48 protein-coding genes and 1 pseudogene (1 of these 49 running past the window's edge) are annotated in these 56,299 nt (G+C 71.0%); 21 read left to right on the forward strand and 28 right to left on the reverse strand.

Features of this window, described 5'->3' with window-relative positions; all coding sequences use genetic code 11:
* Positions 1 to 147: the 5' portion of an acyl-CoA carboxylase epsilon subunit gene (locus ACWDRW_RS06065; protein WP_451720776.1), read on the reverse strand. The gene continues 63 nt to the left of window position 1, outside the view; the window shows 147 of its 210 coding nt (coding positions 1-147); the start codon lies at positions 145 to 147; the stop codon falls past the left edge of the window.
* A gap of 10 nt (positions 148 to 157) precedes the next feature.
* Positions 158 to 1,753 carry an acyl-CoA carboxylase subunit beta gene (locus tag ACWDRW_RS06070; protein WP_451720778.1) on the reverse strand — a complete coding sequence of 532 codons (1,596 nt, stop codon included), beginning with the start codon at positions 1,751 to 1,753 and terminating at the stop codon, positions 158 to 160.
* A 111-nt stretch (positions 1,754 to 1,864) separates the two neighbouring features.
* Between ACWDRW_RS06070 and ACWDRW_RS06075 the strand changes: the two genes are divergently transcribed.
* Both ACWDRW_RS06075 and ACWDRW_RS06080 read left to right on the forward strand, forming a co-directional pair.
* The gene (locus ACWDRW_RS06075) at positions 1,865 to 2,734 is read left to right on the forward strand and encodes a biotin--[acetyl-CoA-carboxylase] ligase (RefSeq protein WP_451720780.1); all 870 of its coding nucleotides are present in this window, start codon (positions 1,865 to 1,867) and stop codon (positions 2,732 to 2,734) included.
* A 155-nt stretch (positions 2,735 to 2,889) separates the two neighbouring features.
* Entirely contained in the window at positions 2,890 to 3,999 is a 1,110-nt protein-coding gene (locus ACWDRW_RS06080; protein WP_451720782.1) for an adenylate/guanylate cyclase domain-containing protein, read from the forward strand.
* A 9-nt stretch (positions 4,000 to 4,008) separates the two neighbouring features.
* Here ACWDRW_RS06080 and ACWDRW_RS06085 read toward each other — a convergent pair whose 3' ends face one another.
* Entirely contained in the window at positions 4,009 to 4,659 is a 651-nt protein-coding gene (locus ACWDRW_RS06085; protein ID WP_451720784.1) for a hypothetical protein, read from the reverse strand.
* A gap of 181 nt (positions 4,660 to 4,840) precedes the next feature.
* On the opposite strand from ACWDRW_RS06085, the gene ACWDRW_RS06090 reads away from it, so the two are divergent.
* The 3 genes from ACWDRW_RS06090 (at position 4,841) to hutH (ending at position 8,517) form a co-directional block, all read left to right on the forward strand.
* A complete protein-coding gene (locus tag ACWDRW_RS06090; protein WP_451720786.1) occupies positions 4,841 to 5,644 on the forward strand; it encodes an enoyl-CoA hydratase/isomerase family protein in 804 nt (267 codons plus the stop codon).
* Between the two features lie 118 nt (positions 5,645 to 5,762).
* Positions 5,763 to 6,914, forward strand: coding sequence for a diguanylate cyclase domain-containing protein (locus ACWDRW_RS06095; protein WP_451720788.1), 1,152 nt, complete (start codon positions 5,763 to 5,765; stop codon positions 6,912 to 6,914).
* A gap of 64 nt (positions 6,915 to 6,978) precedes the next feature.
* Positions 6,979 to 8,517 (forward strand): histidine ammonia-lyase, encoded by a 1,539-nt coding sequence (gene hutH / locus ACWDRW_RS06100; protein ID WP_451720944.1) that lies wholly within the window; start codon positions 6,979 to 6,981, stop codon positions 8,515 to 8,517.
* Positions 8,518 to 8,574: 57 nt separating this feature from the next.
* Here hutH and ACWDRW_RS06105 read toward each other — a convergent pair whose 3' ends face one another.
* Entirely contained in the window at positions 8,575 to 9,354 is a 780-nt protein-coding gene (locus tag ACWDRW_RS06105) for a hypothetical protein (protein ID WP_451720790.1), read from the reverse strand.
* 43 nt (positions 9,355 to 9,397) lie between these two features.
* A complete protein-coding gene (locus ACWDRW_RS06110; protein ID WP_451720792.1) occupies positions 9,398 to 9,700 on the reverse strand; it encodes an LPXTG cell wall anchor domain-containing protein in 303 nt (100 codons plus the stop codon).
* Positions 9,701 to 9,820: 120 nt separating this feature from the next.
* Between ACWDRW_RS06110 and ACWDRW_RS06115 the strand changes: the two genes are divergently transcribed.
* Together ACWDRW_RS06115 and ACWDRW_RS06120 are read left to right on the forward strand one after the other, a co-directional pair.
* A complete protein-coding gene (locus ACWDRW_RS06115; protein ID WP_451720794.1) occupies positions 9,821 to 10,165 on the forward strand; it encodes a hypothetical protein in 345 nt (114 codons plus the stop codon).
* A gap of 206 nt (positions 10,166 to 10,371) precedes the next feature.
* Complete coding sequence (locus tag ACWDRW_RS06120) at positions 10,372 to 11,634, forward strand: L,D-transpeptidase (protein ID WP_451720796.1); 1,263 nt, start codon at positions 10,372 to 10,374, stop codon at positions 11,632 to 11,634.
* A 77-nt stretch (positions 11,635 to 11,711) separates the two neighbouring features.
* On the opposite strand, the gene ACWDRW_RS06125 is transcribed toward ACWDRW_RS06120, so the two are convergent.
* The 3 genes from ACWDRW_RS06125 to ACWDRW_RS06135 all read right to left on the reverse strand — a co-directional run bounded on the left by ACWDRW_RS06125 (position 11,712) and on the right by ACWDRW_RS06135 (position 17,477).
* Positions 11,712 to 14,948: a S8 family peptidase gene (locus tag ACWDRW_RS06125; RefSeq protein ID WP_451720946.1), complete on the reverse strand. Its 3,237-nt coding sequence runs from the start codon at positions 14,946 to 14,948 to the stop codon at positions 11,712 to 11,714.
* Between the two features lie 247 nt (positions 14,949 to 15,195).
* Entirely contained in the window at positions 15,196 to 15,879 is a 684-nt protein-coding gene (locus tag ACWDRW_RS06130) for an ABC transporter ATP-binding protein (RefSeq protein ID WP_451720798.1), read from the reverse strand.
* A gap of 113 nt (positions 15,880 to 15,992) precedes the next feature.
* Positions 15,993 to 17,477: an ABC transporter permease gene (locus ACWDRW_RS06135; protein ID WP_451720800.1), complete on the reverse strand. Its 1,485-nt coding sequence runs from the start codon at positions 17,475 to 17,477 to the stop codon at positions 15,993 to 15,995.
* A gap of 192 nt (positions 17,478 to 17,669) precedes the next feature.
* On the opposite strand from ACWDRW_RS06135, the gene ACWDRW_RS06140 reads away from it, so the two are divergent.
* Positions 17,670 to 18,440, forward strand: a complete 771-nt coding sequence (locus tag ACWDRW_RS06140; RefSeq protein ID WP_451720802.1) for a globin domain-containing protein — start codon at positions 17,670 to 17,672, stop codon at positions 18,438 to 18,440.
* Here ACWDRW_RS06140 and ACWDRW_RS06145 read toward each other — a convergent pair.
* Entirely contained in the window at positions 18,431 to 19,345 is a 915-nt protein-coding gene (locus ACWDRW_RS06145; RefSeq protein ID WP_451720804.1) for a helix-turn-helix domain-containing protein, read from the reverse strand. The two genes, ACWDRW_RS06140 and ACWDRW_RS06145, sit on opposite strands and share 10 nt — an antisense overlap.
* A 169-nt stretch (positions 19,346 to 19,514) precedes the next feature.
* Here ACWDRW_RS06145 and ACWDRW_RS06150 point away from each other — a divergent pair, with 169 nt between their 5' ends.
* On the forward strand, positions 19,515 to 20,558 hold the full coding sequence (locus ACWDRW_RS06150) for an NAD(P)-dependent alcohol dehydrogenase (RefSeq protein WP_451720806.1): 1,044 nt from the start codon (positions 19,515 to 19,517) through the stop codon (positions 20,556 to 20,558).
* Positions 20,559 to 20,603: 45 nt separating this feature from the next.
* On the opposite strand, the gene ACWDRW_RS06155 is transcribed toward ACWDRW_RS06150, so the two are convergent.
* Positions 20,604 to 21,437: an AraC family transcriptional regulator gene (locus tag ACWDRW_RS06155; RefSeq protein ID WP_451720808.1), complete on the reverse strand. Its 834-nt coding sequence runs from the start codon at positions 21,435 to 21,437 to the stop codon at positions 20,604 to 20,606.
* 54 nt (positions 21,438 to 21,491) lie between these two features.
* Between ACWDRW_RS06155 and ACWDRW_RS06160 the strand changes: the two genes are divergently transcribed.
* Positions 21,492 to 22,763 carry an MFS transporter gene (locus ACWDRW_RS06160; protein WP_451720810.1) on the forward strand — a complete coding sequence of 424 codons (1,272 nt, stop codon included), beginning with the start codon at positions 21,492 to 21,494 and terminating at the stop codon, positions 22,761 to 22,763.
* On the opposite strand, the gene ACWDRW_RS06165 is transcribed toward ACWDRW_RS06160, so the two are convergent.
* The 5 genes and pseudogenes from ACWDRW_RS06165 to ACWDRW_RS06185 all read right to left on the reverse strand — a co-directional run bounded on the left by ACWDRW_RS06165 (position 22,674) and on the right by ACWDRW_RS06185 (position 26,908).
* On the reverse strand, positions 22,674 to 23,276 hold the full coding sequence (locus tag ACWDRW_RS06165) for a hypothetical protein (protein WP_451720812.1): 603 nt from the start codon (positions 23,274 to 23,276) through the stop codon (positions 22,674 to 22,676). The two genes, ACWDRW_RS06160 and ACWDRW_RS06165, sit on opposite strands and share 90 nt — an antisense overlap.
* Positions 23,273 to 24,388 carry a serine hydrolase domain-containing protein gene (locus ACWDRW_RS06170; protein WP_451720814.1) on the reverse strand — a complete coding sequence of 372 codons (1,116 nt, stop codon included), beginning with the start codon at positions 24,386 to 24,388 and terminating at the stop codon, positions 23,273 to 23,275. The genes ACWDRW_RS06165 and ACWDRW_RS06170 overlap by 4 nt, the downstream gene beginning before the upstream one ends.
* A gap of 62 nt (positions 24,389 to 24,450) precedes the next feature.
* Positions 24,451 to 25,002, reverse strand: a pseudogene (locus ACWDRW_RS06175) (DUF4291 domain-containing protein); the annotation flags it as partial.
* 59 nt (positions 25,003 to 25,061) lie between these two features.
* Complete coding sequence (gene msrA, locus ACWDRW_RS06180) at positions 25,062 to 25,730, reverse strand: peptide-methionine (S)-S-oxide reductase MsrA (RefSeq protein ID WP_451720816.1); 669 nt, start codon at positions 25,728 to 25,730, stop codon at positions 25,062 to 25,064.
* Positions 25,731 to 25,789: 59 nt separating this feature from the next.
* Complete coding sequence (locus ACWDRW_RS06185; RefSeq protein ID WP_451720818.1) at positions 25,790 to 26,908, reverse strand: hypothetical protein; 1,119 nt, start codon at positions 26,906 to 26,908, stop codon at positions 25,790 to 25,792.
* 108 nt (positions 26,909 to 27,016) lie between these two features.
* On the opposite strand from ACWDRW_RS06185, the gene ACWDRW_RS06190 reads away from it, so the two are divergent.
* A complete protein-coding gene (locus tag ACWDRW_RS06190; protein ID WP_451720820.1) occupies positions 27,017 to 28,171 on the forward strand; it encodes a cystathionine gamma-synthase in 1,155 nt (384 codons plus the stop codon).
* Positions 28,172 to 28,197: 26 nt separating this feature from the next.
* Here the strand turns inward: ACWDRW_RS06190 and ACWDRW_RS06195 are convergent, their stop codons facing one another.
* The 3 genes from ACWDRW_RS06195 to ACWDRW_RS06205 form a co-directional block, all read right to left on the reverse strand.
* On the reverse strand, positions 28,198 to 28,446 hold the full coding sequence (locus ACWDRW_RS06195) for a hypothetical protein (protein ID WP_451720822.1): 249 nt from the start codon (positions 28,444 to 28,446) through the stop codon (positions 28,198 to 28,200).
* Complete coding sequence (locus tag ACWDRW_RS06200; protein WP_451720824.1) at positions 28,443 to 28,946, reverse strand: sigma factor-like helix-turn-helix DNA-binding protein; 504 nt, start codon at positions 28,944 to 28,946, stop codon at positions 28,443 to 28,445. The genes ACWDRW_RS06195 and ACWDRW_RS06200 overlap by 4 nt, the downstream gene beginning before the upstream one ends.
* 154 nt (positions 28,947 to 29,100) lie before the next feature.
* Entirely contained in the window at positions 29,101 to 29,607 is a 507-nt protein-coding gene (locus tag ACWDRW_RS06205) for a MarR family winged helix-turn-helix transcriptional regulator (RefSeq protein ID WP_451720948.1), read from the reverse strand.
* A gap of 161 nt (positions 29,608 to 29,768) precedes the next feature.
* Here ACWDRW_RS06205 and ilvA point away from each other — a divergent pair, with 161 nt between their 5' ends.
* The 3 genes from ilvA to ACWDRW_RS06220 all read left to right on the forward strand — a co-directional run bounded on the left by ilvA (position 29,769) and on the right by ACWDRW_RS06220 (position 32,913).
* Positions 29,769 to 30,998 carry a threonine ammonia-lyase gene (gene ilvA / locus ACWDRW_RS06210; RefSeq protein ID WP_451720826.1) on the forward strand — a complete coding sequence of 410 codons (1,230 nt, stop codon included), beginning with the start codon at positions 29,769 to 29,771 and terminating at the stop codon, positions 30,996 to 30,998.
* 134 nt (positions 30,999 to 31,132) lie between these two features.
* Positions 31,133 to 32,110, forward strand: coding sequence for an ATP-binding cassette domain-containing protein (locus tag ACWDRW_RS06215; protein WP_451720828.1), 978 nt, complete (start codon positions 31,133 to 31,135; stop codon positions 32,108 to 32,110).
* Positions 32,107 to 32,913, forward strand: a complete 807-nt coding sequence (locus ACWDRW_RS06220) for an ABC transporter permease (protein WP_451720830.1) — start codon at positions 32,107 to 32,109, stop codon at positions 32,911 to 32,913. The genes ACWDRW_RS06215 and ACWDRW_RS06220 overlap by 4 nt, the downstream gene beginning before the upstream one ends.
* Before the next feature lie 92 nt (positions 32,914 to 33,005).
* On the opposite strand, the gene greA is transcribed toward ACWDRW_RS06220, so the two are convergent.
* Both greA and ACWDRW_RS06230 read right to left on the reverse strand, forming a co-directional pair.
* Positions 33,006 to 33,506 (reverse strand): transcription elongation factor GreA, encoded by a 501-nt coding sequence (gene greA, locus ACWDRW_RS06225; protein ID WP_451720832.1) that lies wholly within the window; start codon positions 33,504 to 33,506, stop codon positions 33,006 to 33,008.
* Between the two features lie 191 nt (positions 33,507 to 33,697).
* Positions 33,698 to 34,096: a DUF4307 domain-containing protein gene (locus tag ACWDRW_RS06230; protein ID WP_451720834.1), complete on the reverse strand. Its 399-nt coding sequence runs from the start codon at positions 34,094 to 34,096 to the stop codon at positions 33,698 to 33,700.
* A gap of 127 nt (positions 34,097 to 34,223) precedes the next feature.
* On the opposite strand from ACWDRW_RS06230, the gene mca reads away from it, so the two are divergent.
* Complete coding sequence (gene mca, locus ACWDRW_RS06235) at positions 34,224 to 35,105, forward strand: mycothiol conjugate amidase Mca (protein WP_451720836.1); 882 nt, start codon at positions 34,224 to 34,226, stop codon at positions 35,103 to 35,105.
* Positions 35,098 to 35,340: a hypothetical protein gene (locus ACWDRW_RS06240; protein ID WP_451720838.1), complete on the forward strand. Its 243-nt coding sequence runs from the start codon at positions 35,098 to 35,100 to the stop codon at positions 35,338 to 35,340. The genes mca and ACWDRW_RS06240 overlap by 8 nt, the downstream gene beginning before the upstream one ends.
* 2 nt (positions 35,341 to 35,342) lie before the next feature.
* On the opposite strand, the gene ACWDRW_RS06245 is transcribed toward ACWDRW_RS06240, so the two are convergent.
* The 4 genes from ACWDRW_RS06245 to ACWDRW_RS06260 form a co-directional block, all read right to left on the reverse strand.
* Entirely contained in the window at positions 35,343 to 36,314 is a 972-nt protein-coding gene (locus ACWDRW_RS06245) for a hypothetical protein (protein WP_451720840.1), read from the reverse strand.
* Complete coding sequence (locus ACWDRW_RS06250) at positions 36,311 to 37,618, reverse strand: CHAT domain-containing protein (RefSeq protein WP_451720842.1); 1,308 nt, start codon at positions 37,616 to 37,618, stop codon at positions 36,311 to 36,313. The genes ACWDRW_RS06245 and ACWDRW_RS06250 overlap by 4 nt, the downstream gene beginning before the upstream one ends.
* 7 nt (positions 37,619 to 37,625) lie before the next feature.
* Positions 37,626 to 40,355: an AAA family ATPase gene (locus tag ACWDRW_RS06255; protein WP_451720844.1), complete on the reverse strand. Its 2,730-nt coding sequence runs from the start codon at positions 40,353 to 40,355 to the stop codon at positions 37,626 to 37,628.
* A 73-nt stretch (positions 40,356 to 40,428) separates the two neighbouring features.
* Positions 40,429 to 43,626: a tetratricopeptide repeat protein gene (locus tag ACWDRW_RS06260; RefSeq protein ID WP_451720846.1), complete on the reverse strand. Its 3,198-nt coding sequence runs from the start codon at positions 43,624 to 43,626 to the stop codon at positions 40,429 to 40,431.
* A 139-nt stretch (positions 43,627 to 43,765) separates the two neighbouring features.
* On the opposite strand from ACWDRW_RS06260, the gene ACWDRW_RS06265 reads away from it, so the two are divergent.
* From ACWDRW_RS06265 to ACWDRW_RS06285, 5 genes are all read left to right on the forward strand, one after another.
* Positions 43,766 to 45,796, forward strand: a complete 2,031-nt coding sequence (locus ACWDRW_RS06265; protein ID WP_451720848.1) for a thioredoxin domain-containing protein — start codon at positions 43,766 to 43,768, stop codon at positions 45,794 to 45,796.
* 201 nt (positions 45,797 to 45,997) lie between these two features.
* Positions 45,998 to 47,266 carry a glycosyltransferase gene (locus tag ACWDRW_RS06270; RefSeq protein ID WP_451720850.1) on the forward strand — a complete coding sequence of 423 codons (1,269 nt, stop codon included), beginning with the start codon at positions 45,998 to 46,000 and terminating at the stop codon, positions 47,264 to 47,266.
* Positions 47,263 to 48,891 (forward strand): ArnT family glycosyltransferase, encoded by a 1,629-nt coding sequence (locus ACWDRW_RS06275; RefSeq protein ID WP_451720852.1) that lies wholly within the window; start codon positions 47,263 to 47,265, stop codon positions 48,889 to 48,891. Before ACWDRW_RS06270 ends, ACWDRW_RS06275 begins: the two co-directional genes overlap by 4 nt.
* Entirely contained in the window at positions 48,888 to 50,087 is a 1,200-nt protein-coding gene (locus ACWDRW_RS06280) for a glycosyltransferase (RefSeq protein ID WP_451720854.1), read from the forward strand. The genes ACWDRW_RS06275 and ACWDRW_RS06280 overlap by 4 nt, the downstream gene beginning before the upstream one ends.
* Positions 50,084 to 52,486, forward strand: a complete 2,403-nt coding sequence (locus tag ACWDRW_RS06285; protein WP_451720856.1) for a galactose oxidase-like domain-containing protein — start codon at positions 50,084 to 50,086, stop codon at positions 52,484 to 52,486. Before ACWDRW_RS06280 ends, ACWDRW_RS06285 begins: the two co-directional genes overlap by 4 nt.
* Here the strand turns inward: ACWDRW_RS06285 and ACWDRW_RS06290 are convergent.
* From ACWDRW_RS06290 to trhA, 4 genes are all read right to left on the reverse strand, one after another.
* Positions 52,483 to 53,205 (reverse strand): Mut7-C RNAse domain-containing protein, encoded by a 723-nt coding sequence (locus tag ACWDRW_RS06290; RefSeq protein WP_451720858.1) that lies wholly within the window; start codon positions 53,203 to 53,205, stop codon positions 52,483 to 52,485. The two genes, ACWDRW_RS06285 and ACWDRW_RS06290, sit on opposite strands and share 4 nt — an antisense overlap.
* 33 nt (positions 53,206 to 53,238) lie before the next feature.
* Positions 53,239 to 53,865, reverse strand: a complete 627-nt coding sequence (locus ACWDRW_RS06295) for a TetR/AcrR family transcriptional regulator (RefSeq protein ID WP_451720860.1) — start codon at positions 53,863 to 53,865, stop codon at positions 53,239 to 53,241.
* Between the two features lie 5 nt (positions 53,866 to 53,870).
* Positions 53,871 to 55,403 (reverse strand): MFS transporter, encoded by a 1,533-nt coding sequence (locus ACWDRW_RS06300; RefSeq protein WP_451720862.1) that lies wholly within the window; start codon positions 55,401 to 55,403, stop codon positions 53,871 to 53,873.
* A gap of 93 nt (positions 55,404 to 55,496) precedes the next feature.
* A complete protein-coding gene (gene trhA / locus ACWDRW_RS06305) occupies positions 55,497 to 56,210 on the reverse strand; it encodes a PAQR family membrane homeostasis protein TrhA (RefSeq protein ID WP_451720864.1) in 714 nt (237 codons plus the stop codon).
* Between the last annotated feature and the right edge of the window lie 89 nt (positions 56,211 to 56,299).

Raw genomic sequence — 56,299 nt, forward strand, 5'->3', positions numbered from 1 at the left:
GATCCGTCCCGGGTCGGACCAGGCGTCCCTCGGGCCCTGCGCGCCGGGCGGCTCGGCCGAAGCCGCCGCGGCGCGGGCGCGGACCACCGCCAGGGCGGCGGCCAGCTCCTCCGGTGTCGGGTTGCCCCGCAAGACCTTGATCGTCACAACGGCTCCTTCACAGCGGGATGTTGCCGTGCTTCTTCGGCGGCAGGGACTCACGCTTGGTACGCAGCTGACGCAGCCCCCGCACGATGTGCCGACGCGTCTCGGACGGCATGATCACCGAGTCCACGTACCCGCGCTCGGCCGCGACATAGGGATTCAGCAGCGTGTCCTCGTACTCCTGGATCAGCCGCGCCCGCGTCGCCTCACCCTCGCCCGCCGCCTCCGCCTCGGCGATCGTGCGCCGGTGCAGGATGTTCACCGCGCCCTGCGCACCCATCACCGCGATCTGCGCGGTCGGCCAGGCCAGGTTGAGATCGGCACCCAGATGCTTGGACCCCATCACGTCGTACGCGCCACCGAACGCCTTACGCGTGATCACGGTGATCAGCGGGACCGTCGCCTCCGCGTAGGCGTAGATCAGCTTGGCGCCCCGGCGGATGATGCCGGTGTGCTCCTGGTCCACACCCGGCAGGAACCCCGGCACGTCCACGAAGGTGAGCACCGGCACATTGAACGCGTCACACGTCCGCACGAACCGCGCCGCCTTCTCCGACGCGTCGATGTCCAGACAGCCCGCGAACTGCATCGGCTGGTTGGCGACGATGCCCACCGGACGGCCCTCCACCCGGCCGAACCCGGTCAGGATGTTCGGCGCGAACAGCGGCTGCGTCTCGAAGAACTCCGCGTCGTCCAGCACATGCTCGATCACCGCGTGCATGTCGTACGGCTGGTTCGCGCTGTCCGGCACCATCACATCCAGCTCACGGTCCTCGTCCGTGAGCTCCAGGTCCGCCTCCTCCACGAACACCGGCGGCTCGGAGAGGTTGTTGGACGGCAGATACGACAGCAGCTGCTTGACGTACTCGATCGCGTCCTTCTCGTCCCCCGCCATGTGATGCGCCACGCCCGAAGCCGAGTTGTGCGTCCGCGCACCGCCCAGCTCCTCGAACCCCACGTCCTCACCGGTGACCGTCTTGATGACGTCCGGACCGGTGATGAACATGTGCGAGGTCTGGTCCACCATCACCGTGAAGTCGGTGATCGCCGGCGAATACACCGCCCCGCCCGCACACGGCCCGACGACCAGGCTGATCTGCGGGATCACCCCCGACGCGTGCGTGTTGCGGCGGAAGATCTCCCCGTACGCGCCCAGCGAGGCCACACCCTCCTGGATCCGCGCGCCGCCGGAGTCGTTGATACCGATCACCGGGCAGCCCGTCTTCAGGGCGAAGTCCATCACCTTGACGATCTTCTGGCCGTAGACCTCGCCCAGCGCCCCACCGAAAACGGTGAAGTCCTGCGAGAACACCGCCACCGGACGGCCGTCCACGGTCCCGTACCCGGTGACGACACCGTCGCCGTAGGGGCGGTTGTTCTCCAGGCCGAAGTTGGTGGAACGGTGCCGGGCGAACTCGTCCAGCTCGACGAAGGACCCCTCGTCGAGAAGGAGTTCGATGCGCTCACGGGCCGTCAGCTTGCCCTTGGCGTGCTGCTTCTCCACGGCGCGTGCGGAGCCGGCGTGCGTCGCTTCCTCGATACGGCGCTGAAGATCCGCGAGCTTGCCCGCGGTGGTGTGGATGTCGATCTGCTCTTCCGGCTCGGACATCGGGATCGCGGCTCCCTGCCTGCTCAAAAGGGGGGACGGTTACTCATCCGTAGAGTAGTGGCGCGCCTACCAATCGGCAGTGCGGCGTTTACCACACCTAGGGTGGCTTGCATGACGCCGCGAGATGCATCAGACGACAGCCGCTGGTCCGACCTCGACCGCCCGCCGCTCAACGCGGCCGCGCTGCGCCGGGCACTGGTCCGGGACGGCGGGCACGAGGGCCTCTACTGCGACGTGGAGGTGGTGCAGAGCACCGGCTCCACCAACGCCGACCTGGTGGGGCTGGCCGTGGCGGGCACCGCCGAGGAGGGCGCGGTCCTCGTCGCGGAGGAACAGACGGCCGGGCGGGGACGCCTGGACCGGCAGTGGACGGCGCCCGCGCGCTCCGGCCTGTTCTTCTCGGTCCTGCTGAAGCCTGCCGAGATCCCGGTGGCCAGATGGGGCTGGCTGCCGCTGCTCACGGGTGTGGCGGTGGCGGCGGGGCTTTCGCGTTCCGCGGGGGTCGACACGGCACTCAAGTGGCCGAACGACGTCCTGGTGACCGTCGGCGGCGAGGAGCGCAAGGCCGGGGGGATCCTGGCGGAGCGGGCCGGCGACGACGGGGTGGTGGTGGGCGTCGGCATCAACGTCACCCTGAAGGAGGACGAGCTGCCGGTGCCCCAGGCGGGTTCGCTGGCCCTGGCCGGCGCGGTGAGCACGGACCGGGATCCCCTGCTGCGGGCGGTACTGCGGTCCTTGGAGGACTGGTACGGGCGGTGGCGCTCGGCCGGGGGTGACCCGGGCGAGAGCGGCCTCCTGGAGGCCTACGCGGCGGGGTGCGCGACGCTCGGGCGGGTGGTGCGGGCGGAGCTGCCGGGGGACCGGGCGATCGTGGGCGAGGCGGTGGCCGTGGACGGCGACGGCCGGCTGGTGATCGCGACGGAGGACGGGGTACAGGAGCCGGTGGGGGCGGGAGACATCGTGCACCTGCGTCCGGCGTGACGGCGTGCGGGTGCGTCGGTGGCGCCGCAGCACCTACAGGAACCGGTGTCGTCGCGGAAGGGTTCGCCGTGCTTGACGGAGTGAGCTGGCGCACACCTGCCGTAGAGTTGGGGCCGGTCGATACCTGACCGCGGCAGATCGGAAGGGCAGCAGGCGTGACCGTCGACGACACGGGCTCCGGCATGGACCCCCACGCCGCCGACCCCGGCGACGACCCGCTCGCCCTGCGGCTGGAACAGCTCATCCTCGGCGCGGAGCGGCGCTACACCCCTTTTCAGGCCGCCCGCAGCGCCGGTGTCTCCATGGAGCTGGCCTCCCGTTTCTGGCGGGCCATGGGCTTCGCCGACATCGGGCAGGCCAAGGCGCTGACCGAGGCCGACGTGCTGGCGCTCAGGCGCCTCGCCGGTCTCGTCGAGGCGGGGCTGCTCAGCGAGGCGATGGCCGTGCAGGTGGCCAGATCCACCGGCCAGACCACCGCCCGGCTCGCCGAGTGGCAGATCGACTCCTTCCTGGAGGGCCTCACCGAGCCGCCCGAGCCGGGCATGACGCGCACCGAGGTCACGTACCCGCTGGTCGAGCTGCTCCTGCCCGAGCTGGAGGAGTTCCTTGTCTACGTCTGGCGCCGCCAGCTCGCCGCCGCGACCGGGCGCGTCGTCCAGGCCGCCGACGACGAGGAGATGGTGGACCGGCGCCTCGCCGTCGGCTTCGCCGACCTCGTCGGGTTCACCCGGCTGACCCGCCGGATGGAGGAAGAGGAGCTCGGCGAACTCGTCGAGGCCTTCGAGACCACCGCCGCCGACCTGGTGGCGGCCCGCGGCGGACGGCTCATCAAGACGCTCGGTGACGAGGTGCTCTACTCCGCGGACGACGCGGGTGTCGCCGCCGAGATCGCGCTGCGGCTCATCGAGACGATGGCGAACGACGAGACCATGCCCGAACTGCGGGTCGGCATCGCCTTCGGCACGGTGACCACCCGGATGGGCGATGTCTTCGGTACGACCGTGAACCTCGCCTCCCGGCTGACGTCGATAGCGCCACGGGACGCCGTCCTCGTGGACAGCGCGTTCGCCGAGGAGCTGATCCGGACCGGTGAGGCGCCGGCCTCCGAGGCGGAGGCGGCGGAGGCCGCGGCGGCCGCCGAGAAGGAGGGCGAGGAGCCCCCGACGTACCGCTTCGCGCTGCAGCCGATGTGGCAGCGGCCCGTGCGTGGACTCGGGGTCGTCGAGCCCTGGCTGCTCACGCGGCGCGACGGACCGCCGTCGTAGCCCTCGCGGTCAGTGGTGGCGCGCGGTGAGCGGGTCCACGCAGAGCCCGATGATCGGCACACAGACGCCGGGGCGGTCCGTCGGGCTGGGTGACGGCTGTGGGCTCGGGGGCTCCGCGGGTCTGCTGGGGGCGGGCGTCGGCGCGGCCGCGGGTGGCTGAGGGGTGCTGGGGCTCGTCGTCCGCGGTGGCTGGGGAGCGGGGGTGTTCGGGGCCTGCGGGATGGTCGTCGTCCCAGGGTCCGGGGGCGGTGCGGCCGTCGTGGCGGACGGTGTCGGGACGAGGGTGGCGGACGCCGTGGGTGTGGTGGTCAGGCCGCCCATGGCGGAGGTCGCGGACGGACTGACCCGGGGCACCGGGCCCACCGTCGCGGCGGCGTTGGTGGCGCGGTCCGTGCCCGAGGGGCCGGTGTCCGTGTCCCCGTCCGCCCACGGTTCCGCCTCCGGCGCGCCGAGGCCGCCGAGCCCGGACTCCGGAGTCAGCCGTACGAGGCTCAGGGCGCCGGCGGCCAGGGCGAGGCCGCCCGCCGCGAGCAGGGCCTTGCGGGGGCGGGGGCGGCGGTGCCGGCCGCGGGGTCCGAACAGCCGGAGCGGTGGGACCGCGGCCGTGGAGTCCTCCGCGCCCTGCCCGGTCACCGCCTCGGACGATTCCGTAACCGCCATCTCGATACCTCCCGCCGCGCCGGCGCCCCCGTTGCGCCGTGGCGGACGCACGCTATGCGCTCCGGGGGGCGGGGGAGTGCGGTTACGGGGGATATCACCCGAACGGGGTGGCTTCCCCCTGGGGGGACGGGCTGCGATGATCGGGACGGTTGTTGTTAACCCGCGTTAACCGGAGGGTGTCATGAGCGAGGAGCGGTACGGGGAGTTCGTGCTGGTACGGCGGCACGGGGACGGCGGGCATGTCGCGGAACTCGCCCTGGACCGGCCCAAGGCCATGAACGCGGTGTCGACGGAGATGGCGCGGTCGGTGGGGGCGGCGTGTGCGGCGCTGGGGTCGGACAGCGGGGTCCGGGTGGTGGTGCTGACCTCCACGCACGAGCGGGCGTTCTGCGTGGGGGCGGATCTGAAGGAGCGGAACTCCTTCAGCGACGCGGATCTGGTGCGGCAGCGGCCGGTGGCGCGGGGGGCGTACACGGGGGTGCTGGAACTTCCGGTGCCGACGATCGCGGCGGTGCACGGGTTCGCGCTCGGGGGCGGGTTCGAGCTGGCGCTGTCGTGCGACCTGATCGTGGCCGACGCGACGGCCGTGGTGGGGCTGCCCGAGGTGTCGGTGGGCGTGATTCCCGGGGGCGGCGGTACGCAGTTGCTGCCCCGGCGGGTCGGGGCGGCGCGAGCGGCGGAGCTGATCTTCACGGCGCGGCGGCTGGAGGCGGCGGAGGCGCGGGCGCTGGGGCTCGTGGACGAACTGGTGGAACCGGGGCGCGACCGCGAGGCCGCGCTGTCCCTGGCCGCGACGATCGCCGGTAACTCGCCGGTGGGCCTGCGGGCGGCGAAGCGTGCGCTGCGCCTCGGCCACGGCCTGGACCTGCGGGCGGGCCTGGAGGTCGAGGACGCGGCCTGGCGCTCGGTGGCGTTCTCGGGGGACCGCGCGGAGGGAGTCGCGGCCTTCAACGAGAAGCGCAAGCCGCAGTGGCCGGGCGAGTGACGGTTCCGCGGGCCTGGAACGGCGCCGCTGCGTGCAAGGGGGCGGCGGCGTCGGTTCCGCGACACCTGTTCGCCGTATCAATGTCCCTGTTTGCCCGGAACCTCCCTAGCCTGGGGTGATGGGTGAGGATGTTCGGCTGGCGGCCGTTGTGGGGCTGGCGCAGGGGATGGCGGCGGCGCATTCTTCGCGGGAGGCCTGGCGGGCCGCCGCGAGCGGGGCCTGCCGGGCGCTCGGGGGGAGCTTCGCCGCGCTGTCCGTGTGGGAGCGGGAACTGGGGCGGTTGCGGGTGCTCGTCAATGTGGGTGACCGGGCCGACGGCGAGGCCGAGTTCCCCGAGGACGAGGCCTATCCCGTGCACCAGTTCCCCGAGATCACCGAGTTCCTGCACGAGCGCTGGGCCGGTGGCGGCGAGCCCAACGCCTGGGTCGAGACCGCGGAGGGGCCGGCCCCGGCCGGCGGGCGCCCCGGGTACGTCCACCAGCGCGTCGCCGCACTGCGCCGCCGCGGCCGTGGGTGCTGCGTCGTCGCCCCCATCGTGCTGCACGGCCGGGCGTGGGGGGAGTTGTACGTGGCCCGCCCGGTCGGCGCCCCCCTCTTCGAGCGCGCCGACGCCGACTTCGCCACCGTCCTCGCCTCCGTCGTCGCCGCCGGCATCGCGCAGGCGGAGCGGCTGGAGGAGGCCCGGCGGCTGGCCTACACCGACGCGCTCACCGGTCTCGCCAACCGCCGTGCGGTGGACGGACGCCTCGACGAGGCCGTCGAACGGCATCGCAGGGACGGTGTCGTCGTCAGCCTCGTCGTCTGCGACCTGAACGGACTCAAGCGCGTCAACGACACCCGCGGGCACGCCGTCGGCGACCGCCTGCTGGAACGCTTCGGCTCGGTCCTCTCCCTGTGCGGTGCCATGCTCCCCGGCGCCCTCGCGGCCCGGCTCGGCGGCGACGAGTTCTGTCTGCTCGCCGTCGGCCCGCCCGCCGACGACGTCGTCCGCGCCGCCGACGAACTGTGCCGCAGGGCGGCCGAGTTGGAGCTGGGCGAGGGCGTCGCCTGCGGGGTCGCCTCCACCGCCGACCCCATCGGCCCGGTCCGCTCCGCCCGCCGCCTCTTCCGGCTGGCCGACGCCGCCCAGTACCGGGCCAAGGCCATGCGCGCGACCAAACCGGTGGTCGCGGGCCGGGAGGGCCCCGACGATCCCGTCGTGCAACTGGCCGACGCTCCCTCCACCGAACCGCGGACCGCGGAGCGTCGGCGCTTCCGCGGACGCAGGTAAGGGGCGAACCCCGCTCCCACTGGTGACATCTCGGAATTCAGTGCGTACGCTCCTGAATATGGATATGCACACTGTGGTGGTGGGGACGTCCGGAGTCACCGCGTCCGACGTTCTCGCCGTGGCGCGCGACGGCGCCCGGGTCGAGCTGAGCCAGGAAGCCGTGGGCGCCCTCGCCGCGGCCCGCGAGATCGTGGACGCGCTGGCGGCCAAGCCCGAGCCCGTCTACGGCGTCTCCACCGGCTTCGGGGCCCTCGCGACCCGGCACATCAGCCAGGAACTGCGCGCCCAGCTCCAGCGGAACATCGTCCGCTCGCATGCCGCTGGAATGGGCCCGCGGGTGGAGCGCGAGGTCGTGCGCGCGCTCATGTTCCTGCGGCTCAAGACCGTCTGCTCGGGGCACACCGGCGTCCGCCCCGAGGTCGCGCAGACCATGGCCGACCTCCTGAACGCCGGTATCACCCCGGTCGTCCACGAGTACGGCTCCCTCGGCTGCTCCGGCGACCTCGCCCCGCTCTCCCACTGCGCCCTCGCGCTCATGGGCGAGGGCGAGGCCGAGGGGCCGGACGGGACCGTACGGTCGGCCGGGGAACTGCTCGCCGAGCACGGCATCGCCCCCGTCGAGCTGCGCGAGAAGGAGGGCCTCGCCCTGCTCAACGGCACCGACGGCATGCTCGGCATGCTGATCATGGCCCTCGCCGATCTGGACACGCTCTACAAGTCCGCCGACATCACCGCCGCGCTCTCCCTGGAGGCGCTGCTCGGGACCGACAAGGTGCTCGCGCCCGAGCTGCACGCCATCCGCCCTCACCCGGGGCAGGGCGCCTCCGCCGCCAACATGCTCGCCGTACTGAAGGACTCGCAGCTCACCGGGCACCACCAGGACGACGCCCCGCGGGTCCAGGACGCCTACTCCGTGCGGTGCGCTCCGCAGGTCGCCGGGGCGGGCCGGGACACCATGGCGCACGCCCGGCTCGTCGCCGAGCGGGAGCTGGCCTCGGCCGTGGACAACCCCGTGGTCCTGGCGGACGGACGCGTCGAGTCCAACGGCAACTTCCACGGCGCCCCCGTCGCCTACGTCCTGGACTTCCTCGCCATCGCCGCGGCCGACCTCGCCTCCATCGCCGAGCGGCGCACGGACCGGCTGCTCGACAAGAACCGCAGCCACGGCCTGCCGCCGTTCCTCGCGGACGACGCCGGTGTGGACTCGGGGCTCATGATCGCCCAGTACACGCAGGCCGCCCTGGTCAGCGAGTTGAAGCGGCTGGCCGTACCCGCCTCCGCCGACTCCATCCCGTCCTCCGCCATGCAGGAGGACCACGTGTCGATGGGCTGGTCGGCCGCGCGCAAGCTCCGTACCGCCGTGGACAACCTGACCCGGGTCATCGCCGTCGAGCTCTACGCCGCCACCCGCGGCATCGAGCTGCGCGAGGGCCTCGCCCCCGCGCCCGCCTCCCGGGCCGTCATCGAGGCCGTACGCAAGGCGGGTGTGCGGGGTCCCGGTCCCGACCGCTTCCTCGCCCCCGACCTCGCGGCGGCGGACGCCTTCGTGCGGGACGGCCGGCTGGTCGCGGCCGTGGAGAGCGTCACCGGGCCGCTGCGGTAGCCGCGCGGACAGCACGGAGCCCCGCTGCGCGGACGTCGCAGCGGGGCTCCTGTGGACTTACTTGATCTTACCCAGCTGGGCCGTGACGACCTCCGTCGGGTTCTCCGGTGCCTTGCCGGAGTCGATCGAGGCGAGGTTCAGCGTGTAGAACGTGGCGATGGTGTTGCCCTTGCGGACCACCTCGGTGGTGAAGTTGGCCGGGCCGGCGCCGTCCATGTCGATCTCCTGGCTGAACGCCACGGACTCGTCACCCTGTCCCGAGCCCTGCGCCGGGGCTACCTTGTTGACCTTCGTGGTCTCGCCGTCGCCGGTGAACTCGTACCCGGCGGTGCAGGCCGAGGCGCCGTCGGAAACAGCCTTCATGGCCTTCTCGGCGCCGTCACCCTCGTACGAGGACAGGCCCACGAACGTCACGTTGATGTCGAAGGCGTCCGCGAAGTCCTCCGGGCTCGAGGTGCCGGTCGACGTCGGGACCTCCGAGACGGTGTTGGACGCGTGCGCATCCGTGTCCCCCGGAGGAAGAGCGGCCGTGGCCCAGACCAGGGGCTCGCACTCGGCCTTGGTCGACTTCACCGTCGTCCTGGACTTGGGGAGGGTGTCGTCCCCGTCCTCGATCTTGTACTTCTTGGCGTCCAGGTCCCCCTGCGCCAGCAGAAGCTTCTCCAGCTCCGCGGCGCTGAGCGCCTTCGCGGCCTGGGTGGGGGAGGCGGAGGAGTTCCCCGCGTCGGTGGACTTGGAGCCGTCGGACTCCTCGCTCGAACAACCCGTGATGAGGGCGAGCGTCACCGCGCTCATGGCGACCGTGGCGCCTATGCGCGCCCTCGAAGATCTCTTCATGTCGCGGACTATGAAGGTTTGGTTAAAGAAACGTCAAGTCAGTTCAGAAACCGTGACGTTCCCGCCGAACCGAATAGACCACGAAGCCCGCGCCCAGGGCGAGCGAGACGGTCCCGCCGACGACGTACGGCGTGGTGTCGAAGCTTCCGGTGTCGGCGAGTTCGACCCCGGAGTCGTCGGCGGTGCCGGTGGCGGCGACCCGTGCCTGCTGGGTGACCTGCGTGGCCGGGGGCGCCTGTCTGGTCGGCTCGTCACCGGTCGCGTTGGCGGACGGGACGAACCACAGGGCACCCAGAAGGGTTCCCGCGGCGGTGGCGGTCAGCAACGGACGGCGAGCGGATGACACGGAATATCGATCCCCTTGTGGCGCTGGCGAATTGGCCGTGTGGGGCGATGCTAATGAAAGGGTCGGGTCGCGGGAAAGTCGTGGGAGCCTCAAGCCCGTCCCGGGCCGTACGCTCCGACCATGAGCACTGAAGAGTCATCACCTTTTGTCCGGCTTCGGGTGGAGCTCGTCCTCGAAGTGGACGACGCGGACGCCGTGACCAAGGCGGCCCTGCGCCGGATCGCCGACGACGCCGAGATGCCCGCCGATGAGCGGGCCCACGCCGAGAGCGCTGTGACGGAAGACACCGCGGAGGCGCTCGCCTACCTCGTCGACCCGTTCGACCTGGTCAGTGAGGTGCCCGGGGTCGACCTCGCGCAGGCCTCCTGGTCCAGCGAGCAGATCGACTACGACCCCGATTCGCCCGACTGGGACCTCGACGAGGATGATGTCGACGAGGACGACGACGAGGAGACGGTCGGCTAGCGCCCACTTGGGGAAATCGTGACCCCGGTCGGCAACCGCCGTCCGGGGTTTTTTCGTCTCAGGGGGCGCACTGACCGACATCCACCCCACCCGGCGCGGCGGACGTGGCGTGCCCCACACCTCCAAGGGATGTGGAACGGGACGAACCGGTCGTAGCGTTGAAGATTCTTGATGGGGACTCTCGGGGTTCCGGAAGTTCGGCGACGATGGAGAAGCGTGTGATGACGGTCGGTAAGCGGCGCAGGGGCCTCACGGTCGCGTCCGCTCTGCTCGGTAGTGTGCTGGTGCTCTCGGCGTGCTCCGGCGGCGACGAAGCCTCCGGGGACGAGGGCGGCGACACCTCGCAGGCCAAGGTCGACGAGGCGGCGGCCCAGAAGACCTCCGAGGCGCAGATCAAGATCACGCCGAAGGACGGCACCGACAACGCCTCCATCAACAACTCCGCCGCCGTCACCGTGAGCAAGGGCACGCTCACGGAGGTGTCGATGACCACCGCGGACGGCGCCGCCGTCGAGGGCGCGATATCCGCGGACAAGACGAGCTGGAAGCCCAACGCCCCGCTGGAGCGGTCCACCACCTACAAGATCTCGGTCACCGCGAAGGACGCCAAGGGCCTGGAGGCCCATGAGAACGCCTCCTTCAGCACGGTCTCCCCGGACAACAGCTTCCTCGGCTACTTCACGCCGGAGGACGGCTCCACCGTCGGCGTGGGCATGCCGGTCTCGATCAACTTCGACAAGGCGATCACCAACAAGGCCGACGTCCAGAAGGGCGTGACCGTCTCCACCACCAGCGGCCAGGAGGTCGCCTGCCACTGGTTCAACGACCAGCGCATGGACTGCCGCCCGGACGAGTACTGGAAGGAAGGCTCCACCGTCACGCTGAAGCTCGCGCTCGACGGTGTCGAGGGCGCCGAGGGCGTCTACGGCGTCCAGCAGAAGACGGTCACCTTCACCATCGGCCGCAACCAGGTGTCCTACGTCGACGCCAACACCAAGCAGATGAAGGTCACCCAGGACGGCAAGATCGTCAAGATCATCCCGATCTCGGCCGGTTCGCCGGAGAACAAGACCTACGAGGGCATCATGGTGATGTCGGAGATGTTCAAGGAGACGCGCATGAACGGCGCGACCGTGGGCTTCACCGACGACGACGGCAAGGGCGAGTACGACATCAAGGACGTGCCCCACGCCATCCGCCTGACCAACTCCGGCACCTTCATCCACGGCAACTACTGGGGCGCGGACTCGGTCTTCGGCAACGTCAACACCAGCCACGGCTGCGTCGGCCTGAACGACACCAAGGGCGCCAACGACAAGGGCACCGAGGGCTACTGGTTCTACACCAACTCGATCGTCGGTGACGTCGTCGTCGTCCAGAACACCGGCGACAAGACGGTGGCCCCGGAGAACGGCCTCAACGGCTGGAACATGAGCTGGGCGGACTGGAAGGCGGGTTCGGCGGTCTGAGCCGCCTGCCTCCCCGCAGCAACCAAGAAGCGGCCCCCGGGACCTGATGGTCCCGGGGGCCGCTCCCTTGTCGCTCGTTACTTGCCGTAGTACGCGTTGTAGATCGAGACGGTCGCCTTGTTGCCCTTCTTGTCGGCGACCTTCGCGTGGAAGGAGATGGCCTTGCCCTTCTCCGGGTTCTTCACCTTGATCTTGCCGCCCGTGACGGAGACCTTCTTCCAGGTCTGGCCGTAGTCGTACGACACCCAGACCGACAGCGACTTGAGGTTGCTGCCCGCCGCGGCGCCCACGACGCTGACCGGGACGGTCTTCGTCTGGCCCGCCGTGACCCGGCTGCTCAGGTCCGTCTTCGCGTTGAAGCGGACCGTGGAGGCGGGGAGCTTGACCTGGTCGGAGGCCGGCTTCTTGGACTTGAACGTCCAGCTCGCGTCGATCCGTGTGGAGGCGGCGGCGACCTTGACGCTCCGCTTCACCGAGGTCGTCAGCTTGTACTCGGCCTCGGCGGAGGGAACCTTGAAGGCCTCCTCACCGAACAGCGGGTCGGTGTGGGAGCCGATCTTCGTGCCGTTGCGGTACAGCTCCGTCCTCACCGAGGTGAAGTCCGAGGAACCGGCGTGCTTGGCCGCGTCGGCGAACAGCGGCAGGAAGCCGTAGATGCTGTTGCCGTCACGGAACAGGCCGTAGTCCGCGTTGATGTGCGGACCGAAGACCGCGTTGTTGAACGTCTTCTGGTAGGTCTGGCCCGCCTTGAAGGTCTGCGGGGCGCCCAGCGTGTAGAAGGCGTCCGGGATCGGGAAGCCCTCGGGGCTGCGGCTGCCGTACTGCTCGAAGTCGAAGGTCCACTGGATCTTGTCGGCCGTCGAGACGTACACCGTGCGCGTGCCCGGGAGCTTCTGCTCGACGGGCGTGCCGATCACCACGTCCTGCGGGAACATGCCCCACGACACCACCCCACCGGTCTTGCCGGAGGAGGAGGCGCCGAGCCGGTTCTTCACCGTGGCGAGCTCGCTCGCCTTGAAGTGGCGGACCTTGTCGCCCTGGATCTTCTTCACCTTGGCGGTCGTGGCCACGTCGTACTCGGCGTTCGCGCCCTTGGTCCACTGGCCGCTCCAGGTCTGCTGGAGACCGGAGACCTCGCCGCCCAGGTGGGCCATGCGCACATCGGCGAAGGAGCCGAGACCGACGCCGATGCCGATGCCCGCCGGGTCGTACATGTAGCCGATCATCGCCGAGAGCTGCTTGGCCTCGGCGTCCGGCACCGTGATGTCGGCCGCCTTGGTCTTACGGGCGTCGATCGTCACCGAGGTGTCCTTGGTGACGTTCAGCCGCGGCTGGACCAGCCAGTCGAGGCCGCCCTCCAGGTTGCTGAAGTCCTTGGCGATCCAGGCGTCCAGCAGGTACTGGCCCTTGGGCAGCCGCAGGGTGGTGGTGCCGGAGGCGACCGGCGGCACACCGTAGGCCCGGTTGAGGGCGAGTCCCGTGTAGCCGAGCAGAACGGTGTTGTAGACGTCCGTCGGCAGGCCGTCCTTGCCGATGTGCTTGACGGTGACGTCGTACGACTCCACCTCGCGCTGCACCGCGGCGGCCGTACGGACGCTCTGCCCGCCGCCCGTCGCCGTCACGTAGGCCGAGTAGGCGCCGTCCAGCGTGCCGCCCAGCTTGGTGTTGACCGTGAAACCGACGGTGGCCTTGCCGCCCGCCGGGACGGTCACCGTGGTGGCGTCCAGCTTGAAGAAGCCCGCCGGGGCCGGCCGCCCCTTGGGGTCGGTGGCGGTCGACGAGAGCTTCAGCGTGACGTCCGTCGTACCGAGGTTGCGGTACGTCAGCTCCTTGGTGACCGGGGTGTCGTCGGTGTGCGGCCACTGCTGCACCCCGAAGCTCACCGACACCGGGTCGGCGATCACGGTCTGCTTGATGGCCTGGTCGACCTGGATGCGGCCCGAACCCTGCTCGAACGGGGTGTACTTGCCGCCCTTGGTGGACGCGGTCAGCGCGCCCTTGAGCTCGGCGTAGGTCCACTCCGGGTGCTGCTGCTTCAGGATCGCGGCGGCACCGGCGACGTGCGGCGTCGCCATCGACGTACCCGAGATGGTCAGGTACCCGGCCGGCTTCTCGCCGACCTCCTGCTCGATCACGCTGCCCTTGGCGGACGCGGCGGTGATGTCCACGCCCGGCGCGGTGACGTCCGGCTTGATGGCGCCGTCGCCGAGCCGCGGGCCGGTCGAGGAGAAGTCGGCCAGCTTGTCCTTGTCGTCGACCGCGCCGACGGTGAGCGCGGCGTCCGCGCTGCCCGGCGAACCGACCGACTCCGGGCCCGAGTTGCCCGCCGCGATGGCGAACAGGATGCCCTTCTCGGCGGACAGCTTGTTGACCGCCGCCTCCAGCGGGTCCACCTCGGGGGTGTCCATGCCGCCAAGGCTGAGGTTGACGACCTGGGCGCCCTGCTCGGCCGCCCACTCCATGCCGGCGAGGATCCCGGAGTCGTCACCGGAGCCGGTGTCGTCGAGGACCTTGCCGCTCAGGATGTCGGCGCCGGGCGCCACACCCTTGTACTTGCCGCCGGACTTCGCTCCGGTGCCCGCCGCGATGGACGCGACGTGCGTGCCGTGGCCGACCTTGTCCTCGTCGGTCGCGGCCGGGGTGAAGTTCTTCGAGGCGATCACCTGGTCCTTGAGGTCCGGGTGGTTGGCGTCGACGCCGGTGTCCAGCACGGCGATCTTGACGCCCTTGCCGTCGTACCCGGCCGACCACGCCTTGGGGGCGCCGATCTGGGCGACGGACTTGTCGAGCGTGGCCTTGCGGGTGCCGTCGAGCCAGACGTGCGCGATGCCGGAGGCCGTCCGGTCGCCGTTGGTGACGGCGTCCCAGAGATCGGGCGTCTCGGTGTACGGCGTCTGCACGGCGTCCGCGTTGAGGGTCTTCAGGGTCCGGCGGAGCTGGCCCGCGTCCCGGACGTCGGCCTTGGTGCCGGTGGCTGCGCCCTTGTAGCCGACGATCACCTTCAGGCCCTTGGCCTGCGACTTGCGGGTCGCCGACTTGCTGAGCTCGGTGATGTCGAACAGCCGCTGGTCGAGCTTGCCGGCGGTGATCAGCCGGGCCGCGTCGGCGGGTATGACGAGCGTGTGCCCGTCGTCCTTGCGGATCTGAACGGGTATGTGCTTCCGGCCCTCCGCCCGCTCCAGGGCGACGACCCGGCCCTTGGCGTCCACGCTGACCCGGTCACCCGTGATGAGGGTGATGCGGTGGTGGGCGGTGAGCTGGGCGGCGGCGGAACCGGTCCGCTGCTCGGGCTTCGCCGACGCCGGGCTGGTCATGCCGGCGGCGAGGGCGACGGCGGCCGCCGTGGCGACGGTGGCCGCGCATGCTCTTTTCACTTGTCTGCGCAAGTTTCCCCCTTGCTGAAGTACCGGGCGAATTTCCCCGTTCACCCGGCCGGGGGCGGTCCTGCACAGACGTACGTGCACCCCCCGGAATAGGCAGTATGCCGGGGGGTGATCAGCTACCTCAATAGACAGGGGGCAGACAGAATCGGACTGTTGCGCCTCGCTCTGTCCGCCGTTCTTACGCGCCCGCGTTTTCCTTGACGGAGATCTTTCCCTTGCGGATGGTCGCGAGGCGGGGGGCCTTCTTCGCGATGGACGAATCGTGCGTGACCATGATGAAAGTGAGCCCCAGCTCCTTCCACATGCGCTCGAGTACGTCCATGATCTCGTCGCGCATCGACTCGTCGAGGTTGCCGGTGGGCTCGTCGGCGAGCAGCACCTTGGGCTGCTTGACCAGGGCGCGAGCGATCGCGACGCGCTGCTGCTGACCGCCGGACATCTCGGAGGGCAGATGCGTGAGCCGCTCTCCGAGACCCACCGACTTCAGTGCCTCCGCGGCCTGTTCGCGCCGGTCCTTCACCTTGACACCGAGCGGTACGAGCGCGGTTTCGACGTTCTCCTGTGCGGTCAGTGTGGGGATCAGATTGAAACTCTGGAACACGAAGCCGATGTTCGCGCTGCGCACGCCGGTGAGTTTGGCCTCGGACAGTTTGGCGAGATCTGTGCCATCCAAAACGACCTCACCCGATGTCGGCCGGTCAAGTCCGCCAAGCATCTGAAGAAGCGTGGACTTACCCCCGCCGGTGGGGCCTTGGATGACGAGCCGGTCGCCGTCGGCGATGGTGAGGTCGACTCCGTCGAGCGCGTGGACTGTTTCCTTGCCTCGGCTGTAGCGCTTGGTGACGTTTCTGAGTTCGTACATGGAGTGCTCCTGGAGGGTTGGTAGGGGGTGGTGCGAGTTCGTGCTCGACCGCCTGCCGGTGGGGGCTGGTCGCGCGGTTTCCCGCGCCCAGGGGGAGTTGCGGCAGGGGCCTGTTACTCGACTCGCCTCAGGGCGTCGGCCGGGCGGAGCCGGGAGGCTCGCCAGCCGCCGAACGCGCCCGCGATCAGGCCGCCCGCCACCGCCAGGCCCACCGCCAGGGCGATCGTGGTCGCGCTGACCGGGGCCGTGAGGGCGACCTCCAGGGCGTTCGACGACTGCTGGGCCGCCGGGCCGCCCATGCCGCCGGGGCCGCCGCCCATGCCTCCGCCCCCCGGTCCGCCCCCGAAGCCCCCGCCCGTGCTCCCGAGTTGGGCCTCCAGGGTCGGGCTGATCGCCGTCACCGCGTAGGCGCCCGCCAGGCCCACCGCGATGCCGAGCGCACCGCCGACCAGGCCGTTGACGACCGCCTCACCGACCACCTGCCGGGTCACCCGGCCCGACTTCCAGCCCAGCGCCTTCAGCGTGCCGAACTCCCGTACCCGGCGTGACACCGCCGAGGAGGTCAGCAGCCCGGCGACCAGGAACGCCGCCACCAGCACCGCGATCGACAGCCACTTGCCGACGCTCGACGCCAGGTCCGACGCCGTCGACAGCGACCCCGACACCGTGTCCGCCAGATCCGCCGACGTCGTCACGGTCGTACCGGAGACGTTCCGCTGGATCTCCGACTTCACGGCGTCGATCCGCTGGGAGTCGGTCGCCTTGACGTAGATCGTGGTGACCTTGTTCTTCGAGTCGCTCAGCGTCTGCGCCTGCCGCAGCGGGATGTAGAGGTTGGCCGCAGCGTCCCCGCTCTCCGGCGTCGCGATGCCGATGACCTCGAACCTGGTGCCCTTGACGGTCACCGTGGAGCCGACCTTCAGCTCCTTCTCCTTGGCGTACGACGCATCGGCCACGACCACCTTCGCGTTGGTCTCCGACGACTTGAACGTACGACCGCTGGTGATCTTCGAGGAGGTCAACGGGCCCAGCGCCGGCTCGGTGACGTCTGTGCCGTAGACCGAGTAGTTGTTGACGTCGAACTCGGCGCCGCCGCCCTCGACCCGGCCCTCGGGCGCCTGCATGCCGCCGCCCGGTCCGCCCTGTCCCTGGTCCTGCGCGGAGCCCCCGTCCTGCTGGAACTCGCCCCGCCGGAACTGCCCGCTGACCTTGATGACCTGAAGGCTCAGCCCGCCGACCGCGTCCGAGACCCCGCTCTGCGACCCGACCTTGTCCACGGTCGAGCTCGCCAGGGTCTGGAAGCCCTGGACCATGACCCGGTCGCTGCTCTGCTCCTCGTCGGAGTCCTCGTCCTGCGCGTCGAACTCGAAGCGCGGCCGCGCCGGCTGGCTCCCCTCGGCGGCGGCCGCCTTGGTGACCGTCATGTCGGTGCCGAGCCCGTACAGCGACTCCAGGACCTTGTCCTGGGCCTTGCCCATGCCGGAGGACACGGAGTTGACCACGATGACGAGGGCGATGCCCAGCGCGAGACCGGAGGCGACGACGAGGGCCGCCTTTCTGCGGCGGCGCAGCTCGCGCCTCAGGTAGGTGAAGAACATGCGCCGCAAGCTAGGGACAGCGCGTGATGACTCGATAAGGCCGAAATAAGAGAAGCATGAGAAGGCTGTCCGTGAGCCAGGAGCGGGCCCGCACACCACTGTCGGCGTGGCCTGATTACGCCAAGCGCTGACACGGAACCGCCCCGCGCCGGAAGAGCAGCTTCCATCCGGCTTCCGTGCTTGTGTGGGCGCATGACGGCTCACACGGTGGAATACGTCCGGTACCGCATTCCCGAGCAGCAGTCGGCGGAGTTCCTGGCCGCCTACACCCGCGCCGCGGTCAGTCTCGCGGCCGCCCCGGAGTGCGTCGACTACGAACTCGCGCGCTGCGAGGAGGACTTCGAGCACTTCGTCCTCCGGATCACGTGGACCTCGACGGAGGACCACGTCGAAGGCTTCCGCCGTTCGGAGCTGTTCCCCGACTTCCTGGCCGAGATCCGCCCCTTCATCGGCAACATCGAGGAGATGCGGCACTACAAGGCGACCAGCGTGCGCGGCACCGGCTCGGCGGTGCCGACGCTGTACGCGTGGGCGGGCGGTGCCGAGGCACTCGGCCGCCTGACCACCGCCTTCTACGACCGCGTCCTCAAGGACGACCTTCTCGCCCCGTTGTTCCAGGGCCTCCCCGAGGCCCACGCCGAGCATGTCGCCCTCTGGTTCGGCGAGGTGCTCGGCGGCCCGACCGCCTACTCCGACACCCAGGGCGGCCACGGCCACATGGTCGCCAAGCACCTGGGCCTGAACATCACCGAGCCCCAACGGCGCCGCTGGGTCAACCTCATCCAGGACGCGGCCGACGAGGCGGGCCTGCCCACGGACGCCGAGTTCCGCAGCGCGTTCCTCGCCTACGTGGAGTGGGGCACCCGCCTGGCGGTCTACTTCTCCAGCCCCGACGCCAAGCCTCCGGCGGAGCAGCCGGTGCCGAAGTGGAACTGGGGGGCCGCGCCCCCGTATCAGGGCTGAACGGCCCCGGCCCCGGCCCTGGTCGCGTCAGCGCCCCAGCTCGCCAGCAGGCGCAGCGCCTCGGCCGAGGGCGAGCCCGGCTCGGGGTAGTAGGTGACCAGGGACTGCTCCGAGCCGTCGGTGAGGGTGAACGACTCGAAGTTCAAGGTCAGTTCCCCGACCAGCGGGTGCCGCATCCGCTTGACGCCGTAGCTCTTCTCCTTGACGTCATGGGTGGCCCACAGCCGCCGGAACTCCTCGCTCTTCAGGGAGAGTTCACCGACCAGGGAGGAGAGCAGCGGGTCGTCCGGGTGACGGCCCGCGTCCATGCGCAGATAGCTGACCATGTCGTAGGCCTTCTGGTCCCACTCCACGAACAGCTCCCGGTAGTCCGGGCGCAGGAACACCAGCCGCGCCCAGTTCCGCTCCTGCGCCGGCAGCTCCGACCAGTCCCCGAAGACGGCCGCGGCCATCCGGTTCCAGGCGAGCAGGTCGGAGCGGCGGCCGGTGATGTACGCCGGGACGGTCTCGATCGAGTCCAGCAGCTGGCGCAGCGCTCCGCGCACCTGCTCCGCCCGCCCGGCCTGCTGTTTCTTCTTCTGCGGCTTCGGCTTGGCCAGGTGCATGAGGTGCGCGTACTCGGCCTCGCTCAGCCTGAGCGCCCGCGCGATGGCGTCCAGCACCTCCGCCGACACGTTCCGCCCGTTGCCCTGCTCCAGGCGCGTGTAGTACGCCACCGACACCCCGGCCAGCTGCGCCAGCTCCTCGCGCCGCAGCCCGGGCACCCTGCGGTGCCGTCCGAAGTGGGGCAGCCCCACGTCCTCCGGCTTCAGCCGGGCACGCCGGGTGCGCAGGAACTCGCTCAGCTCGGCACGCGGGTCCAGGCCGCCACCGGGCCCGGCCGGAGATTCGGGCTGTTCGTCCATGCCGTCCAGTATTCCCGGTCGTACGCCCACCAGCCTGACCCTCTCAGTAGTAGGAACGCCAGACGTACGCAAAGCCGTGACCTGGGTAAACACTCGCGCCCTCGGCAGGCTGGAGGACGTGCCCGGCGGAAGGCAGCCGGGCGCGCAACCTCTGAGGAGAGCCACTCCCATGACCACTGTCGCTGCGTACGCCGCTCCCGCCGCCAAGGCGCCGCTGGAGCGCACCACCATCGAGCGCCGTGCGGTCGGCGAGTTCGATGTGCTGATCGACATCAAGTTCGCGGGCATCTGCCACTCGGACATCCACCAGGCCCGTGAGGGCTGGGGCGAGGCCATCTTCCCGATGGTCCCCGGCCACGAGATCGCGGGCATCGTCTCCGAGGTCGGATCCGGCGTCACCAAGTACCGGGTCGGCGACCGCGTGGGCGTCGGCTGCATGGTCGACTCCTGCCGGGAGTGCGACAACTGCAAGGCCGGCTTCCAGCAGTACTGCACGGGTGGCGGCATGGTGGGCACGTACAACGCCCTCGACAGGAACGGCGAGCCCACCTACGGCGGCTACTCGGAGAAGATCGTCGTCGACGAGGGCTATGTCGTCCGCATCCCGGACGGCCTGTCCCTCGACGTGGCCGCGCCGCTGCTGTGCGCGGGCATCACCACCTACTCCCCGCTGCGCCACTGGAACGCGGGCCCCGGCAAGAAGGTCGCCGTCGTCGGTCTGGGCGGCCTCGGCCACATGGCCGTCAAGATCGCGCACGCCATGGGTGCCGAGGTGACCGTCCTGTCGCAGTCCCTGCGCAAGAAGGACGACGGTCTGAAGCTGGGCGCGGACCACTACCACGCCACCAGCGACCCGAAGACCTTCGAGGAACTCGCGGGCACCTTCGACCTGATCGTCTCGACGGTCTCGGCACCGATGGACTTCGCCGCCCTGCTGTCGCTGCTCAAGGTCGACGGGACCCTGGCGAACGTAGGCGCCCCCGAGGAGCCGATCTCGCTCAACCTGTTCGAGCTGATGCTGGGCCGCAAGAGCCTCGCCGGTTCCGCCATCGGCGGTATCCCCGAGACCCAGGAGATGCTGGACTTCTGCGCCGAGCACGGCATCGGCGCGGAGATCGAACTGATCGCCGCGTCCGAGATCAACGAGGCGTACGAGCGGGTGCTGGCCAGTGATGTCCGGTACCGGTTCGTGATCGACACCGCGACGATCTGAGCGGTGTGCCGGTGAGGGCCCCGGGGTCTCCCCCCTCCGGGGCCCTCACCGCTGGTGCGCGCCCGGCGTGTGCCCGAAGGTCCGCCGGAAGACATCGATGAACGCGCTCGCCGACGACCAGCCGCAGGCGTGCGCCACCGCGGTCACCGGCCGGCCCTCCGCCAGCAGCACCAGCGCGTGGTGGAGCCGCAGCTGGGTGCGCCACTGCGGGAAGGTCATCCCGAGGTCGGCCCGGAAGAGCCGGGACAACGTCCGCTCTGCGGCACCGACTTCCCGGCCCAGGGCGGCGAGCGTGCGGCTGTCGGCGGGGTCCTCGTGCAACAGGGCACACACAGCGCGGAGTTGAGGCGTCGTGGGGGCAGGCAGATACAGGGGTTGCTGCGGCGAGGCCCGCAACTGGTCGAGCAGCACCGCCCGCAGCCGCGACCGTTCGGGGCTGTCCTCGCGCGGGGCCGCGGTGTAGGCGGTGATCAGCTCGCGCAGCAGCGGGCCGACGCTGAGCACGGTCGGCTCGTCCAGGCCGAGCGGGTTCTCGGCCGCGGGCAGCCCCACGAGATGCAGTTCGAGCCCGCCGTACGCCCGGTGCGCGTGCACGGTGCCGGCCGGCACCCAGACCGCCCGGGTGGCCGGCGCGACCCAGGACCCCGCGTCGGTGGTGACCGCCAGGACCCCCCGGGCTGCGTACACGATCTGGTGCTCGTCGTGGCGGTGGGCGTCGATGGCGCCGCCCGGGGCCAGCCGCTGGGCGCGGGTGGGGGCGATGGGCTGATGGCGGACCCGGCGGGTCGGCTGGGTGGCCGGGCGGGTGGGCTGGGTGCCTGGGCGGTGCTGGGGGTCGTGTTGGCGGTGCTGGGGGGCGGGTTGGCGGTTCTGCGGCATTGTTTGGCAGATTATCGGAAGTCCGACGGGGTGCGTTCCACCCACGATGGCTCGGTGCGGAGAAACAAGTCGATCATTCTGCTGTCGGCCGGGCATGCCTGCGTCGACGTCTACCAGGGCACCGTCGCGTCCCTGGTCCCGTTCTTCGTCGCCGAGCGCGCCTACTCCTACGCCGCCGCTTCGGGCATCGTGCTCGCCGCCTCCCTGCTCTCCTCCGTGACCCAGCCGCTGTTCGGCGTCCTGACCGACCGCCGGCCCCTGCCCTGGCTGCTCCCGCTGAGCACGCTGCTCGGCGGCACCGGGATCGCGCTCAGCGGCCTGCCGGATGCCTACGCTCCGACGCTGGCGCTGGTGGCGCTGTCCGGGGTGGGGGTGGCGGCGTACCACCCGGAGTCGGCGCGCGTGGCGCGGCTCGCGGCGCGGGGGAGCCACACCGCGATGGGCTGGTTCTCGCTCGGCGGCACGCTCGGCTTCGCGGCGGCGCCGTTGCTGGTCGCGGCGGTGGTCGCGACGGGTGGGCTGAGCCGGACGCCGTGGCTGGTGATCCCGGCGGTGGTGGGCAGCGCGCTGTGCCTCGCGGCGGTGCGGGGGTTGGCCGGGGCTGGTTCCGGCGCCGGGGCGAGGGCTGAGGTCGGTGGGGCGAGGGCTGAGGTCGGTGGGGCGGGGGTGCGTGGGGATTCGTTCAAGTCCGCTCGGGACGACGTCCGTTCCTTCACCAGACTGTCCCTGGCGGTGGTCTGCCGGTCGATCACCTTCATCGGCCTGAGCACCTTCGTCGCGTTCCTCGTCCAGGAGCGCACCGGCGGCGGTACGGCGGCCGGTACTGCCGCGCTGTGCGTCCTGTACGCCGGTGGCGCGGTGGGCAGTGTGCTGGGCGGGACCCTGGCCGAACGCCTGGACCGGGTCACCGTGGTGCGCCGGTCGTACCTGATCACGGTCGTGGCGGTCGCGGGCGTGATCCTGGCTCCGGGCCCCTCGGTCTACGTCTTCGTCGCGCTGGCCTCGGCGGGCCTGTACGTCCCCTTCTCCCTCCAGGTCACCCTCGGCCAGGACTACCTGCCCACCCGGGTCGGCACGGCGGGCGGCATCACGCTGGGTCTGACGGTGAGCGTCGGCGGCCTGGCGACCCCGGCGATCGGCGCCCTCGCCGACGCGACCTCGCTCTGTTCGGCGCTGGCGCCACTGGCCGTACTGCCCGCCCTCGCCTGGCTGTTGGCACGGGGACTGCGGGAACCGTCAGCGGCGCGTCCAGAGGGTGACGTCACTGCTGGTGGCGACGGCGAGCGTCTCGCCGGACGGGGAGAAGCCCGCGGCGCGGAAGGTTGAGTAGGAGGAGTGCAGGACGTGCCACCAGCCGTCGCCGGGGGGACTGTCGTGGAACAGCTTGCCGCCCTGCGAGAGCAGGACCCGCTGGTGCGGCCACTCGGGCGTCTCCACCGCCACGACCCAGCCGTCGCCGGTGCCGGTGTGCAGCCCGCCGCCGAAGAGCCCGGCGATGTGGACCCGGCTCCCGCCGATCGGCCCGAACCCCGGGCAGGTGAGGTCGGGGGCGGTGTCGGGGGTGCTGTGCTCGGGGTCGGGGTCCCGGTCGCGGGCGATCTTCTCGCCGGTCACGGCGTCGAAGAGGCCGTGACCGTCGTGCGAGACGACCATGACGAGGTCGTGCCCGGTACCGGGGTCGGTGGCGAAACCGATGCCGAGGAGGCCGCCGACGGCCGCGCAGGGCGGGATGCCGCTGTCGCCGTAGGGCGCGAAGACCGGCCGCCAGGGGCGCGGGGCGGGGACGACGGGGGCCGCGAGCAGCCGGTCGCGCAGGGTCCGCTGATAATCGGTGATCACTTCCGCAGTGCCTCGATCCCGTCCTGGGCCGCCATCACGATCTCCAATCCCCGGGTGTCCTCGGCGGGTTCGCGCATCTGGTTGGTCACGTACGCCACGACCGAGCGGGTCTCGGGCTCGATCATCACGAGGGAGCCGCCCCAGCCACCCCACCCGTACGTGCTGCCGAACAGACCGTAACCGAGGCCCCAGCGCGTCGACATGCCGAGCACGAGGTCCTCGCCGGCGAACTGTTCCTCCCAGGCACGGTCACAGCCGGCCCGTGACAGCAGCCGTGTCGTGCCCACGGCACCGCCGCATGCCATCACCGACTGGACCAGGGCGACCGAGCGGGCGTTGCCGAACCCACTGGCGGCGGGGATCTGGGCGCGGCGCCAGGCGACGCTGTTGCCGTCACGGACGCGGACGCCGGGGACGGCGCTGTCTCCGGCCCCACCGTCTCCGGCCGTACGCGCGGCGTAGTCCTGGTCCCGGCCCGGGGGCGGGACGGTGAGCGCGACCCGGGGGTCGTGCTCGGCGGACAGCCCGAGGTGGAAGTCGGCGCCGAGGGGCCCGGCGACCTCCTCGGCGAGGAACACGCCCGGTTCCCGCCCGCTGATCCGCCGTACGACCTCCCCGACGAGGAACCCCTGGGTGAGCGAGTGGTACCCGGCGGCGGTACCCGCTTCCCAGCGCGGGGCCTGCGCCGCGAGCCGTGCGGTGGCGGAGGCCCAGTCGTACAAGTCCTCGACGGGCAGCGGTGGATCCCAGTCGGGCAGCCCGGCGGTGTGGGAGAGCAGATGCCGTACGAGAACGTGCTCCTTGCCGTTCGCGGCGAACTCGGGCCAGTACCGGGCGACGGGCGCGTCCAGGTCGAGCTCGCCGCGGTCGGCGAGGACGAGGGCGCACAGGGCCGTCATGGTCTTGCTGACCGACCAGACGTTGACGAGGGTGTCCCGTCGCCAGGGCACACTCCGCCCGGCGTCGGCGAACCCAGCCCACACGTCCACCACGGGCTCGCCGTCCACGAAGACAGCCACCGAGCCCCCCAGGTCCCCACCATCCACCACCTCCGCCAGCGCGCCGGGCACAGCGGCGAACAGGTCGTCGTACGAGCCCTGAACATCGGCCATCCCGCCATGAAGCCCGCCCACCGGGGCCGGGCGCAACCGAATTCCCGGGACGACCGCTTCCCTGGAGCGCGAGGTTCGAGCAGTGGAGTGGCGGAGTCCAGGTCACCGACGCTGGCGAGGGCGTGGATTTCGCGGGCGAGCGGGGTCACGTCGCGGATGGAGACCGTCCATTCGTCCGCGTAGCGTCGCGCGGCCGCACCGGACAGGCCGAGTTGCAGGGACCGGTACGGCAGGGCCCGCAGACCCAGGTCCCGCTCGGGATCCCACTGCACCCGAGCAGGCGCCGACTTCAACTGCCGCTGCCAGGTGGCCCGATCGGGGTGCAGCCCCCGTACGTAGCTCGACAGGCAGGCGTGGCTCAGCGCCCAGTCGAACCCGGATCGGCTGATCTCGACGGCGAGGACGGTTTCCTGCCCCGCCTTCGTCGCCCAACCGCAGCGGTACATCATCCACAGGAACGACGGCTTGATCCACGTCATCCTGTCCCGCTTCCACGCGGGAGGAAAACGCCCCTCACGGGCAGCGGGCAGGCCGAGTTCCGGGGCGTAGGCCTGGTAGACGGTGATCGTGGAGTCCCCGTGGACGGCACGGATCCCGCGTTGCGGTTCTTGCATGGCCTACAGCGTGCGACCGCCCGGCCCAGGAGACCACCGATTTACCCCCGCGGCCCGCCTCAGCCGTCGTCCTTGGCGACGCCTACCGGGCAGGACACCCCCGTGCCCCCGATCCCGCAATAGCCCGCGGGGTTCTTGTCGAGGTACTGCTGGTGGTAGGGCTCCGCCGGGTAGAAGGGGCGGTCCTTCGCGGGGAGGATCTCTGTGGTGATCGTGGCGTGGCCCGAGGCTGTGAGGCGCCGCTGGTAGGACGCTCGGGAGGATTCCGCCGCCGTGGACTGGGCGGGGCCGTGGGTGTGGATCGCCGAGCGGTACTGGGTGCCGACGTCGTTGCCCTGGCGGAAGCCCTGGGTGGGGTCGTGGGACTCCCAGAAGGTCTTCAGGAGGCGGTCGTACGGGAGCAGGGCCGGGTCGAACACCACGCGGACCACCTCGGTGTGGCCGGTCAGGCCCGAGCAGACCTCCTCGTACGTGGGGTGCTCGGTGTAGCCGCCCTGGTAGCCGACCAACGTCGTCCACACGCCCTCTCCGAGCTGCCAGAACCTGCGCTCGGCGCCCCAGAAGCAGCCCAGGGCGAAGTCGGCGATCTCCAGGCCCTCGGGGTAGGGGCCGAGCAGCGGGGTGCCGAGGACGGTGTGGCGGTCGGGGACCGTGAAGACCGGCTCGGGGCGGCCGCGCAGCGCCTGCTCGGGCGTCGGCAGCTGAGGCGTACGGCTGTACAGGAACATGCGGGCTCCCATCCCACGGTGGCGGACACGTCAACATGCCCGCCACCCCCGGGCATTCCTCAGTGCGGGAGCGTCGCCGGGCTGCCGCCGTTGGCCTCGTAGCCCGCGACCGCGAGCGCCCGGTACACCGCGAACTCGGCGGCCGGGTCCGGGGACAGCGTCCAGGGCAGGGCGCCGACATGACCGTCCACGTGTATCAGCTGGTTCATGGCCTCCGCCCACCGCTCGGCCCGGACCAGGAAGAACACCAGCAGGTGGCGGACGTGCGCCAGCATCGGGTCGTCGGAGCGGGCCGAGTGCACCGCGTGCAGCGCGCCGTGCATCGCCTTGGTCACGACCTCGCTCTGATAGAAGCCGCTGACCAGGTTGACCTCGGGAAGGTGCTCGAACACCGCGAACAGCGGCATCGCGGCGAGCAGCGAGCCCTGGGGCGCCCGGGCCGCGGCGGCCTCCGCGAAGCCGTACGCCTGCGCACGGGAGCCGTGCCACTTCTCGCACCAGTAGTGCAGGGCGGCCAGATGGGCGCCCATGTGGTTCGGCGCGCGGTCCAGGATCTTCAGCCAGAGCTGCTCGAACTCCGGCTGCGAGTAGGCGAGCCCGCGGGCGACCGAGAGCTCGATGATGTACGGGATCGGGTCGCCGGGGGCGAGCAGCGCCGCCTCGCCGCAGGCCGACCTCGCCTCCTCCATGATGATCCGGAAGTCGTCCGTGCCGGGCGTCGCGGTGCGCCACGCCTGCTGCACCAGGAACTCCGCGTGCACGGCCGCGCCGCCCGCGTCCTTGGGCTGCTCGGCCCGCCACACCCGCAGCCACTGCCCGCCGGGTGCCTCGCCGACCCCGCCGGGCCGCTGCTGGAGCTCCAGCGAGGCGGCGCCCGCGAAGGCCTGCACCCGCTGCCAGCGCGGTTCGCCCTCGGCCCCGGTGCCCGCGAGCAGCTGCGAGGCCGCGCGGTAGTCCTGGGTGCGCTGCACCACGTCCAGCACGTCCAGCAGGTCCTGGTCGGGTCCGGGCATCCGGACGTCCAGCTCCTCCTGCCGTACGAAGCCGTAGTTCGCCGGGTCCGCCGCGTCCGGGTGGCCCGGCGGGACCTGCTCGATCATGCCCCGTCGGCGCCGCATGAACGGCAGCACCACGAAGCCGATCATGACCAGCGCCACCAGGACCCAGAGAATCTCCATGCCACAAGCGTTCCAGACCGCACTGACAATTGGCCAACCCGGTCCCTGGCCTGTGGAAAACTCCTCCGCTCCGTCATCAGAGCCGTCGGCGCACTACGCTCGTGACTCATGAGCGACATGCACATCAGTCAGCACTTCGAGACGCTCGCCATCCACGCGGGCAACACGGCGGACCCCCTCACCGGGGCGGTCGTCCCGCCCATCTACCAGGTCTCGACCTACAAGCAGGACGGCGTCGGCGGTCTGCGCGGCGGCTACGAGTACAGCCGCAGCGCCAACCCCACCAGGACCGCCCTGGAGGAGAACCTCGCCGCCCTGGAAGGCGGCCGTCGTGGGCTCGCGTTCGCGTCCGGACTGGCGGCCGAGGACTGCCTGCTGCGTACGCTGCTCAGCCCCGGCGACCACGTCGTCATCCCGAACGACGCGTACGGCGGCACGTTCCGCCTGTTCGCGAAGGTCGTCGCCCGCTGGGGCGTGGAGTGGTCGGTCGCCGACACCAGCGACCCGGCCGCCGTACGGGCCGCGATCACCCCGAAGACCAAGGCCGTGTGGGTGGAGACCCCCTCCAACCCGCTGCTCGGCATCACCGACATCGCGGCGGTCGCCCAGATCGCCCGGGACGCGGGCGCGCGTCTCGTCGTCGACAACACCTTCGCCACGCCCTACCTCCAGCAGCCGCTGTCGCTCGGCGCCGATGTCGTGGTGCACTCCCTGACCAAGTACATGGGCGGCCACTCCGACGTCGTCGGTGGCGCGCTGATCGTGAGCGACGAGGGCCTCGGCGAGGAACTCGCCTTCCACCAGAACGCGATGGGCGCCGTCGCGGGCCCCTTCGACTCGTGGCTGGTGCTGCGCGGTACCAAGACGCTGTCGGTGCGCATGGACCGGCACAGCGAGAACGCCGCCAAGGTCGCCGACATGCTGTCCCGGCACGCGCGCGTGACGAAGGTGCTCTACCCGGGCCTGCCCGAGCACCCCGGTCACGAGATCGCCGCCAAGCAGATGCGGTCGTTCGGAGGCATGATCTCTTTCCAGGTGGCGGGCGGCGAGGAGGCGGCCGTCGAGGTCTGCAACCGCGCCAAGGTGTTCACGCTCGGCGAGTCCCTCGGCGGTGTCGAGTCGCTGATCGAGCACCCGGGCCGCATGACGCACGCGTCGGCCGCCGGTTCCGCGCTGGAGGTGCCCGCCGACCTGGTGCGCCTGTCCGTGGGCATCGAGAACGTGGAGGACCTCCTGGAGGACCTCCAGCAGGCGCTCGGCTAGCCACCCGCCGGTGTCACACCGGCCGGTCACCATCCGGTCAGTGGTGGAGTCGTCTCCGACGGCGGCTCCACCCAGGGGTGTGCGGTCAGCGCCCACACCAGGAACGCCACCGTCGCGGCCAGCATCAGCAGCCACATCAGCCGGCGGGCGGCCCGGCGGCGCCGGAGCATCCGCCCGCCGCGCCGGACGCAGTCCCCGTACAGGTCGGGCGGTACGGCGGGTGACGTGCGCTCCATGATCCGCCGTACGGCGGCCTCGCGTTCGGTCCGTTTCATGACGCGGCCGCCCTCGCCCGTACGACCGCGGGGGCGGGCCCGCGCGGAGGGTGCAGCAGGGTCGCCGTGGCCCGGTCGCACAGGGTCCGCACGCGCTCGGTGGGCAGTCCCAGCAGGGCCGCCGTCTGTTCCTCGGCGACCCCCTCGTACAGCCGGAGCACCAGGACGAGACGTTCCTGCGGGCTCAGCACGGCCAGTGGGCTCTCGGGGTGCGGGCGGGCCCGGCCGAGACCGCCGTACTGGTGCCACGCCCCGCGCGCGAAGCGGGTGGCCAGATACTGCCGGGCGTGGTCGTAGGGATCCTCGCCGCGCAGCCGATCCCAGACCGCGTACGTGTGGGCGAGGGCGAGCGTCAGCAGGCGCCGCGCGCGAGGGTGGTCGGCCGGTGACTCCGCCGTGAGCAGCACGGCGGTGTGCAGCAGCCGGCCCGCCGCGCCCGCGACGAACGCCTCGAACTCCCGGGCCCGGCGGGCGTCCTGGAACGCAAGCCGTTCTCGCACCGCGCCTCCTGCCTGAGGGCGACCCCCTGAGTCAGCGGATCCCGGCCACGTACGGGCGTACGAAGGGGACCCGGTTTCATATGAGGCCAGGGGCGGCCCGGGGTCAAGAGCCGGGCGGCACGCGCGTGTGCGGATCCTCAGGCGGTTGGGATCCTCAGGAGGCCGGTGCCGGTTCCGCGCCCGGCACGCCGTGGGCGGCCATACGGGCGGAGAGCGCGGTGTTGAAGCGTGTGAGGAGCGTGCAGAAGGCCTCGCGCTCCTCCGGCGCCCAGTCGTGTGTCAGCTCGGCCATCAACTGACGCCTGGAGGACCGTACTTCCTCGAGGCGGGACTGCCCGCGCGGGGAGAGCTGGAGCACCACGGCCCGGCCGTCCTCGGGGTGCGAGGTGCGCTTGACCAGCCCGGTGTCCACGAGCGGAGCCACCTGCCGGGTGACCGTCGACGAGTCGATCCCCATGCTCGCGGCGAGCGCCTTGACCCCCATGGGGCCTTCCTTGTCCAGGCGGTTGAGCAGCAGGTATGCGGCGCGGTCCATGGAGTTGCGCACCTGCCCGACCCCGCCGAGACGGGTCTGTTCGGCACGACGGGCGAACACCGCCACCTCGTGCTGCAGCGTGTCGAGGAGACCGGTGTCACCGACGGTCGACATGTCCATCGACATTCCAGGTGTTGTGGGCATGGCCGGGGGCTCACTTCATGAAGGGTGCTGGGTTGGGGGACAGGGTACGGGGTCGGGAGGCGGGCCGTACCGGCGCTGCGCAAACCCGTCTCGGTGGTTGGTCACACCGGGAGTGCGCCCGTGTGAACTGCGAGACTTGGGTCATGAGCTACCGCAAGGCCGACCTGCTGCCCCCGGTGACGCTCGACGACGTGCGCGGCGCCCAGAAGATGCTCACGGGCGTGGCTCGGATGACGGCGATGGAGGGCAGCCGGCACCTGTCCCAGCTGGTGGGCGCGCCGGTGCATCTCAAGTGCGAGAACCTCCAGCGGACCGGCTCGTTCAAGCTGCGCGGCGCCTACGTCCGGATCGCCGGGCTGCTGCCGGAGGAGCGGGCCGCCGGGGTCGTCGCGGCCAGCGCCGGGAACCACGCGCAGGGGGTGGCGCTGGCGTCCTCCCTGCTCGGGGTGCGGTCGACGGTGTTCATGCCGAAGGGCGCCCCGCTGCCGAAGATCAGCGCGACCCGGGACTACGGCGCCGAGGTGCGCCTGCACGGCCAGGTCGTCGACGAGACGCTGGCCGCCGCGCAGGAGTACGCGGCCGAGACCGGTGCGGTGTTCATCCACCCCTTCGACCACGCCGACATCATCGCGGGCCAGGGCACGGTCGGCCTGGAGATCCTGGAGCAGTGCCCGGAGGTGCGCACGATCGTCGTCGGCATCGGCGGCGGCGGGCTCGCGGCGGGTATCGCGGTCGCGGTGAAGGCGATCCGGCCCGACGTGCGGATCGTGGGTGTGCAGGCGGCCGGCGCGGCGGCGTATCCGCCGTCGCTGGCGGCCGGGCGTCCGGTGTCGGTGCGGAACCCGGCGACGATGGCCGACGGCATCAAGGTCGGGCGGCCCGGCGATGTGCCGTTCCGGATCATCGGCGATCTGGTGGACGAGGTCCGCACGGTCACCGAGGACGAGCTGTCCACGGCGCTGCTGCTGTGCCTGGAGCGGGCCAAGCTGCTCGTGGAACCGGCCGGGGCGAGCCCGGTCGCCGCGCTGCTGAGCGATCCCCTCTCCTTCGGGGGCCCGGTGGTCGCGGTGCTGTCCGGCGGCAACGTCGACCCGGTGCTGATGCAGCGGGTGCTGCGGCACGGCATGGCCGCGCAGGGCCGCTACCTGGCCGTACGGCTGCGGCTCACGGACCGTCCGGGGGCGCTCGCGACGCTGCTCGGGGTGTTGTCGGCGGTGGACGCCAACGTCCTCGACGTGAGCCATGTGCGCACCGATCCCCGGCTCGGGCTCACGGAGGCGGAGGTCGAGCTGCACCTGGAGACGAAGGGGCCGGCGCACTGCTCCGAGGTCGGGCAGGCCCTGCGCGAGGCCGGCTACACGGTCATCGACTGAGGCCGGATCCGTCTGAGTCACTCGTTCGAGTAACTCCATTGAGAGACGCGATACATCGCGTTATGGTCTGTGTCACGGAACACCTCGCACACACCCAGGCTTACCGAAGAATCCCCGACGACGCGGAGACTCATATGCCAGGCGCCATCCATGCCGAAGGTCTGGTGAAGACCTTCGGCGACATAAGGGCACTGGACGGTGTCGACCTCGATGTGCCGGAAGGCACCGTCCTGGGCCTGCTCGGGCCGAACGGCGCGGGCAAGACCACCACCGTCCGCTGTCTGACGACCCTGCTGCGCCCCGACAGCGGCAAGGCCGTCGTCGCCGGTGTCGACGTGCTCAAGCACCCCGACGCCGTGCGCCGCTCCATCGGTCTGTCCGGCCAGTTCGCCGCGGTCGACGAGTATCTGACCGGCCGCGAGAACCTCCAGATGGTGGGTCAGCTCTACCAGATGAAGGCGAAGGCGGCCAAGGCCCGCGCGCAGGAGCTGCTGGAGCAGTTCGACCTCGCCGAGGCCGCCGACCGTCCCACCAAGACCTACTCGGGCGGGATGCGCCGCCGCCTCGACCTCGCGGCGGCCCTGGTGGTCTCGCCGCCCGTGATGTTCATGGACGAGCCGACCACCGGCCTCGACCCGCGCAACCGGCAACTGCTGTGGGACGTCATCAAGCGGCTCGTCTCCGGCGGGACGACCCTGCTGCTGACCACCCAGTATCTGGAGGAGGCCGACCACCTGGCGCATGACATCGCTGTCGTGGACCACGGCCGTGTCATCGCCCAGGGCACCTCCGACGAGCTCAAGGCACGCACCGGCGGCGAGCGCGTCGAGGTCGTGGTGCACGAGCGCGAGCACATACGGAGCGCGTCCGAGGTGCTCAGCGGCTTCGGCAAGGGCGAGACCACCGTCGAGGACCACATGCGCAAGCTCACGGTCCCGGTCACCGGCGGCGCGAAGCTCCTCGCCGAGGTCATCCGCGAGCTGGACGCCCGCGGTATCGAGATCGACGACATCGGCCTGCGCCGCCCGACCCTCGACGACGTCTTCCTGTCCCTGACGGGACACGTGGCCGAGGCGAAGGACGAGGAGACCGGGAAGGAGCAGGCCGCATGAGTTCCGCTACTGACGCGCTGGTCATCGCCCGCAGGAACCTGATTCGCATGACCAGGATCCCTGAGATGATCCTGTTCGGTGTCATCCAGCCGGTGATGTTCGTGGTCCTGTTCACGTACGTCTTCGGCGGCTCGATGAGCGTCGGCGGGAGCACCGACCCGGACGTCTACACCAACTTCCTGATGGCCGGCATCTTCGCTCAGACGGTGACCTTCGCGACCGCGGGGTCGGCGGCCGGCATCGCGGACGACATGCAGAAGGGGCTCGTCGATCGCTTCCGCTCGCTGCCGATGGCCCGCGGTGCGGTGCTGACGGGCCGGACCGTCGCGGACCTCGTGCAGACGTGCATCACGCTGTTCGTCCTCGCGATCGTGGCGCTGCTGGTGGGCTGGCGTACCGGCTCGGCGGAGCCGACCAACGCGGGCCGGGTCGCGGCGGCCTTCGGCCTTCTGCTTCTCCTCGGCTACGCCTTCACCTGGATCGGGGCCCTGATCGGGCTCTCGGTCCGGACTCCGGAGGCGGCCACCTCCGGCGGGATCATCTGGCTGTTCCCGGTGACGTTCATCTCGAACGCCTTCGTCGACTCCAGCCAGATGACGCCCTGGCTCCGGCATGTGGCCGAGTGGAACCCGTTCAGCGCGACGGTGCAGGCGTGCCGTGAGCTGTTCGGCAATCCGGGGGTGGTCCAGTCCGATGCCTGGCCCATGCAGCATCCGGTCTGGGCGTCCCTGATCTGGTCCGTGGTGATCGTCGCGCTCTTCCGGACGCTGGCGGTGCGGAAGTACCGCTCGGCGGACGGCTGATCGCCCGCTGCGGTACGGCATGACGACGCCCCCGGCGTCACGCGCGGGTCGCGCGGACGCCGGGGGCGGGTCAAGGGCGTGCGGGAGTGCGGTCAGCCGCTGTAGGGCTCGGCCTTCAGGATCCGCACCGAGGCCTTCTTGCCGTTCGGCAACTCGTACTCCGCGTCCTCGCCGACCTTGTGGCCGATCACGCCGGCCCCCAGCGGCGACTGCGGGGAGTAGGTCTCGATGTCGGCGCTCGCGTACTCGCGCGAGGCGAGCAGGAAGGACAGGGTGTCGTCCTCGTCACCGTCGAAGGCGATCGTCACGACCATGCCGGGCGCGACCTCGCCCTCCGCGGAGGTCGGAGCCTCGCCGACCTGGGCGTTCTCGAGGAGCTGGGTCAGCTGGCGCACACGGAGCTCCTGCTTGCCCTGCTCCTCCTTGGCCGCGTGGTACCCGCCGTTCTCGCGCAGGTCGCCCTCCTCGCGCGCGGCCGCGATCTTGGCGGCGATCTCCGTGCGCGCAGGACCAGTAAGGTACTCAAGCTCGTCCTTGAGCTTGTTGTACGCCTCCTGGGTCAGCCAGGTGACGGACTCGCTGGTCTGGGTCACAGGTGCTCCTCGTCGGTACTGGGAATACAAAGCATCGCCCTACCCAGAAGAATGTTCCTTCACGGAAGGGCGAAACCACGAGCCTAACAATTCAATGGCTCCAGGGGGAGGACATAAGCCACCAGAATTACGTCAACGCAGGTCAGCGCCTACGCAATGTGAGGGAAACCGCTCCCGTGGACCCGTTCGGGTCAGTCGGCGTGGCACCCCAGCAGCTCGGCGGTCGTGCCCGTCGAGGTCGTACGCAGCGTGACGACCTTGTCGATCCGGGTGGCGTCCCCGTCGAACCGGAAATCCGCCCGGCCCACCTCGGCGCCGTCCTCCGCCTGCGAGCGGATCGTGCAGTAGCCGGAGGCACCGGCGTCCTTGCGGACCTCCAGATGCACCTTCACCGCGCTCCGGGTGAAGTCGTACTCGATGACCTCGGCGCTGATCTTGTTCTGGCCGACGTAGTGGTAGCCGAAGTACCCCGTCAGCACGACGAGCAGGGCCCCGAAGACGGCGCCGGCGAGCTTGAGCCTGCGGTCGGCGCGCTCGTCCGAGGAGCGCCCGTACCGGCCCTCGGGCAGTCGCGTGCTCGCCGTGGTCATGATCGTCCTCTCGGCGGGGCGGGCCGTGGAGCGGGCCCAGGAATTATTCGGCCCCCGATTCGGTCACTATAGAAGCCGCCGTATGCGCCCGTTCACACCGGGGGCGCCGACCGACGAGGATTGAGTCTTGACTGACCAGCTGCGACTGATGGCCGTGCACGCCCACCCCGACGACGAGTCGAGCAAGGGCGCGGCCACCATGGCGAAGTACGTGTCCGAGGGGGTGGACGTGCTGGTCGTGACCTGCACGGGCGGGGAGCGCGGCTCCATCCTCAATCCCAAGCTCCAGGGCGACAAGTACATCGAGGAGCACATCCACGAGGTACGCAAGAAGGAGATGGACGAGGCTCGCGAGATCCTCGGGGTGAAGCAGGAATGGCTCGGCTTCGTCGACTCCGGCCTGCCTGAGGGCGACCCGCTGCCCCCGCTGCCGGAGGGCTGCTTCGCTCTGGAGGACGTCGACAAGGCGGCCGGCGAGCTGGTGAGGAAGATCCGCGCGTTCCGTCCCCAGGTGATCACCACCTACGACGAGAACGGTGGTTACCCGCACCCCGACCACATCATGACCCACAAGATCTCGATGGTGGCCTTCGAGGGCGCCGCGGACACCGAGAAGTACCCGGAGGCCGAGTTCGGCCCGGCGTACCAGCCGCGGAAGCTCTACTACAACCAGGGCTTCAACCGCCCCCGCACCGAGGCGCTGCACCAGGCGATGCTGGACCGCGGCCTGGAGTCGCCCTACGGGGAGTGGCTCAAGCGGTGGGACGAGTTCGAGCGCACCGAGCGCACGCTGACCACGCACGTCCCGTGCGCCGACTTCTTCGAGATCCGCGACAAGGCCCTGATCGCGCACGCCACGCAGATCGACCCCGACGGCGGCTGGTTCCGGGTGCCGATGGAGCTGCAGCGGGAGGTCTGGCCGACGGAGGAGTACGAGCTGGCGAAGTCCCTCGTCGCTACCTCCCTCCCCGAGGACGACCTCTTCGCGGGCGTCCGCGACAATGCCTGACATGAGCGCAAGCGCAAGCCTGGCAATGACGCACCTCGCCACCCTCGCCAAGGAGGTCGACGAGGACAAGGTCACCCCCGGCGTCCTCGGCTTCATCGTCTTCGCGGTGATGGCCCTGGCGGTGTGGGGCCTGATGAAGTCCATGAACAAGCACATGAGCAAGGTCGCCTTCACGGAGGCCCCGGACCCGGAGGCGGACGCCCCTGCCGAGGGCTCCGCCAAGGTGAAGGACTGAGCTCACCGCGCGTGCTCGGCCAGCGACAGCAGCAGATGTGCCGACTCCGGCCGTACGTGGTCGGAGTGGGCGCCTGACCAGCCGCGTCGCCGTACGAACACGTCCGAGGCGTCCACGCTGACGAACCGGTGGTCGAGGGCGTGGCGCGGATACGACTCGGCCACGCCCAACATCCTGATAGCGGAGACCGGCGCGGGCGCGGTGCCGATGCCTGCGTGACCGACCCCCACCCGTTTCTCGGCCCGCATATGCCAGAAGCCGGTGGCGAGGTCGGCCTGCGCGTAGGTCACCACGACCGGACCGTGCAGCGGGGCATCGTCGAGAGCGGGGAACAGCGTCGCGAAGGCGTCGCGCGGCGCGGCCATCTGGAACAGCAGCATCGAGTCCGCGGTGAACGGCCGGTCCGGCGGCCGGGGCGTGCTCCACCCCAGCGTGCCCGGCCCCTCCGCGGCCCACCCCACCGCCTCGCACAGCACCCGGCAGCCGAAGGAATGCCCGACGAGGTGCAGATACTGCCCGTCGCGGTTGGCGAGCACCGCGGGCGCGGCCGGGTCCCCGCGCCGGGCGTCGAGATACCCGAGCAGCTGCCCGATGACCTGCCCCGCATGCCCCTCCGTGCTCAACGCGTGCGCACGGTCCCGCATCTTCCGGTACTCGCCCATCCCACGCCGCTTCCCCGAGGGCCAGCACAGCAGCAAAGTCCATGGCCGCCACTCGGGCAGCCCGGGGTAGCGAGAGCGCGTGTACCGCTCGGTGGTGTGCGCCAGCAGACCCTCGACCATCGCGCGGGCGTCCTCGGGTGGGGTGCGCCAACCGTGCGTGTACACGATCAGATCGGTGGCCCACTCAGGCGGGGACAGCTCCTCGGTGAAGTGGTCGAGCAGCCGGTCGGCGGGTACGGGCCGCAGTCCTGCGGCGGTGTGTTCCAGCAGTCGGCCATCGGGCCCGAGGCGGACTTCATGGACGTCGCTCATACGGCGGCCTCCTGGTCGGCGGCGCGATCGACGCGATCGAGGCGAGTGTCCATGCCGTGGTGCAGGGCGTAAGCGAAACCGAGGGGGTTGTGCAGGACGTCGGCGAAGTGGCGGGCGACGGCATGCGCGATACGGCCGGCCGTCTCGGTGCCGTTCAAATAGCGGGTGAGAAACTCCAGGGCGTACTCGGCCGCGAACGCCTGTGGCATCTCGATCTGCGGGCCCAGGACACCTCGCGCGCCCGCGTCGATCAGCGCGTGGCTGAGGAACTTGTGGTCACCGCCGCCCTCGGGCACTCCGGCGTGGCAGGCGTTGAGCACGACGAAGGGCTGGAACGGCGTCTCGCTGCCGAAGCGGCGCCTGCGGTCCCGTACCGTCTGGGCGTCGATGGTCGTGCTGTCGGTCAGCCGGAGGGCGAGGGCGGGGGGCTGGGAGCCGCTGGCCACGAAGTGGCCGTGGCACCAGAAGTACATCAACTGCTCGCAGAGGTCTTCCTCTTCCAATGCCGCGATCAGCTCGCGACGTGTGGTGCGCTCCACGAAGCGAGTGCCCTTGCTGAGCACGGCGGCGACCTCCGCGGCCCGGGTGCTGCCCCTGCGGTCGACGCGGGTGTCGTGGTTGAGGCTGACGGACGGCACGTCAGGGGTGTCGCGCAGTCCGACGAGCCAGGGGTAGGCGCCGCCGGTCTGCTCGATCTGGTGGCGGTGCCCGAGAAAGCGGCGGAAGAGATGGGGAAGGGCGCCAGAGGTGGGGTCGGCTGCCAGGTCGTCCGGCTCGAGGCACACCATCGGCCAGGGCACGTGCAGGTCCGAGTCGAAACGGACCCGCAGACCCTCACACAGGCCGAGGGCCTCGGTGAGATAGCCGCGGAAGCGTTCGACACGCGGGTCGGGGGAGCCGAGGAGAGTGCCGTACAGCAACTCGGTCCCGGCGAGCGTGAGTTCGCTGACGATGCCGAACACCTCCATGACCGGGCGGGAACGCAGGTCGACGAGGGAGGCGTACGGCGTCAGGGGGCGTCCGTCCTCGTCCACCGGCTGGTGATCCACGAGGTGTTCCTTCCACTGCCGGCACAACCGGGCGGCGGCCACCCGTACGTCGGCGGGGCGTACCGCGAGGTCCACCCGGTGCTCGGTGCCGTGCAGCGAGGGGACGGCGGGGCCGTACAGCCGGGCCCGGATTCGGTCCTCGCCGAGGCTGTCCAGGCATACGGTGACGTCGGGACCGCGGGTCAGCCGGTCGGGGAGGGTGGTGAAACCGCGGCTGGGGTCCTGGACGACGTGGACGTGCAGTTCGGTGGGCATGGCCGGGCTACCGTCCGCGGGGGATGACCGCGTGCGGCGCTGTGTGGCTGCCCGGCTGGTCGTTGTCGAGGATGTCGAGTTCTGTTTCCACTTGCTGCAGGACTGTCCCGGTGCGTTCGAGGGCGATGGTGAACCGGAGGCGGTGGGTTCCGGTGCGGTGGGGGGTGAAGTCGAACTCCGCGCCGTGTTGCGCGGAGGGGCGCAGGAGAGCGGAGGCCGGTTCGACGGAGGCGCGGGTGACGGGGAGGGCGGTTGCGGTGAGCCAGGGCGCGGACGCGGAGGCCCAGGGGTGTCCCGGCTCCGGTACGACGCGCAGCAGGAGGCAGGCGGTCGTGCCGGCGGTGGGGGAGTCGTCGAGGAGGGTGATGCGGACGCGGCATCCGGGGCCGTTGCGGCCGGGGAGACCGGCGTGGTCGGCGGCCGTCGAGTCGATGACGACGAGGTCGCGGGCGAGGAACGGGATGCCACGGCCGCCCAAGGGACCGCCGTCGACACAGAACCCCTCGACGTCACGCATAAGTTCGTCCCGGTCCGGCAGTCCCGGAGGCAGCAGGGCGGTCAGCGCCGCGGAGTCCGGCCGCGTCGGGGGATCGCGCCGGACGGCACGTACGGCCTCCACCCAGACCGAGCCCCGTACGTCGGACAAGGCGCGGAAGTCCGACTCCGCCAGGTGCAGCAGATACCGCGCCGTGTCCGGAGAAGGGGAGCGCGCCGCGAGCTCCAGTCCCGTCCACGCGAGACCACGGGTGCAGCCGGTCTTCAGGAACTGTTCGTAGACGAGTTCCCACTGCTTCCTGTCCTCGTCGGCGGTCATGGGCCCGAGCAACGCGAGCCGATGACGGGCCCAGGCCGAGCCGAGCATGTCCTGCCCGCTGACCAGGTGGACGTCGGCCTGGCCCAGCGTCGTGCGCGCGGCCCCCAAGGTGCCTGCCACGGCGTACTGGATCGCCAGGAACAGCTTCGTCCAGCCCGTGCCGCGCGGGTCGTCGGCCTTCGCGTGCGCCGCCAGCGTGCGGCGCGCGTCCGGGTCCGTGCTGAGGGCTCCGGGAAGCCTCATGCGCTCGGTGGCCACCCAGTTCACGCCTCGCCGGTCGCCGACCGACCGGAGCGTCTGCTCGGCCTGTGCCAGCAACCCCTCGCCCTCGGCGGCGAACCCACGCATCAGATACGTCCGGGCCAGGTGAAGCAGCGCCCATCCGTACCCGCGACGACAGTCGAACCTCCGGTGCAGTCCGACGGCGGTCCGCAGCAGCCCCTCGGCGCCGCGCGCATCGCCCTGGTCGCACAGCACGGCACCTCGGACGAGGCTGTGCCAGGCCGCGTGAATGTCGTCGGCTTCGGGTGGCCGGACCTCCAGCGCGGCCAGGGCATCGGTCAGCCGCCCCGCCTGGTACTCGACGGCGGCCCGTGCGTGGACGGCGTGGGCGCTGCCGTCACCACTGAGCAGGATCCGGGCGTGATCAGGCATGCCCATGTCGCGGGCGATCGCGGCCAGCGCCCGGGACACCCGGATATCCACCTCGCCCAACTGCCGGTAGAGCCACACCAGGCGGTGCGCGTCTCCGAGCACGGCGAGGACAGGGGCCAGCGCACCCGCAATGTGCAGTCGTTGGCGTAAGGGAGCCCGGTCGTCGGCGACGAGATCCAGGAACTCGTCGGCGTAAGAGGCGACGTCAGGCGGGCCGAACTGCCCGGCAGGCGCTACGTCGTCCCCGCCCCCTCCCTCCAGCAGATGCGCCGAGTGCTCCAGACACGCCCTGGCGTCCTCGGCCAGCTGCGACCGCACCGGCTGACCCGGACGGGCCCGGGCCCGCACCGCGTCGGCGAGCGGTGCCGACAGGACGAACTCCCCCGTCTCCTCGCTCCACCGCTGCACCAGCTGCCGCCGCAGCAGCCCGTTGACCGTTGCCGCAGCGTCGGGCGACGGGGAGAGCAGCCGCACCAGCGACTCCACCGTGCGGAGGGTGAAGGGGGCGCCGGACTCCCGCAGAGTGAGGAGTTCCAGCACGCGGTACTCGTCGAGGGAGCACCGCTCCAGGGCCAGTGCCATCAGCGCGTCCGGTCCCTCGACCTCCCTGGGGATCTCACGCAGGCCGTCCTTCACAAGCGCTCCGGCGATACGCGCAAGGCTCGGCAGGCCGCGCGACGCGGTCGTCAACTGGGCCAGCGGTTCCGCCGAATCCGTCCGGGCGACGGTCGCGGCGACCACCAACGCGTCAACGTTCTCCAGCGGCCGGACCTCGTGCAGATGGCTGCTCCTGGGCCAGCCCGACGGCTCACGTGTGGTGACGAAGACCGTAAGCCGGTGGCAGCGCCGTAACGCGGTGAGCAGCGGTCGAGTGGCCGAAGAGTGCACGTCGTCCAGGACGAGGACACGGTCGGTGGCGTACCTGGCGAACTCGTTCCACAGCTCACGGCTGAAAGCCCGGCTCCTCTTCAGGGCCGCCCGCACGATGGGAACGCGGGGTGCCCCCGACTCGGCGAGCAGGCGCAGCAGGATCCGCTCGACGTCCACCGTGTCACCAGGCGAGATCCAATGCACGGGCCGACCCAGGTCCTGGGACACCGCCGCGGCCAGCGCCGACTTCCCGACCCCCGCCGGTCCGTGCAGGACGAGCGGCTGGAGGTGCTCCGCGCCGTCGGCAAGCAGCGACCGCAGCTCGGCGATCTCCCGGTCCCGCCCGGCGAACCCGCTTGCCTCCGGCGGCCCCGTCGGCTCGCGCAGGTCACGTGCCACCCGGCCTCCCTCGCCGAACTCGGTAATGCCACCACGTTCGCAGCCACAGGGGTCCTCCGTCAGCGAATCCCGCTCATGCTCGCCCGGCCTTGACCACATCCACCCCCATGACCTCCCGAGCATGCCGGTTCGGCACCATGCCCAGGCGCCAGGCCTGCCAGCCCGCCTCCAGGTTCACGCCGCGTTCCAGCAACAGCCGGTACGCGCCCACGTACTCGTCCAGCTTCTCGTCCCGGGCCGGATGGCCCCCCCGCGACAGCTGGGTCAGTTCCTCCTGGGCCACCGCCGTGCCGACCTCGACGCCTCCCGGGGCCGCGTAGGGGAGCAGGGTGCAGCGCAGGAAGCGGGCCCAGTCCTCGCCTCGGCGGTCGCCGTAGGACGTGAACAGGCCTGCCGCCTCGTCGCACAGTGACAGTGCCTGTTGGGTGCGGGCGTTGCCCGCCTCCACCACCGCCAGTTCCAGGCAGGTCCACGCCTCGCCGTGCGCCACGCCTATGCGCTGGAAGTCGGCGCGGGCGTCCACCAGGAGCTGGCGGGCGAAGCCGGAGTTGCGCAGTGAGCCGGTCTGGGCCGCGCGCAGGTCTCTCGTCGCCCGCGCCGAGTGGTGGCGGGCGCAGGCCAGGCCGTAGACGTCCCGCATGCGGGAGAACATCGTGCGGGAGCGTTCCAGTTCGCGGACCGCCTGGTCCAGGTTGCCTGTTTCCTCCAGGGCCTGGCCCAGGTAGTAGATCGTCCAGGCCTCGCCGCGGGCGTCCTCGTTGTCGCGGTGCCTCGACGCCGCTTCGCGCAGGCCCTCCACCGCCGCCGGCGCGTCCGCCGCCACCAGGCGGGCACGGGCCAGCTGGGTCAGCGCCCACGCCTCGCCGCGCGCGTCGTGGGTACGGCCGTACAGGTCCAGGGCCGAGCGCAGCTCGCGCTCCGCTCTCGGGACGTCGCCCATGCGCAGGCCCAGCTGGCCGAGCTGGAAGTGGGCCCAGGCCTCGCCGTGCACCGACTCGCCCGCGCGGTGGAGTTCCAGGGAGCGGGTCAGGAGGTCCAGGGCCTCGGACAGGTGCGCTCTGTCCCGTTCCACCGCCGCCAGGGCGTGCATCGTCCAGGCCCGGTCCGTGGCCAGCTGGGGAGGGGTCTGGAGGTCCAGGGCCTCCCTCAGCTTCTTCGCCGCCTCCGTCAACTGGCCCTGGTGGTGCAGGGTGATGCCGAGCGAGCACAGGGCGCGGGCGGCTCCCGCGTCGTGGTGGGCCTCCAGGTAGAGGTCGACCACCGACGCCAGCGTCGTGCGCGCCTTGTCCAGCTCGCCCAGTTGCCGCGCCGCGATGCCCGTGCGCCACTGCACCGAACGCATCAGCAGACCCTGGTCCACCGCCTGGGCCAGCTCGCTGATCTCGCCCAGCCGGTACAGGTCCCCGCGCAGCAGGCAGTAGTCGCACAGCGCGCCCAGCAGCTCCAGCACCGCCGCCTGGTTCACGCCCTCCGCGTGCCGCAGCGCCGAGGTGATGAAGCTCGACTCGTCGTCCAGCCAGCGCAGGGCCTCGTCCAGGGAGGTGAAGCCGTGCGGGCTGAAACGGTCCGAGCGCGTCGACATGTTGCCGTCGACCAGGCGCAGCACCGAGTCCGCCAGATCGGCGTAGTTCACGATCAGCCGCTCCTGCGCCGAGGTGCGCTCGGCCGGCTCCTCCTCGTCCAGGAGGCGGGCGTGGGCGAAGGCGCGGACCAGGTCGTGCAGGCGGTAGCGGCTGCCGCGGACATGGTCGATCAGGCCCGCCTCGGTGAGCGCGACCAGATGACGGGTCGCCTCCGGCTCGTCCGTCGCGAGCAGGGCGGCGGCCGCCGCGGCGCCCAGCGAGGCCCGCCCGGCCAGCGCCAGCCGGCGCAGCAGCCGCCGGGCCGGCTCCGACTGGTCGGTGTAGCACAGCCACAGCACCCGCTCGACCGGTTCCACGGGACCGTACGCGGACAGGTCCGTGGCCAGCCGGCGCGGGGAGCGCGGGCCCAGCGAGGAGCCCGCGATGCGCAGGGCGAGTGGCAGGCCGCCGCACATCTGGCGGATCCGGTCGGCGGATTCGGCGTCGTACGGGCCGGAGGCGTCCTGCGCCACCGCGCTCAGCAGCTCCTCCGCGCCCGCCGCGGCCAGCGGTTCCACCGGCAGCTGGTGCACCCAGGCGGGCAGGTCGGCGGGCAGCTCCAGGGGCGAGCGGGCGGTGACCAGGAGCAGGCTGTCGGACCGCTCGGGCAGCAGGGTGCGCACCTGCTCCGGGTCGCGGGCGTCGTCGAGGACGATCGTGACCGGCAGTCCGGTCAGATGCTGGTGGTACAGCTCGCTCAGCCGCTTGACCTGGTGCTCGGGGGAGGAGCGCTCCCGGAACAGCAGCTGTTCGCGCGGCGCGCCCAGCCGGTTCAGCAGATGCAGCAGGGCGTCCCGCGTCGACAGCGGCGGCTCCTCCGTCGTGTCGCCGCGCAGGTCCACCACACAGGCGCCGCGGAACTGGTCCTTCAGGTCGTGCGCCGCCCGCACCGCCAGCGCCGTACGACCGCTGCCGGGCGCCCCGTGCAGCACGACCACCGTCGGACGGGTCTCCGTGCTCGCGCGCGCCGCCTGCACCCACTGCCGGATCCGCCCCAGCTCCTGGCGCCGGCCCGCGAACGGCTCCTCCGGCTCCGGGAGCTGACCGAAGGACTGCTCCAGCACACTGCGACCGCGGGCCGCCGCGCTCTTGTCGGTACCGCGCAGGGTCGGCTTCGGCCCCGTCGAGGCGCTCAGCACCCGCTGCTGGTCCAGGAACGGCCGGATGCCGCGTACCTCCAGCGCGGTCAGCCACTGCAGCCGCAGCTGCTCGGGACCGCCGGGCTGCCCGACCGCCCCGGCCCGGTGGTGCGCGGCCGGCAGATGCGCCCCGGCCACCTTCACCACCGTCGCCGCGGCGCCGACGACACCCACGGTCACGCCCGCGCCCAGCGCCGTCCCGGTGCCGGTGCCGAGGGCCAGGTCGGCGACCACGGCGGCGACCCCCGCCACCCCGGCCACCAGCAGCGGCGTACCGCTGCCCTCGCGCGCGTACCGCTGCCCGAAGGTGAGCCGGCCGGCCTCCGTCTCCTCGACCGCGCGGCGGTACGCCTCGTACTCCTCCGCCGCGGACGCGGCCATGGCGTCCAGCGCTCCCCGCGCCCGGGACAGCAGCACACCCCCGTCGGTGCGCCCGCCCGAGCGCCGCACCTCCTCCTCCACGGCCCGGGCCAACAGCCGCTCGGCCTCTGCCCGATGGCTGTCCCGCATGTCGTGTCCCCCTCCGGCGGCAACGGCTTTCTTGGTCAAGTGTGCTGCGGACGGGACGCCGTGGGGAGGGGGCGGCAAGATCGAGCTGCTGGGGTGTGCTGTCCTTCGCTCCCCGGGGTACTGCGGCAGGATGGACCTCATGCCGAACCGACTGGCCCATGAGACGTCTCCGTACCTGCTCCAGCACGCCGACAACCCCGTCGACTGGTGGCCCTGGTCGGACGAGGCATTCGAGCGGGCGCGCAGCACCGGCAAACCCGTGCTGCTGAGCGTCGGCTACTCCAGCTGTCACTGGTGTCATGTCATGGCGCACGAATCCTTCGAGGACCAGGACACCGCCGACTACCTCAACGAGCACTTCGTCAACATCAAGGTCGACCGTGAGGAGCGTCCCGACGTGGACGCCGTCTACATGGAGGCCGTGCAGGCGGCGACGGGACAGGGCGGCTGGCCCATGACGGTGTTCCTCACCCCCGACGCCGAGCCCTTCTACTTCGGCACCTACTTCCCGCCCGCGCCCCGGCACGGCATGCCCTCCTTCCGGCAGGTGCTGGAGGGGGTGCGGGAGGCCTGGGACGGGCGGCGGGACGAGGTCTCCGAGGTGGCCGGGAAGATCGTGCGGGACCTCGCCGGACGGGAGATCTCCTACGGCGACAGCCAGGCGCCCGGCGAGGAGGAGCTGGCGCGGGCGCTGCTCGGGCTCACCCGGGAGTACGACGCGCAGCGCGGCGGGTTCGGGGGCGCGCCCAAGTTCCCCCCGTCCATGGTCATCGAGTTCCTGCTCCGCCATCACGCGCGGACCGGGTCCGAGGGGGCGCTGCAGATGGCGTCCGACACCTGTGAGCGGATGGCCCGCGGCGGGATCTACGACCAGCTCGGCGGCGGGTTCGCGCGGTACTCCGTCGACCGTGACTGGGTCGTGCCGCACTTCGAGAAGATGCTCTACGACAACGCCCTGCTGTGCCGGGTGTACGCCCACCTGTGGCGGTCCACCGGTTCCGAGCTGGCCCGGCGGGTGGCGCTGGAGACCGCCGACTTCATGGTGCGGGAACTGCGCACCGCCGAGGGCGGGTTCGCCTCCGCGCTCGACGCCGACAGCGACGACGGCAGCGGCAAGCACGTCGAGGGCGCCTACTACGTCTGGACTCCCCAGCAGCTCCGGGACGTCCTCGGGGACGACGCCGACCTCGCCGCCCAGTACTTCGGCGTGACCGAGGAGGGGACCTTCGAGGAGGGCGCCTCCGTCCTTCAACTCCCGCAGCAGGAAGGCGTCTTCGACGCCGAGAAGGTCGCCCGCGTCCGCGAGCGGCTGCTCTCCGCCCGTGCCGAGCGGCCCGCGCCCGGCCGGGACGACAAGGTCGTCGCCGCCTGGAACGGGCTCGCCATCGCCGCGCTGGCCGAGACCGGCGCCTACTTCGACCGCCCCGACCTCGTCGAGGCCGCGGTGTGCGCCGCCGATCTCCTCGTACGACTGCACCTGGACGAGCAGGTGCGGATCGCCCGTACCAGCAAGGACGGGCAGGTCGGGGCGAACGCCGGGGTGCTGGAGGACTACGCCGACGTCGCCGAGGGGTTCCTCGCGCTCGCGTCCGTCACCGGTGAGGGGGTCTGGCTCGAGTTCGCCGGGTTCCTGCTCGACCATGTGCTCACCCGGTTCGTCGACGAGGAGTCGGGGGCCCTGTTCGACACCGCCGCCGACGCCGAGCGGCTCATCCGGCGGCCGCAGGACCCGACCGACAACGCGGCGCCCTCCGGCTGGACCGCCGCCGCGTCGGCCCTGCTGAGCTATGCCGCGCAGACCGGCGCCGAACCGCATCGCACCGCCGCCGAGCGGGCGCTCGGGGTGGTGAAGGCGCTCGGGCCGCGCGTACCCCGGTTCATCGGCTGGGGGCTCGCCGCCGCCGAGGCACGGCTCGACGGGCCCCGGGAGGTCGCGGTCGTCGGTCCCGCGCTGGACGACCCGGCCACCCGGACCCTGCATCGGACGGCTCTGCTCGGCACCGCGCCCGGTGCCGTCGTCGCCGTGGGGACCACGGACAGTGACGAGTTGCCGCTGCTCGCGGGGCGGCCGTTGGTCGGCGGTGAACCGGCGGCGTACGTCTGCCGTAACTTCACCTGTGACGCCCCGACGACCGACCCGGAGCGACTGCGCGAGGCGCTGAGCGGCTGAAAGGCCGACCGGGAGGGTCCTGTCGGCCTGCCCAAATTGGGCCACTGTTCGGATAACTCCCGCTAGGCGCCGCACCGTTCCGAAACAAGCTATTTATCGGAACACCTCTCGCGCTTCACAGTTCCCCCCTAATCTCTGCACAGTGGCGCGACGGTTGTGACTTCCCGTCGCGACAGGGGGTTTTGGGATCTGGGGGGATCTTTGCTCACTTCTGTCTTCATCGCTGTCGTCTCACTGGCCCTGTTCTGGATGGCGGCGTTCACCCTGTGGTGGCAGATGCACGCGTGGCGTACGCCCGAGGTGCTCGCCTCCACCCGGTTCAGCAGACCGGACGGCGGTGAGCACCTGTCGTTCTCGCTGCTGCTTCCTGCCCGGCACGAACAGGCCGTGCTCGACCACACCATCCAGCGGCTGCTGGAGTCGAGCCACACCGACTTCGAGATCATCGTGATCGTCGGGCACGACGATCCGGAGACCACGGCCGTCGCCGAGCGGGCGGCCGCGCGGGACCCGCGGGTCCGGGTCGTCGTGGACACCCACGAGAAGAAGAACAAGCCGAAGGCCATGAACACGGCGCTGCCGCACTGCCGCGGCGACGTCGTCGGGGTCTTCGACGCCGAGGACCAGGTCCACCCGGAGCTCCTCGCCCACGTCGACCACGCGTTCCGCACCACCCGGGCGGACGTGGTGCAGGGCGGCGTCCAGCTCATCAACTTCCACTCCAGCTGGTACAGCCTGCGCAACTGCCTGGAGTACTTCTTCTGGTTCCGCTCCCGGCTCCACCTGCACGCGCAGAAGGGGTTCATCCCGCTCGGCGGCAACACCGTCTTCGTCCGCACGGACGTGCTGCGGGAGGCCGACGGCTGGGACCCCAACTGCCTTGCGGAGGACTGCGATCTGGGCGTCCGCCTGTCCAGCGTCGGCAAGAAGGTCGTCGTCGCCTACGACTCCGACATGGTGACCAAGGAGGAGACGCCCGGCAGCCTGATGTCGCTGCTCAAGCAGCGCACCCGCTGGAACCAGGGCTTCCTTCAGGTCTACCGGAAGAAGGACTGGAAGCAACTGCCCACCTTCGGGCAGCGGTTGCTCGCCCGCTACACCCTCACCACGCCGTTCCTCCAGGCCTTCACCGGTCTGATCATCCCGCTCAACGTGGCGATCGCCCTCTTCCTCGACGTACCGGTGTCGATCGCGTTCATCACCTTCCTGCCGGCCGTCACCGCCTTCGTCACCTTCGTCTTCGAGGTCGTCGGACTGCACGACTTCGGCAAGCAGTACGGACTCCGCGTCCGTTTCGTGCACTACCTGAAGCTCATCGTCGGCGGCCCCTTCTACCAGGTGCTGCTCGCCGGAGCCGCGATCCGTGCCGTCTGGCGTGAGCAACGCGGCCGTAACGACTGGGAGTTGACGACCCACGTCGGCGCACACCTCAACCAGGCCGAAGTGATCCGAGAGGACGTCTCCGCGTGACCTCCACCCTCCCCGCGGTGACCGCCGAGGTCCCCGCGCAGCGGCAGCCTGCGCCGGAAACCGGTTCGACCGGTCGGACGACCCCGCCGAAGAGGCTGCGCAGCTCCCGCCCCGACCTCCTGCTGTGCGGTCTCCTCCTCGTGGCGATCCTCGTCGTCCAGGGCTGGAACATCGCCGCCTACCCGACGCTCAGCGACGACGAGGGCACCTACCTCGCCCAGGCCTGGGCCGTCCAGGAGGGCAGAGGGCTCGCCCACTACACGTACTGGTACGACCACCCGCCCTTCGGCTGGATCCAGATAGCCCTGCTCACCTGGATACCGTCACTGATCAGCCCCGAGTCGATGACCGTCGGCTCGATGCGGGCCGCGATGCTGGTGGTCAGCGGGATCAGCGCGGTCCTGGTGTACGTGCTCGGGCGGCGCCTGTCGCTGCCGCGCTGGGCCGCCGGGCTCGGCATGGTCCTGTTCGGGCTCTCCCCGCTCTCCGTGATCCTGCAGCGCGAGATCTTCCTGGACAACCTCGCGGTGATGTGGACGCTGCTCGCGTTCACCCTCGCCGCCTCCCCGAGCCGCCACCTCTGGCACCACTTCGGCGCCGGCATCGCCGCCGCGACGGCGGTGCTGACCAAGGAGACGATGCTGTTCGTCCTCCCGGCGATCCTCGTCACCATGTGGCGGCACAGCCACCGCGACACCCGCAAGTTCGCGGTGACGGGCGCGATCACCGCCTGCGCCCTGATCGGTCTGTCGTACCCCCTCTTCGCCCTGCTGAAGGGCGAGTTGTTCCCCGGCGCCGGGCACGTCTCGCTGTGGGACGGCATCAAGTACCAGATGACCAGGCCGGGTTCGGGCTTCATCCTCGACCAGGGATCCGGTTCGTACGGCGTCCTGCAGTCGTGGCTCTACTACGACCGTGTCCTGCCCCTGGGCGGGCTCGCGGGCGCGCTGCTGCTGCTGGCCACCTGGCGCTGGTCGGTCACGGCCCGCGCGCTCGCCGGGCCCTGCGCGGCGGTGGCGATCCTCGCCCTGGTCGCGATGCGCCCGAGCGGCTATCTGCCCGCGATGTACATCATCCAGGCGCTGCCGTTCCTCGCTCTCGTCCTCGCCGGGGGCACCGCCTCGGTCGCGCACGCGGTACTGCGCAAGGGCCGGCTGCCCCGGGCGGGCCGGTACACCCTCGCCGCCGTCCTCGCGATCGGCGCCGGCGCCTATGTCGTACCGCGCTGGTACGACGGTGACCGCACCGCCGTCACGGCCGACGCCAACGCCCCCTATCGGGCGGCCTCGAAGTGGCTCAGCACCGAGGTGGAAGAGCCCGAGAAGACCCGTGTCCTGGTCGATGACGCGCTCTGGCTGGACCTGGTGCACGCCGGGTACCGGCCCGGCAACGGCGTCATCTGGTTCTACAAGGCCGACCTCGACCCCGCGGTGACCAAGACGATGCCCCGCGGCTGGCGGGACATCGACTACGTGGTCGCCTCCCCGACCGTACGGCGCGACGCGGCCGACCTGCCGAACGTGAAGGCGGCCATGGAGCACTCGACCCCTGTCGCCGTCTTCGGCAAGGGCGAGGACCGCATCGAGATCCGGCAGATCCAGACCGCGGGAGGCGGCGTCCGATGAGCCAGGAGTACACCACCCCGATTCCGGACCTGGAGGCCGCCGAGGTCCCCGAACCCGGCGCCGTCACCATCGTCGTGCCGACCTTCAACGAGTCCGCGAACATCCGTGAACTGCTGCACCAGATCACCGAGTCGGTGCCGGCCCGGCTGCCCTGCGAGGTCGTCTTCGTGGACGACTCCACCGACGACACCCCCGAGGTGATCAAGGCGGCGGCGCAGGACTGTCCTTTCCCGGTGGCCGTGATCCACCGGGACGATCCGGTGGGCGGGCTCGGCGGGGCCGTCGTGGAGGGACTGAAGGCGGCCACCTCGGACTGGATCGTCGTGATGGACGGCGACTGCCAGCATCCGCCGTCCCTGGTACCGGACCTGGTCGCCACCGGGGAGCGGGCGGGCGCCGAACTCGTCGTCGCCTCCCGGTACATCAAGGGCGGCAGCCGGGCCGGGCTCGCCGGAAGCTACCGGGTCGCCGTCTCCCGCGGTGCCACCTGGCTGACCAAGTCGCTCTTCCCGCGCCGGCTGCACGGCATCAGCGACCCGATGAGCGGCTTCTTCGCGATCCGCCGCCAGGCCGTCACCGCCGACGTCCTGAAGCCGCTGGGCTACAAGATCCTTCTGGAACTCGCCGTCCGCAGCCGCCCCCGCCGGGTCGCCGAGGTGCCCTTCGTCTTCCAGGACCGGTTCGCGGGCGAGTCCAAGTCCACCGCCCAGGAGGGCCTGCGCTTCCTGCGCCATCTGGCCGGACTGCGCACCGCCACCCCGGCCGCCCGGATGATCGGATTCGGGCTGATCGGCGCCTCCGGGTTCCTGCCGAACCTGCTCGCCCTGTGGATCCTCACCGGCCTCGGCATGCACTACCTGCCCGCCGAGATCGTCGCCAACCAGTTCGGCGTCGCCTGGAACTTCCTGCTCATCGAGCACCTGCTGTTCCGCGACCGGCGGCAGCACCGCCGCTGGTGGGACCGGGCGGGCCGGTTCGCGCTGCTGGCCAACGCCGATCTGGTGCTGCGGATACCGCTGATCGCGCTGTTCGTCAGCGAGTTCGGCATGGACGCCCTGACCGCCACCGCCGTCGCCCTGGTCACCACCTTCGTCCTGCGCTTCGCCGCGACCGAGGCGCTGGTCTACCTGCCCCGCAACCGCAAGAACACCGGCGGGGAGCAGCACAGGAGCCGCACAGCAAGGAGCACCGCATGAGACACCGACGGAGAACGGCCCTGTTCGCGGTGGGCACGCTCACCGCAGGCCTCCTCCTGACCACACCTCAGTCCGCCTCCGCCGCCAACCTGATCAAGAACCCGGGCTTCGAGACAGCCGGCACCGGTGACATGCCCTACTGCTGGTCCAAGTCCGGTTGGGGCGACAACGACTTCACCTTCCAGACCGTCGCCGACGCCCACTCCGGCTCCAAGGCCATGAAGGTCGAGCTGACCCGGCGCACCGAGGGCGACCGCAAGGCGCTGATCACCGAGTCCACCGACTGCGCGCCGGTGGTGACGCCGGGCAAGCAGTACGACCTCGGCCTCTGGTACAAGACGACCACCCCGGACGCCAACGTCACCCTGTTCCGGCACGACACCACGGCCGGCTGGCAGTACTGGACCGACCTCAAGACGCTGGAGTTGGCCGGAAGCTGGACCGAGGCCACCGTCCGCACCCCCGAGGTCCCGGCCGGCACCGACCGGATCAGCTGGGGTGTCTCGGTGTACGGCACCGGATCGGCGACCACCGACGACTACACGATGGAACAGGTCCCCGACGTCACGCCGCCGCCGGAGTGCACGGGCACCGCCGAGGAGTGCGCGAACGGCCGCTGGGACGTGCTGCCGGTCCAGAACCCGGTCCGCTCCATGCACTCCGTCGTGCTGCACAACGGCAAGGTGCTGCTGATCGCGGGCTCCGGCAACAGCGAGGAGATGTTCGAGGCGGGCACGTTCACCTCCGCGGTGTACGACCCGGCCAACGGCACCTACAAGGTCATCCCCACCCCGAAGGACATGTTCTGCGCCGGCCATGTCCAGCTGCAGGACGGCCGGGTGCTGGTGATGAGCGGCAACAAGGGCTACCCGTCGGCGGACGGCACCATCGGCTACCAGGGGTACAAGGACTCGTACATCTTCGACCCCGAGACCGAGACGTACACCAAGACCAACAACATGAACGACGGCCACTGGTACCCGTCGGCGACGATCCTCGGCAACGGTGACGTGATCTCCTTCGGCGGACTGAAGGAGGACTCCACCGGTTCGGTGACGGCGGAGGTCTTCTCGCAGGCCGAGCAGAAGTGGCTCGAACTGTGGAAGGTCAACCAGACCTGGTCGTACTGGGGTCTCTACCCGTCGATGATCCTCATGCAGGACGGCCGTCTCTTCTACTCGGGCAGCCATGTCTTCGGCAACAACATCCCGGGCACCGGTTCGGCGATCTACGACTACGGCGCCAACACCGTCACGCAGGTTCCGGGGCTGCAGAAGAAGGACGAGCGGGACCAGTCGGCGAGCGTGCTGCTGCCTCCCGCCCAGGACCAGAAGGTGCTGACCCTCGGCGGCGGCAACATCGAATCCAACCCGGACGGCAACCGGCTGACCGACATCATCGACCTGAAGCAGCCCAACCCCTCCTACGTGGCCGGGCCGCAGATCCCACAGGGCAAGGTCGACCTCGGCAACGGTCCGGTGGCGCAGACCGGCGCCCAGGGCAAGATGTACGTCTCCGCCGTACTGCTGCCGGACGGCAAGGTGCTGGAGACGGGCGGCGCGCTGCACAACCGGGCGAACCCCGTCTACGAGACGTCGATCTTCGACCCGGCGACGGAGACCTTCGACCAGGTCGCCGCCGACCCGGAGGCCCGCGGCTACCACTCCTCGGCGTTCCTGCTCCCGGACGGCCGGGTGATGACGACCGGTGACAACCCGGGCAACGGCTCCTGGAACCACAACGTGTCGATCTACACCCCGCCCTATCTGCTCAAGGGCGAGCGTCCGGCGATCACTTCGGTGATCGACACCGAGTGGAACTACGGCGACACGCAGCGGATCACGGTGGACCGGCCGATCGCCAAGGCGGAGCTGATCCGCCCCGCGGCGGTGACGCACTCCTCCGACCCGAACCAGCGCTTCGTCGACCTGCCGCTGTCGGTGGACGGCAACAACATCGACCTCAATGTGACGAGCAACCCCAACGTGGCCCCGCCCGGCTGGTACATGCTCTTCGCGGTCGACGCCAACGGCGTCCCGTCGGTCGCCAAGTGGGTCCATCTGCAAGGTCCTACGGCGCTGAAGGCGACGGACGCCTCGGCACACGTCCACTCCTTCGCCGACGACCTGTCCGGCAAGGTCACGGGCCCGGGCAAGAAGCGCAAGGCCCAGCCGGTCAGCCCGACGATCTCCGGCTGCGACCGCCACTACGGATCCGCCAACGTCTGCGTCCCCACGGCCTTCCCGAAGGAGGTCAAGAAGACCACGGCCGCCCGCTGCGGCTGGCTCAAGGCGAACGACTACGGCCGCCTGAAGCTCAACGGCAAGGACGACCCGCTGAGGCTGGACCCGAGCCGGGACGGCCTCGCCTGCGGGAAGCGTGACCTGAAGCTCCGTTAGGCGAACTCGGTGAGGACGCGTTCCACGATCGCCACCAGCTGATCGTGGTGCGCGCCCTTCCAGTACGCCCGGCCGCAGTCCTGGCACTGGGCGAACACGTCGTACGACCGCTGCGTGCCGCCGTGGAGCTGGTCGGCGACCTCCTCCTTGGTGGCCTCCCGCAGCAGGCCGTTGCAGGCGCTGCAGCGGGTCCAGGGGCGCAGTTCGGGGCGGAACCGCTCCAGGACGTCCCGGAGCTGGTCCTCGGGGCGGGTGCTGTACACGTACGCCCCCGCCCACAGTTCGCGCCGCCGCAGCAGGCCCCGGTCCCGGCTCAGCATGACCCGCTTCTCGGCCGCCGAACGCGCCGCGAGGGCCGGATCGCCGATGTCCGTCGACTCGTACGCGGTGTCCACGCCGAGGAGGCGCAGGCGCCGGGCGAGGGTGCCGAGATGGACGTCGAGCAGGAAGCGCAGGGGAGCGCCCGGCACCCGCTGGGGACGTGCCACCGGGCGGACCGCCACCCTGTCGCCCGCCTGGGCGACGTAGGAGAACGGCACCCCGCTGCCGTCCACCTCCAGCGACCCGACCTCGGTGAGCGGGACGCCGAGGGACTCCACGACATGGCCGAGGGAGGAGACTCCGTCGGTGACGAGCGCGGTCGCGCCCGTCCGGCGGCCGTGCGGAACGAACAGGGCCAGCTCGGGGGCGACTTCGAGGTGGATCTCCGGTGCGGTCACCCGGTCAGGATGTCATGGGGGAGGGGCGTCGGCTCAGGCCTTTTCCGGGGGCAGTCCGTTCGCGAGGACGTCCAGCGCGCGGTCCAGGAGATCGGGGAGGTCGTCGCTGAAGTCGTGCTCGGCCCAGTACAGGGTGATCTCCGCGAGGCCGCCGATGAGGGACATCGTGTAGACCCTGACCTCCAGGCTCTCCGGGTCCCGGCCGGTGCGCTCGGCGACGGCCTGGGTGAGCATCTTCCCGGTGACCGACATGCTCTCCAGCATCCGGGAGCGCACCGCGGGCACCTGGACCATCAGCCGCGACCGCAGCCGCAGGACGTCCGCGTCCCCCTCGATCCCGGCACCCACGGCCTTGCGCATCACGTACCGCAGGGTGTCGATCCACGGCTCGTCGGCCGGCCGCGCGCGGATCTCCTCCAGCAGCAGCGGGTCGTACTCGTCGGTGAGGACGATGTCCTCCTTGGTCGGGAAGTACCGGAAGACCGTCGACGGCGACACCTCGGCGCGCTCGGCGATCTGCTCGACCGTCGTGGCGTCGTAGCCCTGTTCCCGGATCAGGGCGTACGTCGCGTCACGGATCGCCGTCCGGGTCTTGATCTTCTTCCGCTCCCGCAGTCCCAGGTGGGAGAGGTCGGCGGAGGTGGTGCGTGCGGCCGTCATGCGGGTCATTGTCCGGCATCGGCCGAGGCCGGGACCAACTCCGCCCTGTCCTTGCCGTCGGTCAGGAACACCGCCGCCGGCAGCGCGGCGACGAGCGAGGCGACCGCGCACACCAGCAGGACGACACCCATGCCGTGCACGTAGGCGCTGTTCGCGGAGGCCACCAGGTCGGGGGCGCCGGTGCGTTCGGCCACGAGATGGGCGGCGACCACGGACTCCCCGGCGGTCTCGGCGGCCCCCTCCGGCAGTCCGCTCACGTCCAGGCGGTCGCGGAAGATCCCGGCGAGCAGGCTGCCGAGCAGCGCGATGCCGATCGCGCCGCCGACCTGGCGCAGTGTCATCAGCAGCCCGGAGCCGCTGCCGGCCCGGTCGGCGGGCAGGGCGCCGAGCGCGCCGTCCATCGCGGGCACGACCGAGAAGCCGAATCCGAGGCCGACGACCGAGAGCCACAGCGCGGTGAAGCCGTAGCCGGAGTCCACGGTCGTACGGCTGCCCAGCAGGGCGGCGAAGGCCAGCGCCACGAGGCCCGCGCTGACCACGGCACGGGCGCCGAAGCGGGCGACGACGGGCTGCGCCGCCCGTGCGGCGACCAGCAGCCCGCCCATCATCGGCAGCAGCCGGACCCCGGTGCCGAGCGCGTCGTTGCCGAGGACGGCCTGGAGGTAGGGGGGCAGCACGAACAGCAGGCCGGAGAGGACGAACATCACCAGGGTCGCGGCGAGGGTGTTGAAGAGGAAGCCGCGGTGGGCGAGCAGCGTCATGTCGAGCATGGGGCGTGTCATGCGCCGCTCGCGCACCACGAGACCGGCGATCAGTACCGCTGAGCCCGCGAACAGGGCGAGGGTGAGCGGGTCGCCCCAGCCGTGCCCGGGCGCCTCGATGATCGCGTAGACGAGAAGGGCGAGCCCCGCCGCGGTGAGCGCGGTGGAGACGGTGTCGACCTTGGGGGACGCGGGATCCCGGGTCTCCGGCAGCAGGAACACGCAGGCGGCGATGCCGAGCGCGGCCATCGGCACGTTGACCAGGAACACCGAGCCCCACCAGAAGTGGTCCAGCAGCCAGCCGCCGATGATCGGGCCGAGCGGCAGGCCGAGGGCGGAGGCGGCGGAGATCACGCCGACCGCCTTGGTGCGCTCGTCGGGGCCGAAGAGCGAGGGCACCACGGACAGCGCGAGCGGGGTGACCAGCGCGGCGCCCACGCCCATCACCGCGCGGGCGGCGACGACGGTGGTCACGTCCCCGGCGAGGGCGCCGACGACGGATCCGGCCAGGAAGATCCCGAGGCCGGTGATCAGCATCGAGCGGCGCCCGAACCGGTCGCCGAGCAGTCCGGCGGGAAGCATGAGCGCGGCGAACACGACGATGTACGCGTCCGCCATCCACTGCTGTTCACCGGTGGTGGCGCCCAGGTCGGCGGCCATGGTCGGCAGCGCGACGTTGAGGATCGTCATGTCGAAGCCGAGGGTCAACATGCTCGCGACGAGGGCGGCGAGGGCCCACCAGCGGCGGGGGTCGGAAGCCTGAGTGACAGTAACCATGAATTGAGAGTAGCTCTCAAAAGAGGTTTACTGTCAATAAAATCGAGGCATGAAAAAGGGCCACGGGGGTGCCGTGGCCCTGTTCGGGTCGACTCAGGCGTGCTGGTACGCCACCAGGGAGATGCCGACGTAGTGCACGACGAAGGCCGCCAGGGTGAAGGAGTGGAACACCTCGTGGAAGCCGAACCAGCGCGGTGAGGGGTTCGGGCGCTTGATGCCGTAGACCACGCCGCCCGCGCTGTAGAGCACGCCTCCGACGATCACCAGGACCAGGACCGCGATCCCGCCGGTGCGCATGAAGTCGGGCAGGTAGAACACGGCCGCCCAGCCCATCGCGATGTAGCAGGGGGTGTAGAGCCAGCGCGGGGCGCCGACCCAGAAGACCCGGAAGGCGATGCCGGCCAGCGCCGCCGCCCAGATCCCCCACAACAGCCACTGCCCCTTGGTGCCCGGCAGGAGCAGCAGGGTCAGCGGGGTGTAGGTGCCGGCGATGATCAGGAAGATGTTGGAGTGGTCGAGCCGGCGCAGGACGCCGTCCATGCGCGGGCTCCAGTCGCCCCGGTGGTACAGGGCGCTCACGCCGAACAGCAGGCAGGCGGTGAGGGCGTAGATCCCGCAGGCCAGCCGGCCTCTGGGGGAATCCGCGAGCGCGGTGAGCACCAGGCCCGCGACGAGTACGGCCGGGAACATGCCGAGATGCAGCCAGCCCCGGAGCTTGGGCTTGATCGGATGCGGCAGGGAGAGCGCGACGGGGCCGCGGCCGGCGGCCGGTGTGTCCGTGCGCGCGTCGGGGACGGACGCAGTCATGGGCGAATCGTACCTACGGAACCGTAAGTTACGGATCAGTCCGGCGCGCAAGAGTGGCCATCGTCTCACGGGAGTTGACGTCCGTGCGG

The sequence above is a fragment of the Streptomyces sp. NPDC003635 genome, assembly GCF_053587635.1.

Coding starts and splice junctions, on each gene's coding strand:
- ACWDRW_RS06070 (WP_451720778.1), bottom strand. CDS start 1,753: ATGTCCGAGCCGGAAGAGCAGATCGACATCCACACCACCGCGGGCAAG.
- ACWDRW_RS06075 (WP_451720780.1), top strand. CDS start 1,865: ATGACGCCGCGAGATGCATCAGACGACAGCCGCTGGTCCGACCTCGAC.
- ACWDRW_RS06085 (WP_451720784.1), bottom strand. CDS start 4,659: ATGGCGGTTACGGAATCGTCCGAGGCGGTGACCGGGCAGGGCGCGGAG.
- ACWDRW_RS06090 (WP_451720786.1), top strand. CDS start 4,841: ATGAGCGAGGAGCGGTACGGGGAGTTCGTGCTGGTACGGCGGCACGGG.
- ACWDRW_RS06095 (WP_451720788.1), top strand. CDS start 5,763: ATGGGTGAGGATGTTCGGCTGGCGGCCGTTGTGGGGCTGGCGCAGGGG.
- hutH (WP_451720944.1), top strand. CDS start 6,979: ATGCACACTGTGGTGGTGGGGACGTCCGGAGTCACCGCGTCCGACGTT.
- ACWDRW_RS06105 (WP_451720790.1), bottom strand. CDS start 9,354: ATGAAGAGATCTTCGAGGGCGCGCATAGGCGCCACGGTCGCCATGAGC.
- ACWDRW_RS06115 (WP_451720794.1), top strand. CDS start 9,821: ATGAGCACTGAAGAGTCATCACCTTTTGTCCGGCTTCGGGTGGAGCTC.
- ACWDRW_RS06120 (WP_451720796.1), top strand. CDS start 10,372: ATGGAGAAGCGTGTGATGACGGTCGGTAAGCGGCGCAGGGGCCTCACG.
- ACWDRW_RS06125 (WP_451720946.1), bottom strand. CDS start 14,948: ATGACCAGCCCGGCGTCGGCGAAGCCCGAGCAGCGGACCGGTTCCGCC.
- ACWDRW_RS06130 (WP_451720798.1), bottom strand. CDS start 15,879: ATGTACGAACTCAGAAACGTCACCAAGCGCTACAGCCGAGGCAAGGAA.
- ACWDRW_RS06135 (WP_451720800.1), bottom strand. CDS start 17,477: ATGTTCTTCACCTACCTGAGGCGCGAGCTGCGCCGCCGCAGAAAGGCG.
- ACWDRW_RS06140 (WP_451720802.1), top strand. CDS start 17,670: ATGACGGCTCACACGGTGGAATACGTCCGGTACCGCATTCCCGAGCAG.
- ACWDRW_RS06145 (WP_451720804.1), bottom strand. CDS start 19,345: ATGGACGAACAGCCCGAATCTCCGGCCGGGCCCGGTGGCGGCCTGGAC.
- ACWDRW_RS06150 (WP_451720806.1), top strand. CDS start 19,515: ATGACCACTGTCGCTGCGTACGCCGCTCCCGCCGCCAAGGCGCCGCTG.
- ACWDRW_RS06155 (WP_451720808.1), bottom strand. CDS start 21,437: ATGCCGCAGAACCGCCAACCCGCCCCCCAGCACCGCCAACACGACCCC.
- ACWDRW_RS06170 (WP_451720814.1), bottom strand. CDS start 24,388: ATGGCCGATGTTCAGGGCTCGTACGACGACCTGTTCGCCGCTGTGCCC.
- msrA (WP_451720816.1), bottom strand. CDS start 25,730: ATGTTCCTGTACAGCCGTACGCCTCAGCTGCCGACGCCCGAGCAGGCG.
- ACWDRW_RS06185 (WP_451720818.1), bottom strand. CDS start 26,908: ATGGAGATTCTCTGGGTCCTGGTGGCGCTGGTCATGATCGGCTTCGTG.
- ACWDRW_RS06190 (WP_451720820.1), top strand. CDS start 27,017: ATGAGCGACATGCACATCAGTCAGCACTTCGAGACGCTCGCCATCCAC.
- ACWDRW_RS06195 (WP_451720822.1), bottom strand. CDS start 28,446: ATGAAACGGACCGAACGCGAGGCCGCCGTACGGCGGATCATGGAGCGC.
- ACWDRW_RS06205 (WP_451720948.1), bottom strand. CDS start 29,607: ATGTCGATGGACATGTCGACCGTCGGTGACACCGGTCTCCTCGACACG.
- ilvA (WP_451720826.1), top strand. CDS start 29,769: ATGAGCTACCGCAAGGCCGACCTGCTGCCCCCGGTGACGCTCGACGAC.
- ACWDRW_RS06215 (WP_451720828.1), top strand. CDS start 31,133: ATGCCAGGCGCCATCCATGCCGAAGGTCTGGTGAAGACCTTCGGCGAC.
- ACWDRW_RS06220 (WP_451720830.1), top strand. CDS start 32,107: ATGAGTTCCGCTACTGACGCGCTGGTCATCGCCCGCAGGAACCTGATT.
- ACWDRW_RS06230 (WP_451720834.1), bottom strand. CDS start 34,096: ATGACCACGGCGAGCACGCGACTGCCCGAGGGCCGGTACGGGCGCTCC.
- ACWDRW_RS06240 (WP_451720838.1), top strand. CDS start 35,098: ATGCCTGACATGAGCGCAAGCGCAAGCCTGGCAATGACGCACCTCGCC.
- ACWDRW_RS06245 (WP_451720840.1), bottom strand. CDS start 36,314: ATGAGCGACGTCCATGAAGTCCGCCTCGGGCCCGATGGCCGACTGCTG.
- ACWDRW_RS06250 (WP_451720842.1), bottom strand. CDS start 37,618: ATGCCCACCGAACTGCACGTCCACGTCGTCCAGGACCCCAGCCGCGGT.
- ACWDRW_RS06260 (WP_451720846.1), bottom strand. CDS start 43,626: ATGCGGGACAGCCATCGGGCAGAGGCCGAGCGGCTGTTGGCCCGGGCC.
- ACWDRW_RS06265 (WP_451720848.1), top strand. CDS start 43,766: ATGCCGAACCGACTGGCCCATGAGACGTCTCCGTACCTGCTCCAGCAC.
- ACWDRW_RS06280 (WP_451720854.1), top strand. CDS start 48,888: ATGAGCCAGGAGTACACCACCCCGATTCCGGACCTGGAGGCCGCCGAG.
- ACWDRW_RS06285 (WP_451720856.1), top strand. CDS start 50,084: ATGAGACACCGACGGAGAACGGCCCTGTTCGCGGTGGGCACGCTCACC.
- ACWDRW_RS06295 (WP_451720860.1), bottom strand. CDS start 53,865: ATGACGGCCGCACGCACCACCTCCGCCGACCTCTCCCACCTGGGACTG.
- ACWDRW_RS06300 (WP_451720862.1), bottom strand. CDS start 55,403: ATGGTTACTGTCACTCAGGCTTCCGACCCCCGCCGCTGGTGGGCCCTC.
- trhA (WP_451720864.1), bottom strand. CDS start 56,210: ATGACTGCGTCCGTCCCCGACGCGCGCACGGACACACCGGCCGCCGGC.